Annotated in this window: 48 protein-coding genes (2 of these 48 cut by a window edge); 11 read left to right on the top strand and 37 right to left on the bottom strand. The window is 45.8% G+C overall.

All coding sequences use genetic code 11. The annotated features are described in order from the left end of the window. A protein-coding gene (locus FS818_RS24920) for a GNAT family N-acetyltransferase (protein WP_145335724.1) crosses the window boundary here: on the top strand, nt 1-152 show its 3' end. The gene continues 733 nt to the left of window position 1, outside the view; only the last 152 of its 885 coding nucleotides appear in the window; the start codon falls outside the window, past its left edge; its stop codon occupies nt 150-152. Nucleotides 153-497: 345 nt separating this feature from the next. After that, the gene (locus tag FS818_RS24925; RefSeq protein WP_313960484.1) at nt 498-2153 is read left to right on the top strand and encodes a leucine-rich repeat domain-containing protein; all 1656 of its coding nucleotides are present in this window, start codon (nt 498-500) and stop codon (nt 2151-2153) included. A gap of 118 nt (nt 2154-2271) precedes the next feature. Here the strand turns inward: FS818_RS24925 and FS818_RS24930 are convergent, their stop codons facing one another. Continuing rightward, the gene (locus FS818_RS24930; protein ID WP_186375594.1) at nt 2272-8826 is read right to left on the bottom strand and encodes an InlB B-repeat-containing protein; all 6555 of its coding nucleotides are present in this window, start codon (nt 8824-8826) and stop codon (nt 2272-2274) included. A 707-nt stretch (nt 8827-9533) separates the two neighbouring features. Between FS818_RS24930 and FS818_RS24935 the strand changes: the two genes are divergently transcribed. Beyond that, a complete protein-coding gene (locus FS818_RS24935; protein WP_186375595.1) occupies nt 9534-10514 on the top strand; it encodes a serine hydrolase domain-containing protein in 981 nt (326 codons plus the stop codon). Nucleotides 10515-10582: 68 nt separating this feature from the next. On the opposite strand, the gene FS818_RS24940 is transcribed toward FS818_RS24935, so the two are convergent. The 3 genes from FS818_RS24940 to FS818_RS24950 all read right to left on the bottom strand — a co-directional run bounded on the left by FS818_RS24940 (nt 10583) and on the right by FS818_RS24950 (nt 12970). Next, nucleotides 10583-11284 (bottom strand): CPCC family cysteine-rich protein, encoded by a 702-nt coding sequence (locus FS818_RS24940; RefSeq protein WP_145335733.1) that lies wholly within the window; start codon nt 11282-11284, stop codon nt 10583-10585. 154 nt (nt 11285-11438) lie between these two features. Next, nucleotides 11439-12167 carry a hypothetical protein gene (locus tag FS818_RS24945; protein ID WP_145335734.1) on the bottom strand — a complete coding sequence of 243 codons (729 nt, stop codon included), beginning with the start codon at nt 12165-12167 and terminating at the stop codon, nt 11439-11441. A 224-nt stretch (nt 12168-12391) separates the two neighbouring features. Then, complete coding sequence (locus FS818_RS24950) at nt 12392-12970, bottom strand: TetR/AcrR family transcriptional regulator (protein WP_145335736.1); 579 nt, start codon at nt 12968-12970, stop codon at nt 12392-12394. Nucleotides 12971-13127: 157 nt separating this feature from the next. Here FS818_RS24950 and FS818_RS24955 point away from each other — a divergent pair, with 157 nt between their 5' ends. Further along, complete coding sequence (locus tag FS818_RS24955; protein ID WP_145335738.1) at nt 13128-14069, top strand: ketopantoate reductase family protein; 942 nt, start codon at nt 13128-13130, stop codon at nt 14067-14069. A gap of 219 nt (nt 14070-14288) precedes the next feature. Here FS818_RS24955 and FS818_RS24960 read toward each other — a convergent pair whose 3' ends face one another. The 14 genes from FS818_RS24960 to FS818_RS25025 all read right to left on the bottom strand — a co-directional run bounded on the left by FS818_RS24960 (nt 14289) and on the right by FS818_RS25025 (nt 28279). Next, entirely contained in the window at nt 14289-15335 is a 1047-nt protein-coding gene (locus tag FS818_RS24960; RefSeq protein ID WP_145335740.1) for a hypothetical protein, read from the bottom strand. A 46-nt stretch (nt 15336-15381) separates the two neighbouring features. Beyond that, nucleotides 15382-16335 (bottom strand): class I SAM-dependent methyltransferase, encoded by a 954-nt coding sequence (locus FS818_RS24965; protein ID WP_145335742.1) that lies wholly within the window; start codon nt 16333-16335, stop codon nt 15382-15384. A gap of 5 nt (nt 16336-16340) precedes the next feature. Beyond that, complete coding sequence (locus tag FS818_RS24970) at nt 16341-17189, bottom strand: FkbM family methyltransferase (RefSeq protein WP_186375596.1); 849 nt, start codon at nt 17187-17189, stop codon at nt 16341-16343. A 38-nt stretch (nt 17190-17227) separates the two neighbouring features. Continuing rightward, the gene (locus tag FS818_RS24975; protein WP_145335746.1) at nt 17228-18040 is read right to left on the bottom strand and encodes an ABC transporter permease; all 813 of its coding nucleotides are present in this window, start codon (nt 18038-18040) and stop codon (nt 17228-17230) included. Nucleotides 18041-18044: 4 nt separating this feature from the next. After that, nucleotides 18045-18854 carry an ABC transporter permease gene (locus FS818_RS24980; protein ID WP_145335749.1) on the bottom strand — a complete coding sequence of 270 codons (810 nt, stop codon included), beginning with the start codon at nt 18852-18854 and terminating at the stop codon, nt 18045-18047. Next, on the bottom strand, nt 18832-19836 hold the full coding sequence (locus FS818_RS24985; protein WP_145335751.1) for an ABC transporter ATP-binding protein: 1005 nt from the start codon (nt 19834-19836) through the stop codon (nt 18832-18834). Before FS818_RS24985 ends, FS818_RS24980 begins: the two co-directional genes overlap by 23 nt. A gap of 32 nt (nt 19837-19868) precedes the next feature. Continuing rightward, the gene (locus FS818_RS24990) at nt 19869-21047 is read right to left on the bottom strand and encodes a radical SAM/SPASM domain-containing protein (protein WP_145335753.1); all 1179 of its coding nucleotides are present in this window, start codon (nt 21045-21047) and stop codon (nt 19869-19871) included. A 42-nt stretch (nt 21048-21089) separates the two neighbouring features. Further along, on the bottom strand, nt 21090-22178 hold the full coding sequence (locus FS818_RS24995; RefSeq protein WP_145335755.1) for a radical SAM protein: 1089 nt from the start codon (nt 22176-22178) through the stop codon (nt 21090-21092). Between the two features lie 27 nt (nt 22179-22205). Continuing rightward, nucleotides 22206-23321 carry a glycosyltransferase family protein gene (locus tag FS818_RS25000; RefSeq protein ID WP_145335872.1) on the bottom strand — a complete coding sequence of 372 codons (1116 nt, stop codon included), beginning with the start codon at nt 23319-23321 and terminating at the stop codon, nt 22206-22208. A gap of 44 nt (nt 23322-23365) precedes the next feature. Then, on the bottom strand, nt 23366-24724 hold the full coding sequence (locus FS818_RS25005; protein ID WP_145335757.1) for an ATP-grasp domain-containing protein: 1359 nt from the start codon (nt 24722-24724) through the stop codon (nt 23366-23368). After that, a complete protein-coding gene (locus tag FS818_RS25010) occupies nt 24721-24972 on the bottom strand; it encodes an acyl carrier protein (protein WP_145335759.1) in 252 nt (83 codons plus the stop codon). The genes FS818_RS25005 and FS818_RS25010 overlap by 4 nt, the downstream gene beginning before the upstream one ends. 472 nt (nt 24973-25444) lie before the next feature. Continuing rightward, nucleotides 25445-26512, bottom strand: coding sequence for a hypothetical protein (locus tag FS818_RS25015; protein ID WP_186375597.1), 1068 nt, complete (start codon nt 26510-26512; stop codon nt 25445-25447). A gap of 37 nt (nt 26513-26549) precedes the next feature. Then, on the bottom strand, nt 26550-28043 hold the full coding sequence (locus FS818_RS25020; protein ID WP_145335763.1) for a class I adenylate-forming enzyme family protein: 1494 nt from the start codon (nt 28041-28043) through the stop codon (nt 26550-26552). Beyond that, a complete protein-coding gene (locus FS818_RS25025) occupies nt 28040-28279 on the bottom strand; it encodes a phosphopantetheine-binding protein (RefSeq protein WP_186375598.1) in 240 nt (79 codons plus the stop codon). The genes FS818_RS25020 and FS818_RS25025 overlap by 4 nt, the downstream gene beginning before the upstream one ends. A gap of 823 nt (nt 28280-29102) precedes the next feature. On the opposite strand from FS818_RS25025, the gene FS818_RS25030 reads away from it, so the two are divergent. Next, on the top strand, nt 29103-30440 hold the full coding sequence (locus FS818_RS25030) for an MFS transporter (protein ID WP_145335874.1): 1338 nt from the start codon (nt 29103-29105) through the stop codon (nt 30438-30440). A gap of 158 nt (nt 30441-30598) precedes the next feature. On the opposite strand, the gene rlmD is transcribed toward FS818_RS25030, so the two are convergent. Further along, complete coding sequence (gene rlmD, locus FS818_RS25035; RefSeq protein WP_397351816.1) at nt 30599-32014, bottom strand: 23S rRNA (uracil(1939)-C(5))-methyltransferase RlmD; 1416 nt, start codon at nt 32012-32014, stop codon at nt 30599-30601. A 355-nt stretch (nt 32015-32369) separates the two neighbouring features. Next, nucleotides 32370-33254 carry a diacylglycerol kinase gene (locus FS818_RS25040; protein WP_145335768.1) on the bottom strand — a complete coding sequence of 295 codons (885 nt, stop codon included), beginning with the start codon at nt 33252-33254 and terminating at the stop codon, nt 32370-32372. 567 nt (nt 33255-33821) lie between these two features. On the opposite strand from FS818_RS25040, the gene FS818_RS25045 reads away from it, so the two are divergent. Further along, nucleotides 33822-34520 carry an NPP1 family protein gene (locus tag FS818_RS25045; RefSeq protein ID WP_260984807.1) on the top strand — a complete coding sequence of 233 codons (699 nt, stop codon included), beginning with the start codon at nt 33822-33824 and terminating at the stop codon, nt 34518-34520. Nucleotides 34521-34606: 86 nt separating this feature from the next. On the opposite strand, the gene bioC is transcribed toward FS818_RS25045, so the two are convergent. The 8 genes from bioC to FS818_RS25085 form a co-directional block, all read right to left on the bottom strand. After that, nucleotides 34607-35512: a malonyl-ACP O-methyltransferase BioC gene (bioC, locus tag FS818_RS25050; RefSeq protein ID WP_145335772.1), complete on the bottom strand. Its 906-nt coding sequence runs from the start codon at nt 35510-35512 to the stop codon at nt 34607-34609. Next, nucleotides 35487-36362 carry an alpha/beta hydrolase gene (locus FS818_RS25055; RefSeq protein WP_145335774.1) on the bottom strand — a complete coding sequence of 292 codons (876 nt, stop codon included), beginning with the start codon at nt 36360-36362 and terminating at the stop codon, nt 35487-35489. Before FS818_RS25055 ends, bioC begins: the two co-directional genes overlap by 26 nt. Further along, nucleotides 36359-37537 (bottom strand): 8-amino-7-oxononanoate synthase, encoded by a 1179-nt coding sequence (gene bioF, locus FS818_RS25060; RefSeq protein ID WP_186331851.1) that lies wholly within the window; start codon nt 37535-37537, stop codon nt 36359-36361. Before bioF ends, FS818_RS25055 begins: the two co-directional genes overlap by 4 nt. Next, nucleotides 37518-38552, bottom strand: coding sequence for a biotin synthase BioB (gene bioB, locus FS818_RS25065; RefSeq protein ID WP_145335878.1), 1035 nt, complete (start codon nt 38550-38552; stop codon nt 37518-37520). The genes bioF and bioB overlap by 20 nt, the downstream gene beginning before the upstream one ends. A gap of 2 nt (nt 38553-38554) precedes the next feature. Next, nucleotides 38555-39292 carry a dethiobiotin synthase gene (bioD, locus tag FS818_RS25070; protein WP_145335777.1) on the bottom strand — a complete coding sequence of 246 codons (738 nt, stop codon included), beginning with the start codon at nt 39290-39292 and terminating at the stop codon, nt 38555-38557. Nucleotides 39293-39294: 2 nt separating this feature from the next. After that, a complete protein-coding gene (gene bioA, locus FS818_RS25075) occupies nt 39295-40647 on the bottom strand; it encodes an adenosylmethionine--8-amino-7-oxononanoate transaminase (protein WP_260989967.1) in 1353 nt (450 codons plus the stop codon). Nucleotides 40648-40888: 241 nt separating this feature from the next. Next, a complete protein-coding gene (locus FS818_RS25080; RefSeq protein ID WP_145335779.1) occupies nt 40889-41671 on the bottom strand; it encodes a sirohydrochlorin chelatase in 783 nt (260 codons plus the stop codon). Nucleotides 41672-41674: 3 nt separating this feature from the next. Next, complete coding sequence (locus FS818_RS25085) at nt 41675-41965, bottom strand: YerC/YecD family TrpR-related protein (RefSeq protein WP_017690665.1); 291 nt, start codon at nt 41963-41965, stop codon at nt 41675-41677. A gap of 474 nt (nt 41966-42439) precedes the next feature. On the opposite strand from FS818_RS25085, the gene FS818_RS25090 reads away from it, so the two are divergent. Together FS818_RS25090 and FS818_RS25095 are read left to right on the top strand one after the other, a co-directional pair. Beyond that, on the top strand, nt 42440-43075 hold the full coding sequence (locus FS818_RS25090) for a tyrosine protein kinase (protein ID WP_145335781.1): 636 nt from the start codon (nt 42440-42442) through the stop codon (nt 43073-43075). Nucleotides 43076-43200: 125 nt separating this feature from the next. After that, nucleotides 43201-44289: a DNA alkylation repair protein gene (locus FS818_RS25095; RefSeq protein WP_145335783.1), complete on the top strand. Its 1089-nt coding sequence runs from the start codon at nt 43201-43203 to the stop codon at nt 44287-44289. 188 nt (nt 44290-44477) lie between these two features. Here FS818_RS25095 and corA read toward each other — a convergent pair whose 3' ends face one another. The 4 genes from corA to FS818_RS25115 form a co-directional block, all read right to left on the bottom strand. Further along, nucleotides 44478-45437, bottom strand: coding sequence for a magnesium/cobalt transporter CorA (gene corA / locus FS818_RS25100; RefSeq protein ID WP_145335785.1), 960 nt, complete (start codon nt 45435-45437; stop codon nt 44478-44480). Between the two features lie 317 nt (nt 45438-45754). Continuing rightward, a complete protein-coding gene (locus FS818_RS25105; RefSeq protein WP_145335787.1) occupies nt 45755-46744 on the bottom strand; it encodes an inorganic phosphate transporter in 990 nt (329 codons plus the stop codon). Nucleotides 46745-46758: 14 nt separating this feature from the next. Then, on the bottom strand, nt 46759-47376 hold the full coding sequence (locus FS818_RS25110; RefSeq protein ID WP_090923319.1) for a DUF47 domain-containing protein: 618 nt from the start codon (nt 47374-47376) through the stop codon (nt 46759-46761). 357 nt (nt 47377-47733) lie between these two features. Continuing rightward, on the bottom strand, nt 47734-48804 hold the full coding sequence (locus FS818_RS25115) for a DUF3048 domain-containing protein (RefSeq protein ID WP_145335789.1): 1071 nt from the start codon (nt 48802-48804) through the stop codon (nt 47734-47736). A 350-nt stretch (nt 48805-49154) separates the two neighbouring features. On the opposite strand from FS818_RS25115, the gene FS818_RS25120 reads away from it, so the two are divergent. Together FS818_RS25120 and FS818_RS25125 are read left to right on the top strand one after the other, a co-directional pair. Continuing rightward, nucleotides 49155-49694 (top strand): DoxX family protein, encoded by a 540-nt coding sequence (locus FS818_RS25120; protein WP_145335791.1) that lies wholly within the window; start codon nt 49155-49157, stop codon nt 49692-49694. A 127-nt stretch (nt 49695-49821) separates the two neighbouring features. Beyond that, nucleotides 49822-50034 (top strand): hypothetical protein, encoded by a 213-nt coding sequence (locus tag FS818_RS25125; protein WP_145335793.1) that lies wholly within the window; start codon nt 49822-49824, stop codon nt 50032-50034. Between the two features lie 149 nt (nt 50035-50183). Here FS818_RS25125 and FS818_RS25130 read toward each other — a convergent pair whose 3' ends face one another. From FS818_RS25130 to FS818_RS25140, 3 genes are all read right to left on the bottom strand, one after another. Further along, a complete protein-coding gene (locus FS818_RS25130) occupies nt 50184-50969 on the bottom strand; it encodes a DODA-type extradiol aromatic ring-opening family dioxygenase (protein WP_145335795.1) in 786 nt (261 codons plus the stop codon). A gap of 113 nt (nt 50970-51082) precedes the next feature. Beyond that, on the bottom strand, nt 51083-51913 hold the full coding sequence (locus tag FS818_RS25135) for an alpha/beta hydrolase (protein WP_145335797.1): 831 nt from the start codon (nt 51911-51913) through the stop codon (nt 51083-51085). 271 nt (nt 51914-52184) lie between these two features. Further along, on the bottom strand, nt 52185-52418 hold the full coding sequence (locus FS818_RS25140) for a hypothetical protein (protein WP_145335799.1): 234 nt from the start codon (nt 52416-52418) through the stop codon (nt 52185-52187). A 411-nt stretch (nt 52419-52829) separates the two neighbouring features. On the opposite strand from FS818_RS25140, the gene FS818_RS25145 reads away from it, so the two are divergent. Next, complete coding sequence (locus tag FS818_RS25145) at nt 52830-53621, top strand: hypothetical protein (RefSeq protein ID WP_145335801.1); 792 nt, start codon at nt 52830-52832, stop codon at nt 53619-53621. 169 nt (nt 53622-53790) lie between these two features. On the opposite strand, the gene FS818_RS25150 is transcribed toward FS818_RS25145, so the two are convergent. Beyond that, nucleotides 53791-54672 (bottom strand): helix-turn-helix transcriptional regulator, encoded by an 882-nt coding sequence (locus FS818_RS25150; protein WP_145335803.1) that lies wholly within the window; start codon nt 54670-54672, stop codon nt 53791-53793. Between the two features lie 230 nt (nt 54673-54902). Then, nucleotides 54903-57671 carry the 3' portion of a copper amine oxidase N-terminal domain-containing protein gene (locus FS818_RS25155; protein ID WP_145335805.1) on the bottom strand. Its footprint extends 468 nt past the window's final position, so only the last 2769 of its 3237 coding nucleotides appear in the window; its start codon lies off the right edge, out of view — the gene reads right to left on this strand; the stop codon is at nt 54903-54905.

The following is a 57671-nucleotide window of genomic DNA, read 5'->3' on the forward strand; positions in this document are numbered from 1 at the left end:
ACACAGAGAAAGTAACGTTTCATTTCACCCTGGATGAGGACAAGGATATGGATTTAAAAAGCACGATGACCGATGAGGGCTTATTTGTAAAAACCCATGGTGATATCCTCTATCCTGTAAACGTTAAACATCCAATCACATCCATCGCTTAGTGGGCATTAATCTAAAAATAGACCACAAAGGAGCAGGTTCCCCCTGCTCCTTATCTATGTGAAACTTCGTTCTCTTATTGAACGTAACACTTCAGAACGATAAACCTTACAATCATCATGAAGGGGGAGGCATCCGTGGCATTTATTCCGTTAAACTGTCCCAATTGCAACGGAAGAATTGAATACAAGGAGGGGCAAGTTTTAAAATGTCCATATTGTGAAACAGAGCTTTTGTTGAAGCAAAACAATGTCTACCATGTAGACCAAACCATTAATCATTACCACGGAACGCCTCCTAAGACAGCACCGAAGCCGAACCTCTCCGTAAGGCTATTACTAATACTGATGTTCGTCCTATCGGGTGCCATCGGTGCTTATTTTTACTCCAGCACGAGTTCCACGCTTCAAAAAACAGAAGCCAATCTGCCTGTACGCAAGATGCCGGAAAGCGAGGTTCTGCTCTCCTTTTTACGGGATATCTTTGATAAAGGATCTGCCTTGCCGACAGAAGAGGAACTCGCTCGTGTGCGCTATCTGACCGTAGATTATCTGGATAGTGACCAATGGCAGTTTACCTATAGCTTCTCCGATCCCTTCAGTAATGAAAAGGCCGAGAAGATCACTTATGTTACTCAGGACAAGAAACTGAATACACAGGAGATTGATCAGCGAGATTTTGAAGTCTTTACGGGACTGACGGCGCTCGATCTGACGGGAACCTATGAAATTAACCAGACGGATCAAACCACGTTTGCTCATATGTCTGGACTGAAAAGCTATGGTGGCGCTTTTAACGAATCCTTTCATTCGTTTTCCGGCTACTTTGGTGACAAGTCAAAAATTACGCACCTGACTACCCAGCTTCGCAGCAATCAGGAATTAGCCTTACTGCTGGAATTTCCTAACCTGAACTCTTTATCCATTACCTATGTCGATGAGTCTGTCACGGATTTTCACTTGTTAAACAAACTACCGCTCAAGTCCCTGTCACTCACTTTTGTCAATGATCTGGGATGGTTGTCGTCCATGACCGGGTTGACATCCTTATCTATCAATTACAGTGAAGCCACAGACTTACAGCCGTTATATGCATTAACCCAGCTTCAGGAACTTCAGCTTTCCTTTTTAACCAACGTGAAGTCCATCGACTTTGTGCAAAATATGCCCGCTCTTCAAAAGCTGGACATTGAAAATGTAAACTTTTCCAGTTTGGAACCGCTAGCCGCTAAAACTTCGATTACCAAACTGCGCCTAGCTTCCTTAAGCAAGCTTAGCTCAACAAAGACCATAAATAGCTTATCCTCATTGCGGGAATTGACGTTATCTGGATACTACGAGAATGCAGAAGCGCTAAGCTTACCTAATGCAGACAAGGTAGAAATCCCTGGCTCTTTCCTCACCGGGTTGAAAGCACCATCTGCAACCAGCCTGACCCTTCGAGGCAGAAGCGGAGAGTTAAATCTGGCCACACTAGCAAAATTTCCGAAGCTGGAACAGCTCTCCCTCTGGGAAATCAGTGACATCACTCGTCTAAGCGCTCTGGATCGTTTGTCACATCTGCAGACGCTGAACATTTACGACTCTGGACTTTACACAGAGAGTGATGCCTTATTTCGTTTGAAGCAGGTAAGATCGCTGGCGTGCTCGGAGTGCAGGCTGAATTTCGAACAAAAGACAGGTGCCGAGAACAAGGTGCTTGAACATTTAATCCTGGAGGAGCCCTATTTCAGCATAAATAATACCTCCGTCACTGAAGTGGACCAGATGATGCCTTACTTTTCCAAACTGTCCGCCCTGCGTTCCTTCACCCTGCAAGACAGCAACCTGGCTTCGCTTGAATTTATGAGCAACTGGCGAGCTATGGAAGAACTTCATCTCGAAAACAATGCCATTTCCAACGTGGAGACCTTAAGCAAGCTGACTAATTTGAAAAAAGTATATTTATCCGGCAATCCGGTGCAAAACAAGTCCGTGCTTGGAACGGACGTAAAGGTGTATTAGCCAATAATAAATATATAAATGGAATTATTTAAACTCCTGTTATTAAAAAAAGCCGACTGCACTGAATCTCAGAGCAATCGGCTTTTGATCTAACTTTTCATACTTTGTTGAAACTCATTTAGAGTTCAGTCCACTTTGCATACAATGTGATATTTTGTGATCTCGGTTGACTCCCGAATACAAAGGCACCGGTTAAAGCTTCATTTCTATACCAACCGTCGAATACAAACCCTGGCCGTACCGGAGGTTCAGGTTCTTCAACTAGATCTGTACCTTTGAGGATGTAGGTACTCACTTCAGAACCCCCATTTGACTCGAACGTCACCGTGTAGGCAAGACCCCATTTTACGGCCAACCAGAAGTTTTCTGTTACTGGCGTTGAGAAATCGTAATAGGGCAGATTTACAGAGTTTTTGGTCCACCCATAAACCATTTGTCCAGGGTTTGATGGCATTTCAGATGTATCAGGTGGAGAAACCGTCTCCCCCTCTACCACGATTTTTTTGATCAATTGCTCTGGACCATTAGCGGCAACCCTGAAAGTTACCGTATATAAAGCCTTCCACTTTGCATACAACGTGATGTTTGATGTCACCGGCGTTGCAAAGTCATACACGGTGGTCAACCCTTCATCGCTGTACCAACCGCCAAACACATAACCTTCTCGTACCGGTTCGGCGGGGGTCGCAACTAAACTTCCTTCGACCAACGTCTTCGGATCGACTACCGATGTCCCACCCTTAAGGTCGAAGTTTACTGTGAATAGAGGCGTCCATTTCGCATGCAACGTAACGTTTGTCGTCACCGGCGATGCAAAATTGTAGACATCCGTTAAATCCTCATTGCTGTACCAACCGCCGAATACATAACCTGTCCGTGTTGGAGATGCAGGTGCCGTGGCCTTGGCATTGTATTCCATCGTCTGGGTATTGACTGCCGATCCGCCTTTACTGTCGAAGCTTACGGTGAACATAGGTGCCCACTTCGCGTACAGCGTAATAGGACTTACGACTTGACTGCCGAAGTTGTATGCGTTCGTCAAGGTCGTATCGGTATACCAGCCTTTAAATACGTAACCCTCCCTCGTTGGCATTGAAGGAACCTTGGCCGATTCTTTATAATTCACGGATTGACTGCTTACCTTGGTTCCATCACTCATAAAGATTACCTCATATTTATTCGTTTGCCACGCCGTGTATAAGTCATGATTCCGTGTGATCGGTGTTGTGAAATCAAATGCCTTGCTTGGTGTATCTTTATCTCTCCAATACAGGAAGGTATATCCTTCTCTTGGTTCTGGTTCAAATGACTCTGCCACGCCACCTTCTTTCACCCTCTGCTGTTGTAACAGCGCAGCACTCGTCTCGTAGAATCGCACTGTATACTCATTTTTTTGAGCAATGGTCCATTTTGCATACAATGTAATATTACCTTTCACGATTTCGGTCGTGAAGTTATAACCTTTAGTCAGGCCTGTATCGCTAAACCAACCTGCGAACACATATCCCTCACGTGTTGGCGATTTTGGTGCTGTTGCTTTCTCTCCTCCGTAAACCGTCTGGTCAGGAACCATCGATCCCTCATTACTGTCGAAGCTAATCGTGTAACTGCTCATCCATTTCGCGTACAGCGTAGTCGGGCTCACAACTGGCATCGCAAAATTGTAAGGCTTCGTTAAAGCACTGTCGCTGTACCAGCCTCCGAATGTATAATCTTTCCGGGTTGGAGACTCTGGTTCACTTGCCATTGCACCATAATCCAACATTTGATCAGGCACTTCCTCCGCTCCGCCATTACTATTGAAGCTGACGATGTATTGTTCGATGTCCCACTTCGCCGTATACTCGATATCCTGCGCAGGCATCGTTGCTTGAGGGACAGGCGACCATCCTTTGAATTGATGGCCTTGCCAGATCGGATCACCAATATGGATTGAAGTCGTTGATCCATAAGGTACGTTGTCGACTACCTTTTTAGGTGTGCTTTGATCTTTATAATCCATTGTCAGCTTATACATATTACGCTTGTAGTACACTCGTAGAACCGTTGTACCGTTACCCACAATGTTGGCTTCCAGCACAGTACCCGGGAACGCTGTGTCTACAGTGAACCCTTCGTAAGACTTGATGGATTCGACAGGCAATATTGCCTTGGTATCGGTTGTACCGTAACGCGTTTCCGTATCTGCAACCGTATACGTTGGCTGTCCAATATCCTGCTTCAGGTATACGACTTTGTAAGGCATGTCATCCTTGGCTGTCCACTTGGCCGTAAAGGTCGTAGATTCTGCCGGCATCGTAGTTGGCATATAAGGTGACCATCCTGCAAATTTATATCCCTGTCTTGTTGGCACCGGAATTCGACTCACGATATTCGTATAGATCAAGTCGGTGATTTGCTTTTCTGAAGCACCCTCATAACCTAATTTGAACGTCGCCGTCTTACTGATTGGCTTAAAGTTAACGTTCAAAATCGTTGAACCGTCTCCCTTAATAATCCCTTGTGTCGTCCCCTCCATATAACCGCGATCCTTGTATCGGTCAGAGGTGATACGAGCAAGTTCATTGGTTGTGCCTGTCTGCATTTCCCAATCTGCGAGTGTAGGCGATTTACCAGGGTTTGGATCCATCAAATAATAATTAACTCTATACCGTGTATCGGTGTTCACCTTCCAATGGGCATACAGGTAGGATAACCCTGCAGGCATCCGATTCGGAATGTCTACTTTGGTACCCCCATCTCTAGCCGTATACCAGCCATCGAACGTGTATCCTGGATTTTCAGGGATTCTGTTTTTCACCGTGAGTACCGCATTAAAGGCCGCAGTTACGGTCTCGGTTGGTTCTCCATTCATTGGATTGAATTGGATCGAAATGTCCCCATCTTTATTCTTGATCCAGTTCAATGGAATGGTGCGCTTGATCGCAGTGGGCTTGAATGATAGAGGTGCTGCCTTCCAAGTAATGACCAGCATCCCCGTACTTGATTGTTTTCTCCAGTCTTTCACACTAATCTGCTTCTTCTCCGGGTTATAGATGAAATCGCCGCTAATTTGAATGTCAAAATGCGAAATATCAAATATTTCCTGGATGTCCATACCTGTTTTCAGATCGAAACCTTTCATCTTGAGCCATGACTGCGGCAAATCGATAATACTGGCCCCGTCAGGCCCTCCCCTAAAGATCACACCAAGCTCATCATCCTGTGGGTAGGCAAAGTCCTCGATGCTTTCTTGCATTCCAGCTGTATATAGCGGCCATGTATTCTCATAGAGTGGAAGGCTATCTTCAAGCATCCCATCACCCAATTGAGCACCTATTTCAACTTCCAAATAAATTCCAATTTCTATGAACAAGGCACCTAACGTTTTGCTGGTCTGTACCCCGCTCACATTCTTCAACTGATAGTAGAAAAAACCCCATAGATTCACATACACCCCGGGTTCAACGGCGAGCCCGATGCTGTTCAAATCAACACTGCCAATCCCTGCTTTGAGCTCCATATGAATACCGGCTCGTAGGCCTATCGTGCCCATGACATAGAAGGTAAACTGGTAGTCGCCGTCTCCCGGTAAGCTTACCGTATTGCTTGATCCGCCGAAACTTAATATACGCAAAGTCACCGAATAACGCTTCGCGCTTTTATAATAGAAATCCGCTCCAATGGACAGATTTACTTGAGCGCTGACGACAAACTCTGCTTCGAATTTGACTTCGATGATTCCGTAAGCCACTCGCTTGCTTTTTTCAATGAGCGTCTTCTTGATTAGCGTTACCCATTCCGTCTCATCCTCCAGCATCTCTTGATACTGTTCCTTCAGCTTCTCCTCATCTAAAGAAGAATCGTCACCATCACCATCCATGATAGCTTTGATTTCGGTTGCAATATCTCGTACTTGACCTAACTTGCCTGACGTTTTGGCATCCAACCAGTTGTCTAATGCCGCTTCCAACTTGTCGACTTCAACAAAACCCATCTCTGCGGTAATGTTAATGCCGGTATAACTGTAGGCATCGAGATTCGCGGTAATCACATAATCATCAATGCTGTACCAGTAAGGAATCCCCCATGCTGTAAGCCAGTGACCTTGCATATCGCCATTAATACCCAGATCCAGTGCGATCTCTTGAACAAAAGCACCTGTCATATGAATGACGAGATCATGATCTTCACTTGCATCTACGACAATATCAGCACTCACTTGCAAGGTTGCGCTCACACCGGAGCTTCGGCCATTAATATGTTTCAACTGTGTGCCTAGCGACGCATTAACTTGCAGATTCTCTACCCTTACCCGACTATTTTTACCTGAAGAGGACTGCGCTTTAATCTGCTGGATGCCCTTCAGTTCTTCCGTTTCCATTGCCAAATTGGAAAGATAATCTGCAGCTTTATTGACGAAACCACTGGCGGTCGCTTGCTGCTCGATCTGCTTTTCAATTTGCGAGATTTGTTTGTCCGATAAAAGATCGTCTCCGTCAATGGCCTGCTTCTGATAGATATTAAAAGCATTCTGGATGTCTTCTAGCGTGACATCCTTATACGTGATTATATCCATCTCTGCCGCAGATGTTATCGATGTAATGCGCCCATAATGAGTAACCTCGGAACCTTCTGCGGCGAACTTGCCATTATAAAATCCGATAAAATCGCCCACATCTACGGTGGTCAGCTCGTTCAATCCAAAAGGTTTATACAGGCTGTCGCTATAATTCATAGCCGTGTGCTCAATCGTGATAGAGTTGTTGTCTGGATCACCATCTGTATCCGCCTCTATGCTAACCGGTAATACATCTGGTCTGAACACCACTTGATCGGCACTGGCTCGTCCATATGTATAGACCGTGCCATTCACCGCTGTAATTTGAATATAGGCAACATCCCCATTATCTGCATCGGTCGTTTCTGCCGTACGCAAATCAGGACGCAGTCCCTGGTAAATTGCAACGGTATCGCCAACTTGAATCGGGGTACTGCCGTCATACTTAAACGTACCGTTGCTTGCATTCGCTTTTCCAAGTGAATTCTCGCTACCACCTACTGTTGTAGTAATCACTGGAATTGCGGGCGAACCTACCTCCGCGCCATTCAACATCATATCCGTGACTTCTTGGAAATCCAGATAGATCATATTCGCATTAAGCGGAACGTTCATGGCTTCTCGCTTGGCAACACTAAACACATAAATACTTGTGCTTGCGTCCTGGCCCTGGAAGGACAAGTTCTCATCCGTCAACGTCAGCTGATACGTGTTACCTTCAACAAACTTGCCGTCTTCAGCAGCGGAAGCGACGGTGAAAAGACCGTTCCCTCCCGTGACTGTAACTCCTGCAAAATCCGGATTCGCCGTGTCAATGAACGTTAGTCCAGCTTTGACTTCTGTTGCTGACAAATTGCCCGAGGCATCTTGCAGCGTGATAGTGAAGTCCGGCTTCACATTCAAGACAGAGTAACTCGGCGTGCGCTGTACGGCATTTTCCACGCTATCTGTATATTTGGCATACAGTTTGGTATCGGCAGTTACCGTGCTTCCTTCCGCGAAGATGGAAGAGAGATCACTTTCGGTAAACCAACCTTGGAAGATGTAACCTTCCTTGATAGGGACAGGCAGATTGGTTAGCTTTTCGTTACTGCGGACTGTCTGCGCTTTAACTGCCGTACCTCCGTTGCTATTGAAAGTAAGTGTATATATCTTATTATCGGTGCTGCCGTTTCCTCCTGGTGTTTCACCACCATTGTTACCTCCAGGCGTTCCGCCACCATCGTTGCCTCCCGGTGTTCCACTACCACCATTGTTGTCACTAGGAGTTCCTCCACCCCCTCCGCCGCCACTGCCACCATTGTTACCTCCAGGGCTTGGCGTTGGATTTGGACTTGGCGTCACCGTCGGTGTTGGTTGTGGAGTCGGTGTTACTACCGGCGTTGGTGTCGGGGTAACCGTTGATGGATTCTGACTTTTCCACGCCTCCACAACCGCATTGTTGCGCATGAACAGAACCGCCGCTTCCGCACGAGAAGCTTGCACACCCGGGTTAAAATTTCCTTTTTCGTCGCCCGTGAACACGCCCGCTTGCCAGAGCTTCACAACGGCTTCTGCTGCCCAAGGAGAAACTTTAGCGAGATCGGCGGGTTTTGTCGTGATCGAATTGCCTGTCTGATAAGGAATCTTTTCACTTTCCAAATACCGCAACGTCATTGTTGCCATTTGTTCTCGGGATACGGTGGCATCCGGCGAATATTTACCTGCGCCTGTACCGTCGGTAATGCCTTTCTGCACTGCCCATTCAATGTATGGCGCATACCAACTACCCACCTGAACATCGGCAAAGCTTGAAGTAGAATACGCCCCTGTATCTACTCCGGCCATCCGTCCGAGTGCGGTAACGTACATGGCACGTGTCATTGTGCCTTTAGGCGAGAAGGTGCTGGCGGTCGTACCGCTAAATATCCCCTTCTCTTGTACTAGGATGATTGCATCATAGAACCAATCTGTTGGACTCACATCCTGGAATTCACTAGATTTGGTTACTGTTGTCTGCTGCATTGGCAAGTCTGCTGCTGCCACTGATTGCTCTGGCAGTACAGGAAACGCAGTCATGACTAAGCTAATGATTAGCAACCACACCAGCATCCGCCAGCTTACCTTCCACCCTTGTCTTTGTACTTTCTTCACTTTCATTCATCCCTTCTATGTATAGATCAGACTTTAAAAAAACTCTGAGGAATCCCTCTATCGCAAAATTACAGTACTCTACCGCTGTCTAACCGACCTCTGACCAAGCAGATCAACCTTCCTCTAGAATCACTGGAAACCGCAGGAACCTCAGGGAGTCCTTGCATATTGCGGAGTAAGTGCTTCAAGCAAGTCAGTACGGCTTCCACGAAGCTACTAACTCTATGGATTGGAGTTGTTAAGCCACCTTTGTTCTCCATCGAATGGTGGCCCGACACTAGCGAATCATGTCGTTTTTCTTCCGTATTTTAGCATGCGGGATGGGACCTTTGGTGGATTGTAAAGAAAACTTTAAGTTTGATCAGAATCAGCGATGTGTGGCGTATTGGGTTTATAGATCGTTGTAGCTTGGAGAATTTGCGGGTCAATGGTTCGAATACTTCAGGCATCAAAAAAAGTCGAGGAACTAAAAAATGAACACCTTAGTTTTGCTCGACTTTTTGATAAAATGATATAGTTCAAAATTTAATAGATGGGATTAATCTCACGGGTAAGATCGATTAGTTTAATGGCAAATAAAAAAGGAGATCTGTATAGACCTCCCTAATACTATTTTACCACAAGGGTAGAAATACTATAAGACTTGTTTTCCCAATAAATTCCTATATGATAAAAGATACAAATTGAGGAGCTTGGAGGATAAATCATTGCGAACTCTCGAAAGCAAAATTCATGATTTCTTTACATCTTTGGAAAAGGATGAAGAATACAGTGGTAGTGTGTTGATCTCTAAGGATGACAAAATTTGGTTTAATCGTGGATATAACTATGCCAATCGTGAGCACCAAGTAAAGAATACACCAGAGACCAAGTTCAGGATTGGGTCGATAACTAAGCAGTTCACGGCAATGGCTATCATGATGCTTCAAGAGCAAGGTGAATTAAACGTACTGGATAAGGTCTCAAAGTTCATACCCTCATATAAATACGGTGATCAGATTCAATTGCATCATTTATTAACACATTCATCTGGGATTCCCAATATCACACAACTTCCTAATATTAAAGAATTAATGAAGCAACCCACGACAACTCAGAAAACAGTTCATTTAATCACAGACTTGCACCCTGAGTTTGTTCCAAATACTACATTCCAATATAGTAATTCAGGTTATATTTTACTGGCGTACATTATAGAAAAGATGACAGGACTTACTTATGAACAATTTTTAAGTAATCACATCTTTTCTCCCCTGGGTATGAATAATTCTGGATGCGATAACCATGGAAAAGTTATACCTAACAGGGCGCAGGGCTATGAATACGATAATGATATCGTTAATGCAGCGTATATTGATATGAGTTTTCCCATTGGTGGTGGAAATCTTTATTCTACAACGGAAGATCTATTCAAGTGGGACCGGTCATTGTACACAGAGAGATTAGTCACAAGGGAAAGCCTCAACATAATATTCACTGCCCATGACTTTGGATACGGTTATGGTTGGTTTATAGATGAAGATGAGCATCGGAGAAGAGTCTATCATGGCGGCGGTATTGTTGGATTCAAAAATGAGATCGTCCGTTATGTCGATGACAGGATTACAATCATCATGCTGAACAATTTATCAACGACCAATGTGGAACGGATTAGAATGGATCTAACCAAAATGATTTTCCAAGAATAGATGTAGCACGAGAATAGTCCCAACAAATAAAGAGGGGTTCAGCGCCCCTCTCTAGATTTCCAAGTTACTTACCTGCAAAACATATTGATATCATCCAATGCGGAATCAGCATGCCCTCTAACCAATGAACTCTCATCTTCTAATGCATCATGGATCAGTGGAAGAATCAACTTTTTATTCACTGCTCCATGTATTCTTGCGATATGGCCAAAACAAAGAATGGCTATTCCTCTTATATTTTCATTTTTATGGCGAGTGTATGGCACCATCAGTTCTTGCACGAACTCTCCATCATCCGCATTTAATGCTAGAGATAACAAGCCATTTACGATTGTGTCAGGGTTATCGGAGTTGATCAGGTTTATAATCTCTTGATTCTTCTCTATGTTGTTGCTGTAACGTTCTACTCTTTCGTGAACAATATCATCCAGTTCCCTTTCGAAGGAGATGATTTCTTGCCATATTAGCTCGGCAGGTTCATGATTTGCAGTTCTAAGTTTCTCAAATGCATAAATTAATCTTTTCTTCGTTTGAACTTCTTTATCCGTTTGTTTTAAAATGGTTTGTTTATCTCTATACATGATGTAGTGTTTTTTGAAGTTCCCACGAGCCTCCGCAAGTGAATAGTCTTGATTGGGTCCGCCCCAAACTTCATCTGCATGCGGATCATCTTGCCCATCGTCTTCCCAGTCACATAAACAACAAATCTCCCAACCTTGTCTTTCTCCCAGTGTGGGATAGCCGCAACAAGGACAATTAAATCTGTTCACATTAGTACTCCTTTTCTCACAATTATCCACAATTACCCATATAAAATAGAACCCTTCCGTCATTTTGAAAGGGCTCTGTAACCGCGTCACATCTTGTTCAAAATTTTCTCGCCAATATCGCCACCTACTCTACATACACTATTCTAATAAAGCACTATTTAATATGATCCTCAAAAGAAATCTGATATTCAGAATATTTTGAAGGATTGCTTTTTTCGAATATTTTTAGTGTAGCCGGTTCCCGGAAATCGATAGCATCTACGGAAAAAAAGATCGTCTTCATATCTCCTTTCACCGTATTATCAATCTTATAAGATTCAATGACTGTTCCGTCCTGTATCAATTCGGTAGCTAGCATCCTAGCCGTTCCTCGCTGCACATAAGCAGTAAATGAAATAGAATTATAGTTGATAAATTTCCTAACTTCGTCAATAGATGCCGTCTTATCGTACAACATATATTGATTATATGAATGTGATTCCACCAATCTGTACGGTGTGTTGATAAAAACATCCATATATTCAAACGTACTATCATCCTTGCCGGTTGATGATAATAGAGGTAATTTAAAACTTTCACGAAACACCTCATCCGTTTCTTTTCCGTCATTGATCGCCTCAATGATTTTATCATCTGTTAAATAATAGATGTATTCGCTATCAGCTGATTCTGTTTCGAGTTTCTTGTCAACTGTTTCGTTTGCTGCATCTGATCCATATGTATTCTCTTCTTCTGTAACATGCTCACTTGCTGGTAATTCTAGTGAATCTGAGGTACTACTTGCACTTCCCTTTTCAACCAGATCATAGTTCGTTAATACATACAGCGAAACACTTACTCCTACAGTAACTAATAATAAAAAGTATATAATTTTAGCCTTCATTGAATGTGCGCCACCCTTTAGTTTAGCTTATCGTCAAAATGTACAACGCAATTACCATACCATATTCTTTTTTTTGCAACAGTCGGAACGAAATGGTGAATTCCGACTCTCTATATAGCTTCCCTCCTTCAACAAATTGAATTTAAGTATATACTACCATCATCGACCAAAAACTTGTAATTATATTATCGTATTATGTCAAAAAGTAGCGTATTCCCCCTTGCTCAGATTTTGCCCCGCGGATTGACCGATCCAAACATGTAATATGGCGTTATCCCCTTTGTAAATAGGCTGTCAATCAGTCCGACCAATTCTTCTGACGATAGATCTTTGTCGCTTCGTATCCAAAGGCGAAACATAGATATTAATGTGGATATGTAAAACTCAATGATATATGGTGCCAAAGCATCATTGGATGGCAAATCCACAATCAACCGTTCAAAGGGAATTTCTCTTTTTAGCCGTTCCACAAAATGAACAGAGCCATAGTCGCCCAAGAGGGCTTTCAGAATTGCAATGTCCTCTGCATTTTCCAAACACTGAAGTGCATCTTGGAAAGTATGTGTGGAAAACTCTCTGCCTGCCATTTCTTCGTTAATCGAATTCAAAATGCGTTCTTCAACACAGTCCAACAAATCGTAGATATCTGTAAAGTACTGATAAAATGTACTGCGGTTATATCCTGATTGCTTAGCGATCTCTTGAATGGAGATTTTTTCGATTGGTTTCCGGCTATATAAATCGCAGAATACATTTATGAATGTCTGCCTTGTTTTGTCCGTAATTTCAGGTTGCTTATGCATGATTTCCCTCCACTTTCTGTTCAATCTGTTCAACCCATCATACGACAGTTTTTAAGAATCTGATGGTTGATGACCCTATAATGAATCCATACAATAACATTATACAACACGTTGTTGGATCATTAACAAGGACGAAAATACATGTTTAGGAGGTAATATGAGAATTTTATTTTTCGGTAGAGGTGTCATCTCGACCCAATATGCTTGGGCTTTGGAAAAGGCAGGGCATACCGTTGAGTTCTATGTTAGAAAAGGGAGAAAAGCAACCTTCGGAAGCCATTTAGAGCTTGAAATGTGGGACGCAAGAAAAGGGAAACAGCTCATAAAGGAAAGCTGGGACGTCCAACTTCATGAGGAGATACGTCCCAATTATGATCTCATTATTGTAAGTGTCCACACGGAACATCTTCCAGAGGTAACACAATTTCTTTCGACTGTTGCTGGAACCACCCCTGTCCTCATATTCAATAACATTTGGCAAGATTTAAAATCAGCAATCTCACCCTTGTCTATCAACAATGTTGTCTTTGGCTTCCCGGGAGCAGGAGGCGGCATCACGGACAATACACTTAGAGGCGGCTTTTTTAAAATGATATTTCTTGAAAAACCACGGGAAGGCACGGAACAAATAAACAACAAGGTCAAGGAACTATTTGAAAGTGCCCATTTTAAAATTAGTTGGATCAAGGATATGCAATACTGGCTATGGAATCACTTTGCCATGAATGCGGCGATGGAATCTGAAGTGTTGAGACGAGGAAGCTTCCCGGCACTCTTGAATCATCGTGACTCATTCGCCAATGTTGGGAAGAATATGAGGGAAATTGCACCTGTACTTAAAGCAAGAGGTGCAAAAATTGATATGATTTCTCTACTGCTGACTAAAATTCCACCGCCACTTCTCAGTATGCTTTTTAACAAGGTTATTTTTGCAAAGGGCAGCCTAGCACGACTTTCCATTGAATACAACAATACCAAAGCAGGTTTTTCAGTAATTGAAGTTGTGAAAGAAGCCACAAAGTTAGGGATATCTTTACCCCGTCTTACCGCAACTCTTGAAAAGAATGCACGACACAACGTTATTGAGAAATTTTCGTAAAAAACAATAGCCCGAACCTTTAGAAGCTTCGGGCTAAGTTGTTATTTAAACAGATACATGCGGCCCTAAGGCATTAGACCCTGACCGACATCGCCACCGACTCCATATGACTCGTGTTGATGCAGACATCGGAAGCGGCTTCTCTGTTCATGGCGGTTTTTATACGATGAAAAGACACATGCACAGTATGCCTGTTGATGCGGCTCATTTCTAGCCATCTTAGACGTGACTCGACCTGAAAGACTTTAACATCAAAAATAATTGATTATGAAAATGTACTTCATTCGTATATATTTTTGTAAATAAACCAACGCACTTGTCTATGATTTCCCCAGTGAACTTTTGGGACATGATGGCTTTATTCGAATAGATCCTTACGGTCTTCCAGTCATGAATAATTTGGTCCAATAACGGGTCAAGCGTATGTTTTGCATGGATGTGGTCAATGTCGTACTCATAGAGCGTATTTAACCTGTATTTCTCAGAACATTTTCTATAAATCGTGCTGCTCAATGTTTCTATAATCGTTTCATTTTGTATAATGAGCTCGTAGTTTTCTGCGAGCAACAGTATATTATTCAAACTTTCCGTTATTTCATTTTGATACCTGCACATATTTTCTACGAATGTATGGATGGTTGTGTGTGCTGACTTATTATTGTTCAAGATCTCATGATTACCGGGGGGCACTAGCGCATATTCCCAAAAGTAGTCTGGCATCTTTACGTGTTCCGAAGTCATGCATGACGATTTAAATTCTGAAAATGGCAGAGAATATTGTCTGTATTCTTTAATATCATCAACCGTATATATTTCCTCGTTCGTAACATTGAAGCCATAGACAAAAACAGGATGCAGTCCATGTTTATTGTTATAGTAAAAGTCTCTCCCGCGTTGATAAAATAAATCAATAAATATGGAAATCGGATGACCACTAGAAATAGAGTTTATGATCTCATCTTGTAACGTATCTAGTGCAGGAGATTTTTTACGAATAGAGATCCCCATTTCCTCAAGGATCTGATCTCCCTCCTCAAGATCCAACACCTCTAACTTGAAATATCCTCTTGTTTGTATTTTTTGTTTATCAAATCTATAAATAGTAATAACATTATTCAAAATCGGCAACTCATCTTTTTTAAAGTATCTGGCAAGTGTCAATAACAAATTGTAGCCGCAATTAAAATAAGGAAAATTATGATGTGGAAACATTTTTGTCATGCCGTCGAAGGGCTGAAAGGTGTCCAGGGAAATCATTTCTTCCATACCATATTTCTCCTAACCTAAAATTATTGTTGATATGACGGCTAAATTACCTCTTAACAAGGTTCATCATACGGTATTGCCGCGTTCCAGCCTTCATCTCTTCATATTTCTTCGAACCGGGCAATGCGATGAAATCATGAATATCTCCAATATTCGTGCTCGCTTTGCCGTTGCTCGCAATCCCTTGTGTGCCAGTACGCTGCTTCGCACTCTCATCACATGATAGAAGAACATTCGAAGTCACATCCTGATTACGGATTACAGACAGGCCTGCTTCCTCTAATAGTCTGACGTTCTGCGCTACCTGCTCTCCCAGCATCAACTCCGTATACAGAAATACGCCGCCAACTCTCATGATCCGGTACACCTCTTCATAGAATCGTGATCGGTTCGGATAGGCATGTGCGGATTCTATATTTAACACTACATCGAAGCTCTCGTCCGCAAACGGTATATTCTCCGCATCGCCGACGAGATACAACGATTCATCCTTTTGGGTTTTGGCATTGCAATAGGCAATATTCGCCGGACAGATATCCAGACCGACAATAGACAGCGGCTTGAAATATTTAGACAGAGCTGCTATGCTCCCTCCCCTGCCGCATCCGATGTCGATCACCTCCCGCTCCCGAAGCTCCGTCCTGCCCACTGTCTCAAGCAGTAGCTTGACTGAGTTTCTATTCCATGCATCGCCCGGCTCGATCACCGCATGTTGCTCACTCCCGTACGGGACGTAACCATAGTTTAAAAAGGTAGCGAATCGGCCTATACCGGACAACGCAAGGGAGTGCGAAATCTCGCTATAATCCCGAATTTCAGCCTCTTTCCGGTTCCATTCGGAAGGGTGGGTAACCTGCTCACGCTGGTCGAGCATCGATACATAACGATCATCGATCGTATATACCGCATCGCAGTTGCAGCATTGCAACATCGCCTCCGACTGGACCAGCACACCCTTGCAGCTGGAGCATACCAACTTTGCATACAGATGCTGTATCATAACGATCACCCTGCCGATATATACATTTGATTCATCGCGTACACATTGAAGTAATTGGGGATATTCAAGTCTTCGTAGTAATCGATCACGACATTGAAGCCGTTGGTTCGGAAGATGTTCTCGAGCCTGCTGATCTGTTCTCCGTCCAGTCCGTGTACCTCCATTACAATTTGCCTGATTTTGCCCCAATCCTCCGGCTCTATGCCTTCCAGGACCTCAAATTCACTTTTTTCCACGTCGATTTTGAGCAGATCAATGGGGTTCATATCGTAATAACGGATCATTTCAGAGATCGTAGTTAACTTACATCGATGGATTTGTTCATTCAGAAACTTCGGCGACATCATTTGATCCACAAACCGGTTTAGCATGCGCGGGTCGTCGAAATGATCCCGGTAATGGTTGATTAACCCGTATCGGAGATCCTGATCGTGGTTCTCCCGGTATCTGATCTGGACAGAATCCGTGGACATCGTAGGAAAAAAGGCAAACTCCGCTTCCTTGATCTCATTGGAAAGCCCGACGTTAACCGTTGTTACGCGAGGCAACAAGCTCGTGTTCATCTCCAAGAGTTCAAACGTCGGAGGCAGTGGCTCAAAGGCATATACCTTGCAGTTGCTCTTGCTGCTGACATACAGGGTGAACATGCCTATATTAGCCCCGACGTCCATGACCGTGCCATGTTCCGGGAGCGTAATCCCGTGCTTGAAATACATCTCCTTCTGGAAAATCTCGTTGTAGAGGAACTCGGTCTCGCCTTCGTTGTTTTGATAGATTTCGATTCCGTTGTGTAGCCGCTTTTTGGCAGTAGCCTCTGTCTGCGGCGAAAAGCTCTTGTGCTCCATCCTGCTCATCCACTTCACCCTCTCAACCATTTGTTATTGGCATTTCTCTAACTGCTGGCGCTCTCATAGTGTCTGACGGCCAGCTTCCAGAACAGCCTGACCACTAGAAGCGATATCACAGGAGCTACAAAAATCCATATCCCAAGGAAGAAGTCCAAGCGGTCGATCAAATAAACCGACGGCATGTTGGTAATAAACAAGATAGGCACGACATACAGTCCTATTCTCTGCAACCATTTGGGGTATATGTACATCGGCATATTGTTAAAATCCCAACATTTGTCAATAATATCGAAGATCGAACCGGACTTCACCGTCCAGAACGCAAGAATCTGCGGAAGCAGAAGCACCGAGTAGGTCACGATCGTGCTACTCAAGATCACGGCGATATATCCGGCCACGTGCATGAAGCTTGGCTCGATGCCAAGCCGCCGCCAAGCCACTACGATCATCGTGATCCCGGCGATCAGGTTCGGAATCGGAAACGCGTAGTTAACGTTTCGGAATGAAATCATGAACTGCAGCGATAGCGGCTTCGTCATATACAAGTCCAACGTTCCGTTGCGGATATGGCCGGAAAATCTATAAAAGTTATCCATAAACAATCCGGTATAGATTGCGATCATAATCGTATAGGTCCCGGTGAAGATCATCATCTGGTCCGGAGAAATGCCATTAATTTCGATCCCCAGCTGGAAAACGAAGATGACATAGATCAGCTTGGAAAACAGAAATACGGTCTCCATGATCAAACCGGAGTAGAAATTCGCTTTGTATTCCATATAACCGACCAAACTGTTCTTTGCGAAAATAAAAAACATACGTACGTGCTTCCGAATCTCACTCAAGCGGATACTCACAGACCTAACCTCCAACGGCTACATATTTCTTCATCCCGGAATCCCAAGCCAACTTGGATATGACCAAAAGCACCGTTACCCAAACGGCCTGTAAGAGGAGCCCGCTCACGATCTCATGAACCGCCAAGCTCCCGAGGATGATCTTAACCGGGAAGAATACGACATACTGGAACGGTAAATAGCTGGAGATTGTGGCAAACGTATCTCCGAAAATATTAAGCGGAAAGATGGCGCCGCTGAGCAGATAGACGCCTTGGTTGAACGCGATATACACGCCCCAAACCTCAGTAATGATGAACGCGAGCGCACTAATCGAATAAAAAAGCAGGAAGTTGATGAGCATTCCGAACAAAATACTGACCAGGAACATAACGATCTGCCCCACTCTAAGCGGAAACCCCCAAATCTGAATAAACACGGTCATCATTATGACGAATAAGACAAGCACGACCCCGGTCTGAACCGTTTTCTCACCGAAGAAATTGCATATCCGATAGCTGAAATAATGAATGGGCTGAGCAATAAATTTGCTTAATCCGCCCGTCTTGATGTCATTCGCGATCTCCCCTTCGAAGCCGGCAGAAACCAGCTTGGAGACGACACCGGACAACACGGAATAAATGATGATCTGTGAATACGTATAGCCGTTAATAATCTCTTGCGGCGAACTACGGAACACGGCTGTCCAGAGGAAGCATTGCACGAGTATGATAAAGCCGCCGCTGATAATGCCCATCAGGAAATCGGTCCGGTACTCCATCGCGTTCTGAAGCGCAAGGATGTACGTCCTTTTATATTTCTGCAAGGCTTTCATTTCTTACCCCATCTTTCTGATATAAGCTTTCGATGCCTCGCTCGACAGGTATGTCTTCAACTGTGAAATCGAGGATCGGGAACCGGTCCAGTATCATTTTGGAAAGCCGCTGGAGGTCATGCTTATCAATTTCCATGACGGCATTCATGCCGTCATGTTGAGTAATCGTGCCATAGTCGCTTAGCGCTTGCCTCGGCACTTCATCCGTAAATTGCAGCTTGATAATCTTTTTGGCATGCAACAGCTCGTTCACACGCCGAAGATCGCCGTCGTATACGATCTTCCCTTGATTAATGATGATTGCTCGTTTGCATAGATCCTCAATATCCGCCATGTAGTGGCTTGTCAGAATGACCGTTGCCTTCGTCTGCTCGTTATAATACTTCAGAAACTCCCGAATACGCTTCTGCGAGATCAGATCAAGTCCGATTGTAGGCTCATCCAGGAAAATCACCTTGGGTCGGTGGATAAGCGACGCAATAAGTTCCATCTTCATCCGTTCCCCGAGCGAGAGTCTCCGCACCTGAATATTGAGAAGATCTTTAACGTCAAGCATCTCCGTAAGCTCATCCAGAACAAGGTTGTAGGGCTTATCCTCGACCTCGTAAATGCATTTGTTGAGGTACAACGATTCGTTCGCCGGTAAATCCCACCACAACTGTGATTTCTGCCCCATCACGATCGAGAACTGCATCTTGAATTCTTTTTTTCGTTCCCAAGGGACATAGCCTAATACCGTCGCTTGCCCGCTTGTCGGATACAAGATGCCGGACAGCATCTTAAGCGTAGTTGTTTTGCCGGAACCGTTCGGGCCTAAAAATCCGACCATCTCACCCTGCTCGATTACAAGTGATATTTCGCTAACCGCGTCTTTGATTAGTGATTTCCGCCTCACTAAATTTTTGAGCGATTTTTTGAGCCCCAGTTCTTTCTCGTAATACTTGAAGCTTTTGGATAACCCCTCCATCTGGATAATACTCACTTGCGCACCTCATTTATGTGAATTTAGAATCGTTATACACCGTGCAAATGCAAGACACTGCACTTGGAACAAGCCGGTGTCAGTCGTTCATCCATCATTTCCCTTATCCTTCTGTAGGTCATACTATGCCATAATTCCTGTACAGACGTATCATGTAATTTGCCGATCTCGAACTCCTTGAAAAATTTGCATGCGATAATTGTTCCATCGGGCGTAATGTCCATCCGATTCGAAAGGGCCAGGCACTTCTTGTTCATCGTGCCTTTACCCCTCACCTCTTTGCCGAGCACGAAATCTTCGATCTGGTCATGATCCAGATTCGGCTGGTAGCGTAAACGCATTTTCCAGACCCGATGATTCACCCGGTCCAACTCGCTCATCAAAGCAGGGATACGCTCCGGATCGAGCTTGTAGTTAAAGGCGTGCCAGCTTCGTTCGCCCTTGTGCTCGCTCGCCGGAAGGAAGTCGAACTTCTCGTCAAAGTAATTGTCCATTCCCTGCGTGCATTCGTCCGAGATGTACCACGGGAAGCAGACCATGACCATATCTACACCGACGCCCTCCAGAAAGTCCAGCAGATCGTACAGCTTGTCAGTCATACCATCGTTAACGACGGTATGGATCGTAATTTTGCCCCTGAACCGGTTTTCCTTGCGCAACTCGACCAGCTTCCGGATCGCATCTATCGCCTTGTTGAATACCCCTTTGCCGCGAAGCGCATCATTCTCTTCTTCGAATCCATCAAGCGCAATGAGCAGCTCCAGGTTGTCGGAGATTCTCAGCAAGGCGTCCAGCTTTCGCTCGATCAGCACCGCGTTCGTGCAGATCGTCGTCTCGCGAGGATGGGCTTCAAGCAAATCGGCCAAACGGTCGAAATGGCTATATACAAGCGGCTCGCCGCCCCAGATATAGAGTCTCGACTTGGCTGGTTCCGTCTCAAGGATTACCTTCTCCAGCAGCCCGTAGTCGAGCTGTTCGCGTTGCTGCTCCGGTGTCATGAAGTGATGGTAGCCGGTGTCGTTCCATTGATAGCAATGCTTGCAGCGCAAGTTGCATTGGTTCGTCAGTTTAATCCCGACCGACTCTGGCAACGGTGTCGCGTAACCCGCTATTTTCTCCATGTTCCGCTTGGTTTCCATCGTATTCTTGATCGTACGTTTCAATATTTGCAGATCCTTTGCGGAATGCTTAATCTCGGATTTCGGATTCATATCAACACACCCTTCTTAAACGTAATAGGTTATTCACATGAATCAGTAGATATAATACCTTGAGCAAGCCGTACAAATCGGAAGCATATTTTTTTTCATATACGCGCGATACTCTTTGTAATTGTCACTGCGCCAAATATCCATCAAATTCTCTTCGTTCACGTTGCCGAAGGTCAAATCATAGAAGGCATGACAGGGCGAAACGTCGCCCCTTGCCGTAATCTCCGCATAAGTCCACGGAAGAGAGCAACGGTTTCGTTTATCCGCCATCTGATGGAATTGTCCCGAGAAATAGTTGTGCAAGTTCTGTTCATCTATCGTCTTCGGATAGGTAATCACATCGATATTATTTTTCAAGCAATAATCTTTAACATTATTGAGCTGTCTCGTCAATTCGGGAATATCGATCTGGCTGAACGAACCGTTGTCTTGCCAGACCATCCCCTTAGCATAGGGAGCTTCATGCACGCCGAATTCCTCACGAAGAACCTCCTCATATTGGGAATACTGCTCTTCCGTGGCATAGAGCTGCACTTCCATGCTGATATGATCCAACATGGACAAGTCGATATGCTTAAAGAAAAATTCCTCGACGTACATATAGGTCAAGGGCGTAATGATAAAGGATACACCCATCTTCGGAAATTGCTTGCCTTTGCTTTGCCGGAGCTCATAGAGCTTCTCGATTCCTTTGATTACTTTCTTGAATACGCCTTTGCCCCTCTGCCTGTCGTTGATTTCCTCAGGGCCGTCGAGCGACACCCAGATCTTATTTGGCGGAGTCTCAACTAGCATCTCGGCATGTTTCTCAAGCAGTGTGCCGTTCGTGGGGAAGTCCGCGATGCTTCCATAATGATTGATCATGGCGAGAATGTCGCTCAGCCAAGGGTACATCAGCGGCTCGCCGCCGAAAAAATCGTAATACGGCTTGCCGGGGCTGCACTCGACGATGATCTTTTTGATCAGCTCCGGGTCCAGCTGCGCTAATGTTTTTTTGCTTTTGTAAGGCCCTTCTAGTCCCCATTCATAACACATCTTACATCGTAAATTGCACTCCTCCAGCAGCTGCAAGACGATCCATCTCGGATAGCTTACCGTATCCTTGGCAACACTCAATTTACTTAAGCTCATTGCATTACCCCTTCTGCCATTGATATCTTACGTCTTCGTTAACGCAACCCTTGAGCAATAGTGATCCACATAATTCGTTCGTTCACCAGGTCTGTTTACAATAGCTTGATGCATCTCCTTAAGGATATCTACAGAAAAATCCATCTCTCGCCACTTCTCGTAGCGTATTCCGAACCCAAGCGACTCCCACAATTCCAGATTGCTAAGCTCATGACTGCCGAACGGCTCCAGAAGAATAAGAGGGGTTTCGGTGGCAAGCGAGTCGATCAATGTGCCCGCTCCCGGCTTGGCCACGATAGCCATCGCCTCAGAAGCAACGTCAAATAACCAATGATGATCAGCCTCAGCAGTGTATGAATTCGTATCTTCTCCCGCTATTTCAATATATGGCGGAAATTCGTGCAGGCCGGTCGCGCTCTTCACCCATGAACACCATTCCGGATCGTTCATCCAATATCGGTGATCGGGATCGGGCTTCGCTTCCTTCCAGTCGTAAGCTACAATATCAAGCCCATAGTCATGGCCGGCAAGCTCTGGAATTGTACTTTGATAAGTGCCCATCCCCCAGCCGCCGCCATGAACAACAAGCCGCCGTTTCCTTGATTCGAAAGGCAGTGTCGTACCATGAAGAACCGGGATTTCGTATCGAATCGCCATCTTTTCGGTGTCATAGAGACAAGCATTGTAGTAATGCTCGTCATATAGGGGATGAAACTTCTTCAGGCTCTTCCAGGACGGGGCCAAATCTGAATCGACGTAGAGCAGGTCTACATGAATTGGATTCGGCAACATCTTCTCCCTATACAAATCCAGAATATAGATCCAGTGTCCGGACAGCGATATGAATTCGTAGCGTTCTTCCGCTTTCCATGTCTCCAGCAATAGCTCAACCTGGGCGTAATCTATACTACTGCGGATATCCATCGGCATTCGGGCCGAAAAATTGGCAAGTGCGAAATTATTGTGGTACGCCGTCCTGCTGTCTGCAATATGCTCCCTCTTGTCATGCTCCAAATAGCTTTCGAACACGAGCACTTCGGTTGCGATATCCCTTTTCCCGAACTCACTTGCAGCTAACAGTCCGGGAATATAAAATCCCAGACCGAAACCCGAGCATAGAATCGTTACTTTCCGCTTCCCCATAAACTCTCTTCCTCCATCCATGGTTTCAAGCACTTCGGAATGCATCAGCGGGCGATCTTGAAGGATAACGACAACAGAACCTCCTTAAGTTTCGCGGACAAACGTTCGTTATCCCCTGTCCCCTCGATCAGCGAATAATACAATCTGCCCTTCACTTGCTTATTCCGGTTCCTCTTGCACTCGCTGACGACCTTGTTAATAAAGAGCGTATTCGCGCTTAACGGTAGCATGCCAAACCCTTGATCAGGCTTATATAGAACACCCTCGCGGTCCAGCGATTCCAGCAATTGATCGAATGATACATCCCCTGCAAACTGTAAGGTCGCATGTGTCATACTGCCGGCCGTATCGTGCTTCTCGAGGTACCGATCAACGTAATGCTTGATCAGACTCATCGATCTTCTGGCATTGACCTCAACAATCGGAACGATGCGTCCGTCTCTTAGCAACATCGAATCGATACATACGTCGCCGTGATAACCCGACTGGTAAAGCTCGCGGGCCGCCAGCTTCATTACATCAAAGTACTCCGCTTCGTGCAGCATTTGAAGCAGCCTGTCATCGGCTGTATAGGAGCCTTGGTAAGCGAAATCGTGATTGACCAATTGCTGCACAGAGACATGCCGGTACGTACCGTCCGGATCAATGTGGAATTGGCAAGAGAAATCCAGCTCCTTGAAGAGGAACGGCTCAATAATAAACCGAACCGTTCTTCCCTTTCCGCACTGATCGGCAAGATAGGATGTGACCCGCCGCAGAATTGCTTCCGACTCGATTAGCAAATTTCCCTTCCCGGATACCCCAAACTCATCTTTGATCAGAAAGGGGCCTTGTTTCAGCAGAGCCAAGCCGCTTGACAGCAGCTCTTCGTGGGAATAGACCGTCTGGCTGTCACACCGAAGCCCAAGGCGACGGTTCAATTCGGTTGAATACAGCTTAGAATTAACCGTCTGAACCGTCTCGACAGCTGGACAATTCTGTTCCAACCCGAAACGCGCGGCAGCACGGTCCGCTCCCGGAATGACCGCAAAAGGCGATAACCGGGAGCCGTTCAGCCAGTCTGGATCTATGTCACCCACATGATCAGTTGCGGTGAGCAGGTCGAATATATTGGCGGTTCTGCCTGCGCTTCCTGCATCAGGACTCTCAAGATCGGTTGAATTGGACAGAAATCGGAATCCGATCTCATGCAAATACGCTTTATGAGAAGCGTTCATTCGATAACGGGTAATAAGCCTATCCTGCTCCCCGCAAAATGGGAAAAGCAACTCATCCATGGCCATCACGACATTCTCCATTTGAGGATCGTTAAACGACGGCAGTTTGGCTTGATTAGGGTCGCGCCAGAAGCGTTCCGCGTCAAATGTCCCGATAACGAGCTCGAACTTGCGTCTATCGTTCATGCAGATGCCGTCTTCTGCAGTTCCGAGATATAATTGCAGAAGATTGTAACCGATTCCATGCAATCGAAGTCGAATTGTTCGAAATCGATCTCAATACCGAAGTGCTCCTCCACCTTCAATAAGAAAGTAATGAGCTGTAAAGAGTCCATTCCCCCGTCTTCCATGATGCTGGAATGCCCGTTCAAGCTGTTTTCCAGCTGGGCGTCATCCTTGACTTCACTTATCATCGCTATGATCTGTTCTTGCATAGGTACCTCCCGTGTAATGGATATATTGAACCTGGTAATACTGGATCGTTCTAGCGAGTGCCTCATGGAGTTCTTTCAAAAATTTGCGAGAATTCAAGGAGGGCAAGTTCCTGCGTATTCCCAAATTGACAGGCTGTTCATACGTGATGCCCAGAAATCTTATAACCCCTTCCAGCAAATCGTCGATATACTGAAAACTTCTCGTCTGTCTGTTAGGTATGGTTCTGTGGCATGAATCACAAGATGTCGGGTAAAATACTAGGAGAGATTCTTGGGTGAGTGGATTTGTTGTGGTTGTACCGGAAAAAGCGCTTGAAGCCATGCGGATCGCCTGAAAGACAAGAAGGAAATAGACTGTCAGCAAACGGAAGCTTTAAGACAAGGGCAACGGTTTGGATTACTCAATACGCTGTATCGCAACGATTATAATCCCGGCATCACTCCCTCCAAAAAATGCCCTGATCACTCAACATTACTGAATGTCTATCTTCTTCAGCCATCGTTCAAGGAATATGGATTCTTCATTTTCTATATTCGTAATCAGCGTTTGTAAGCTTTCGCAAATATTCGTATCCCTTGTCAAATTATATTTAATCGCTAGATTCACAAGTATCTTTGCTTTAAGTTCAATGGCTGTGAATTCATCTATATGCTCTTGATTTAATTCAATTAAATGCCGATTATCGTACAAGTACTTGAGTCTTAGCGTCATGATCTTCTTATGGTCATAAAGTAAATGAAAGGGTCTTATATCAAGCTTGGACTTATGTTCCGATGTCTCTTTCGCATAATTTATTAGAGTTGTGTATATTTGCATGCCGAAGTCAAGATTATCCCTGTCGCCCCCATAGTTGAACATCTCCCAATACTCCGGCGTTTTGCTAGTGAAATAATTTCTGATAGAGTTCACTAGGGTATCTGCACTGAATTTATCCCGATATTGATCATTGAATGTATACAGATAAACCATTTCGTTTAGATAATCATGATTCGTTGTTAGATGATTAGTCTCGAACGCAAGATTGAAATCATTAAATGATATCTCAGCCTGACTATACACCCCGTTCTTAAAAAAATCGGAAACATACAATATTTCTCTATCCAAATCATAGCCGTAAACAAATATGTCATGGTGCAATTGAAGTTTATTGTAGCGATCGCTTAGGGGCACGTAGAAATAATTGATCATCGTGTGGACATAGTTATTCGCATTAATATTTTCTATAATAAAATGAATAACAGAGTCCCATTTCGTTGTTACCGTATCTCTATGTATCTTTTGAGTCGTAATCCATTTGCACGCGTCCGAAGGCCGCAACTCATAAGTCACAGGGAAATAAAAATCCCCCCAATGATGTTTATAATCTTTGTTAATAAACAATTGGATATAATTATTAAATACCCATGGGTGTGCGCACTCGTAATGGGTAAGTATGGACAAGAGATGAGCATGTTGCGTATAGGTTGTAATCATCGGATAACTGACCGGCAATATTTCTCTGCCTAATGTTTGAGTTGAATTCTTCAACTTTTCGTTCACCCCTGGTTATTTGGTTAAATAGCTCAAAGATTCCGAATCAGTATATCTCATTTAGCAATAAGCGCTTGGTACTTACCCTGTCCAGTTTTCCTGTTTTTGTTTTTGGAATGTTATCGATAATCCTCCACTGTCTAGGCACTTTATACGATGACAAATGCAAGTTGCAATATCGTGTCAGTACATCTGTATCAATCAGGGAGTCATTAAAAAGTTTCAGAAACGCGACGGGAACTTCGCCTAACAGATCATCGTGCACACCAACAACCATGACCTCCTCCACTTCTTTCATGCCGTACAAAAATTCCTCGATTTCTTCCGGATAGATATTGATACCGCCGGATATAATGATATTCTTCTTTCGGCCTGTGAGTATAAGACATCCTGATTCATTCCAATATCCCAAATCTCCAGTCTTTAACCAACCCTCGACAATGGTAGCTTTCGTTAACTCCGGGTTTTTGTAATAACCAAGCATCACATTCGGGCCCTTTACCCAAATTTCTCCGATCGTTGCTCCCTTAACCTCATTCTCTTCTTCGTCAACAAGACGAATAGAAACGTCATTGACGGGTGATCCACAGGATAAGCAGCGCTCTCCCCGTTCCATCATGCTCACCCGCGGAGAAGCTTCGGTTAATCCATAGGTTTGAATAATGTCCGCGTGAGGAAATACAGTCTGAAGATGGCCTACTAATTTCGCGGGAGTCGCCGCACCGCTAATTACAATAAATTCAATGGAATCAAAGGCACTCCAGTTCTTTGTCTGTTGGAAATCGGAAACAAAGTGCATCAATTGCGTAGGCACCGCTGAGAATGCCGTGACCGCCTTATTCTGAAACAGTTTAAACGCAGTGCGCGGCAGCAAGGGTAAGCTGATAAGTGTAATTCGGGTTCCATATAACATGCAAGAAATCAATTGCGTGACAATCGTAGAACTGAAATGAACGGGCATCGTTACCAGAAACGAATCCTGATTCGTATACCCCACCTTTTCGCCATGTGCGAGCGCATTCGTTAATACATTCCAATGGGATAACATAACGATTTTAGATTTTCCGGTTGTGCCCGATGTAGGAAGGAGAATCGCACATTGGTTGGGATCAGACTGATTGGTTAACGAGATCGATTCGAACGAAGGCATGGGTTCTTGCGATACATCCTGAGCGGTAACCCAAGGAATGTCGCAATTTAAATGTGCAGGCTGTGCAGATTTGCTGATAACCAGTTTGGCATCACTGGCATATAAAATATTTTCAATTTCGGTATTGGATGCCGAGTAAGGAACCGGTACTAACACATAACCGCCGAATTGAATGCCAAGCGCCGCAAAAATGAACAAGGGCTCGTTATTTGTGTATAATGCAAGATGACTTCCGGGCTCAAGCTTAAAATTCTTGCGGATGTATGAAGCAATCAAGTATGCTTCTGTCATCATCTCTGCGTAAGTCCATTGCTGCTTAAGATCTTCAAGGATAATATGATCTTGGCGATCAGAGGCCTCCAGAAATAGACGCTGAATGACCGTCATCATAGCGTTTTCTCAGTCAAATAATTAAGGATTAATCCAGCCGTGGAGAACTTCTCAAATAACAGATCTTCATCAGGGATCGAGATGTTAAACTTCGATTCCACTAAAACAATAAGCTTGACGAAGCCTACTGAATCGATTCCTTGGTCCAACAAACGGGTATCGTGGTTTTCCGGATACTCGATGTCCAGCTCAGCAAAAATTTCATCTCTCAAGATCAATTCTATTGTTTTAGACATCATGTTTCCCCCGTTAGATAATCTTTAGAAAAAGGCTGATTAAAGAGGATTGTATATGTGATGAGCAAGTGAAATTGATTGTGAAGAAGAATAAGTTCATAAATATAGAAAAGGTGAAGTTGCACTGAAAGAGTTATTTATAGAGTTGTATGCAGAGATACTGCAATTCATGTTGGAGGCGGAGTATGACACGATGCAGGACACAAAAAGCTTGACGCGAAGAGTACAACGACGGAAATAATTGAGGGTTTCCACCGTCAACTTCGCAAAGCCTAAAGAAAAAAGCATTTTCCCAAGCAATGAAGCGTTGCTGAAAATGCTCTACAAAACTACGAGAAATGTCGCTTGTAAATGGACAGGGCGTGTACAAAACCGGGACGAAGTCCCCCATCACCTCTCCATTTTCTTCCTGGACGGGATCGAACTATATTGCGTAATTTTTTGCTTGGAGAGCGTTTACACTAGTGATTTACAGCACTAATTGATTGATATATTAAATATAATTACATATATGCCAATTGTCAACAGTTTTGAAAAAGCCCGTTGAGGCCTTCTGGAATCCCATTTGTCATCTGGCTGTTTCTCAGCCTTCCTAGATGTTAGGCATCGATCAATAACCTTATTGTAGAAAAAACGCCCCGCAATATGAAAAATGTCCCGTATCGCTATGATCGAATCACTAAAAGGTTTGAAATAGCTATCCCAACTTTGAGGGATTGAAGAGAGATGGCGTATATCGCTATAATTCAGACATTGGATTAAGATGATCTGGATAGCGGCAGGGGTGCCGAAAAGGAGGATGCATATGAATCACCACACATCAATGGCTCCGAAACGGCAAAAAAGCCGCTCTGACAGAGTAAATGAGTATTTAAAATCGCCGGAGAAGCAGAAGCAACTGTATAAAAAAACGTTATGGCTTGTTGTTATCTCACAAATATTCGGAGGAGCGGGGCTGGCTGCCGGGCTTACTGTTGGAGCGCTACTTGCGCAGGACATGCTAGGTAGCGACAGCCTTTCAGGTCTTCCCGCAGCTTTGTTTACACTGGGCTCTGCGGCGGCGGCGCTTATTGTGGGAAGGTTGTCACAGCAATTCGGACGCAGAGTCGGGCTGGCCGCTGGATTTATAGCGGGCGGAGCTGGAGCGACTGGCGTTGTGTTTGCCGCTCTTTGGGATCAAATAGCGCTGCTATTTGTGTCCCTGTTCATTTACGGAGCGGGCACGGCAACTAATCTGCAAGCCCGATACGCGGGTACGGATCTGGCGCCGCCGAATCAGCGGGCCAAAGCAATCAGTACAGCGCTGGTGTTTACGACGATTGGTGCGGTGGCAGGTCCCAATCTGGTAGAGCCGACTGGTCGCATGGCGATCTCCATCGGTCTTCCTGCTTTGTCGGGGCCGTTTATTGTAGCTGCAGCAGCCTATTTGATAGCGGGTCTGGTACTGCTGCTGTTTCTTCGTCCTGATCCGTTTATCGTTGCCAAGGCGATTGACGAAGAGGAAAGGTTGTATAAAAGCACGCAGGTGAAAGCCGACCAAAATCTTCAGGTGAAGCGAAACGAAAGCGACTCAGAGAGCACCCATAACCGAACAGGACTTATTGTAGGAGCAACAGTTATGGTGCTTACCCAAATCGTAATGGTGGGGATCATGGTTATGACGCCCGTACATATGAAGCAACATGGCCATGGGCTTGGAGATGCAGGTCTGGTGATTGGCATCCATATCGCATTCATGTATTTGCCTTCCCTGCTGACTGGCGTGCTGGTGGATAAGCTTGGCCGTACCTTTATGTCCTATGCATCGGGCGTAACGCTGCTGCTGGCAGGTTTGAGCGCAGCTTTTGCACCAGGTGAATCCATGGGCTTACTTATTGTAGCGTTGGCGCTTCTCGGCCTAGGCTGGAACTTTGGACTGATTAGCGGAACGGCAGCCATTATCGACTCCACAACGCCGAATGTTCGCGCGAAGACACAAGGCACGATTGATGTGCTGATTGCGCTAGCCGGCGCATCCGGCGGCGCTTTGTCAGGCATGGTTATGGCTGGCGCTGGCTATTCCATGCTTTCTCTTACTGGAGGATTGATGTCCTTGCTGCTTATTCCGGTGGTGGCCTGGTCATGGAGGAAAAATTCAACCCCTCATTCTGAAAAGGGGTAAATGCTTTGTCATCCTGTTCACCGAATTCAAACAACTTCTCGAAGCAATTTTTGTCCTCCAGGGAGTTGACTCCAGAGATCTTGCACCGACCCATTAATCGAATTGAAATTAAAGCAGAAGGGTTCGAGAATTTTTTACAAATTCTCGAACCCTTCTGCTTATTCTTTAATCCTAACCAACATCGCCACCGACTCCACATGCACCGTATGCGGGAACATATCCACCGGCGTTACCTCCACAGTGCGATAGCCGCCATCCTCCAGTACTCTTAAATCACGTGCCAGCGTACTCGGATTACAGCTCACGTACACCACGCGTTCCGGCTTCATCTCCAGGATGGTATCAAGCAGACGCGGGTCGCAGCCTTTGCGCGGAGGATCGACGACGATGACGTCGGCTTCAATGCCTTGTTCTTTCCAGCGGGGAATCACGTCCTCGGAGGCGCCAACTTCGAATTTGACGTTACGCATCTCGTTCAGCATCGCATTGCTGCGCGCATCCTCAATGGCTTCGGGTACAATCTCTACCCCGTACACCTGATCCGCATGCTGCGCCAGGAAAAGAGAGATCGTTCCGATGCCGCAATAGGCATCAATTACGGTTTCTTTTCCACTCAGCCCGGCGTATTCTACCGTTTTTCCATACAGTACTTCGGTCTGCACCGGATTGACCTGGTAGAACGAACGCGGAGAGATTGCAAATTGCACATCCCCGATATAATCGTAGATTACATCCCGGCCCCAAAGCACACGGGTCTCATCACCGAAAATCACGTTCGTCTGCTTTTTGTTCACGTTCTGACAGATGCTCGCCACTTGAGGGATCGCTTCACGGATACTGCCGATCCACTCATCTTGGTGTTGAATATCCCGGCCATTCGTCACCAGAACGAGCATCATCTCGCCTGTACGGAACGCTTTTTTCACCACGACATGACGCAACAGGCCGCGGCCTGTTTCTTCGTTGTATGCACTGATGCCGAGATGGCTACCAATCTCCTTCACCTTCGACACGACTTCATCATTGTGCTCGTGCTGGATAAGACAGGTCTCCATGTCGATGATTCGGTGACTTCCTTTGGCATAAAAACCACCCACCAAACCGCCTTCGGTTACCCCAATCGGCACCTGTGCCTTATTCCGATAACGCCACGGCTCGTCCATGCCCATCGTTGGCAAAACACGAATCGCGTGTTCTGTATCTTCTTCGTTCGTCTCATCCTCCACCAACACGTTCAACTTCCCGATCCGTTGCAAATTATCGATCACAAGCTGACGTTTCCACGCCAGTTGACCAGCGTAGCTCATATGCTGGATCTGGCAGCCACCACATTGATCGTAGATCGGACATGGTGCGGATACACGGTCCGGACTGGCTTTGACAATCTCCAGCAACTTGGCGTAGCCATATTGCTTCTTGGTTTTCAGGACGCGCACGCGCACCGTTTCCCCTGGAAGAGCACCCTGCACGAATAATGTGTATCCATCCGCTCGGCCTACACCTTCGCCGTCATGGTTCATGCCAATGATCTCAATGACGGTTTCTTCATTTTTGCTCACGGGTAATCCTTCGATTGCTACGGATTCACGTGCTCTGCCTTTGGAACGCGCACCAGAAAGAGATGCACCGTTTGGCCGCACCTCTTTACCTGACTGACTTGAAAATGGACGGGTTGATTGAGTCGATTGACTTGACTGACGGGAAGCTGAAGCCTTCCCTTTCCCCTGAGGAGCAGCCGAATTCCGGCGGTTTTTTCCACGACCGCTGCGGTTCGTATTAGACAACGTACATTCACTTCTTTCTTATATAGTACACCGCCTGCAATGACGGTGAGCTGAATTTGAGTTAATAAAAGAATTTCCTTCTTCACGCCAAAAATAACGTTCCAAAATTCTAACGAATCTCAGAGACGTTATTTTAATGTAAAACTTACCGATGGAACAGCTGCAGATGATGTTTTAGATTCGTAAACGTTGCTGGCAGCGTACCGCCCAGTTCCCCATCCAGATTAAGTTGCACATAGCCTGGTGAAGTGACCTCCATATGATCCGTCTGGAAATGTACGACCTTTTTGTCGTTCAGATGCTCTCCGCGTAGCGCCAAAGTAACAAGACGAATCATATCCGCCAGATTACACTTGCGTACACCAATGACATCGAACAACCCATCATCAATGGTTGCCCCTGGAGCTAGCTTTTCAAAGCCGCCAACGGAATTTGTATTTGCAATCAGGAACAGCATGAATTCATCATGAATTTCTTCCTGGCCATTCGCACGAATGATTAATTCCTGCGGGGACAGGCTTGCCATTTTCTCAATCCCCTTCATATAATAGGCCAGTTGCCCGATCATCGTTTTCAGACGACTTGGTACTTCATAGGTCAGTTCAGTTAACGATCCACCACCGGCGATGTTGATAAAATACCTATCGTTTGCCTTGCCGAGATCCAGTGGGCGCGTCTGCTGCTGAATGACCAGGTCCACATAATCTTCCCATTGTCTCGGAATGCCGAGCGCACGCGCAAAATCATTGGTCGTTCCCAAAGGAAACACCCCCAGTGGAGGACGGTTCTCCCGCTCAGCCATACCATTAATGACCTCATACAGCGTACCGTCTCCACCGGCAGCAATAATCATGTCATAACCGCGTTCAATCGCCAGTTCCGCTTCCCGGGTTGCATCACCTTCCCCCGTTGTAGCATGACACGAGGCCTCAATACCGCCCTGATCCAAACGTTGCAAAATATCAGCTAGACGTTTCTTCATTTCTTCCCGGCCTGAAGTCGGATTATATATTAATCGAGCTTTTTTCATCTGATACGCCACCTATTCCACATTATCCATGAGTCCGAATGACCTCATCTTCTTACGCTGCATCAGTCCACCAAGGGGCATCATTTCAATTAACACAACCATGCACTTTCGTTAATCCTGCCCAAACACTATATATAACTATGCCAGAGGAATGACGTCCCATTCCTAAAGCTATTGCTTCTATCATATCATCAAATGTAAAGATGTCCTAGCCTATTCCAGCCGTGATTTTTGCATAAACCCTAACACCCAAAGTCCCTTACCCTAATAAACAAGTCAAAGTCATCTTGAAACCGTTCTCTCCATCTACTTTGGCAAAAAAACCACTGATCTTCCATTCTGCCCGCTTGCACAGGAATTAATCTTGGTACTTTCCACTGTCTACATATAAATATAGTATGACAAAAATATACAGCAAATTTACATATCTCAATATAAAAATATAACCTGAATCAATATATTTCCAGTAGAATTGAAATACACAACGCTTCCATACATAACTGACTTCACTCTACTACGTTTACAAAGGAGAATTGCACAATGCAAAAAACCAAAAAACTGGTACTGATGCTAATGGTTACCCTCCTCGCCTATTTACCGATAGGCACCGTTGCGGAAGCAGCCGTCATTAATCATGACCAGGTCGTCGGTTTTCAAGAAGTCACACCCGTAACAGCCACGCAAATCACAGCCAAACGTTTTCAACCTTTTCTGAAGGTCTATCATGGATGCGTGCCTTTCCCAGCCGTTGATGCACAAGGCAACACCAGCGCAGGTTTGGCAACGTCCGGATCACACAATGGCGGATGCAGCTCCAATCTGGGTCAGGTCTACTCCCGTTCTGCTTGGCATAATGGCGTATGGGCGATCATGTACGCATGGTACTTCCCTAAAGACAACCCATCTCCGGGATTTGGACATCGGCATGACTGGGAAGGCATCGTCGTATGGGTAGACAACCCGGCGGTTGCCAATCCGAAAGTACTCTCTATCGCCTATTCAGGTCACGGGCAGTTCACCAAAGTGGCCCCAAGCAACAGTAACATGCAGGGCGATCATCCGAAAATCTCCTATAATAGCACCTGGCCGCTCAACCACGAGCTTGGTGTAACCAACGTCGTTGGTGGAACTCAGCCGCTAATCGGTTGGGACGATCTGACTCCAGCTGCGCGTAATGCCCTGAATACAACGGATTTTGGCAGTGCCAATGTACCATTTAACGATAACAACTTTGCGAACAATCTAAATAAAGCCTGGTTTAGATAGTTGGCTGGATAAAAAAATAGATCCCCTTCATGGCTGATAAGCCGCCTGGAGGGGATTTATCTGTATAATATGCCGCGTATGCTGCTTCATATCGCACTCATATCTGAAATGGCAGCTTCAATGAACAAGAGGTCATATGTCGCCCGAACTCCTCCTGCTGCCCTGACACTAAACCTATCTTCATACACCTTGTACATCTGGGTAAACAGAGTTCGTAGACTAACCTCTGGTACTTCAACCGCTTCCGAAGCGCTGGCCCCCATGCCTTTTACCGAGTGCAGAAAATCTCTTGCTGAAGCATATCTCTCGATATGAACCAAACGCTTCTCCCGATAACTCGTAAAACCTGATCTCTCCAGCATAACTCTCCACTCGTCAGCCGAATGAAACGAAAGTCCATGTCGCTGCGGTTGCATTCCGCAGGCTAGATATACCTCATGAAATGCCTCATGCATCTCCCTAAAAGTGTCCGTCCCAAAAGTGGTGAACAGAAGCCTGCCTCTTGGACGGAGTATACGTTTCAAGCCGGTCAAGGTCCGTTGAGGATGACGCAACCATTGAAAACAAGCATTGGAAACGATGATATCTACCGAGCATGAAGGGACTTCATGAACCCACCTTTCAATATCAGCCTGCACAAAACGAATTCCTTCTGCCGTACCTTTTCCATCTTCAGCATGCTTTACACGCCGGGATGCCAGACGAATCATTTCGGGTGCAATATCCAAGGCCGTAATACTGGCATCGGACCAATCACGGGCAATCATTTGAGTCAAAACACCTGTACCGCAGCCTACTTCAAGAAAATTCAGTGAATGGCTGAGCGTATTGTTCTTGCCATGTGCAACAATCTCTGCGAGCTGAGCGGCCATCCTTCGCTGAACGTGGGCATGTGCATCATAAGAAGATGCGTTACGATTGAAACGCCGCTGAACTTGGATGCTACTGTCGAAGCTCGTTCTATTTTCATCCCAACTCCTGCTTATGCTCATGCCACCACCTCCTCCACTCCTTCTCAATTCTGACTTCCTCACCCAGAAAAACTGCATGTCCCCTATCGTTCAGCGTCACTAACCTAGCTCGCGGTAACCGATCCAATAGTTCCACCCCTGCATCATATGGACAAATTTTGTCCTCATGCCCGTGGAATAAAAGGACTGGACAATCGATTCGAGCAAGATCGGGCAAATGATCCTCATAACGTAAAATCTGAAGCCCTGCCAGTAGCGCTTCTGGTGTCCAGCAACCAGCAGGGAGCAGGCGGTCAGCATACCCCATTTCCCCCTCCCGTGCCGTAAACATCATTTTGCGAAAACGACTCTCCACGTCTGGCTGATAATCCTTGGCTATGTCTCGCATCATCTGCCTGACGTACGCATCGTGCACACCAAGGCTCAGTTCCTTCTTATCCCGAACAAAACGTGCCGTTGCACTAAATAACACCAGCCCATCGGCATAACCTTTGGCTGCCAGTCCAAGAGCAAGTACCGCTCCCATAGACCAGCCCGAGATGAGTAGCGGGGCGCGAGGCACGTTCTCTCCGCAAGCCCCTTTCAGCACGTGGAACAGTTCCGGCATGCCGATATCACCATGAGTAGCGCCCTCATGCAATCGACCAGACCCAACTGCCCGAGATAACCACTTAGCGGTTGTTTCCACGATGTCCAGCATGTCTTCGGGAGTACTTACAGCACTGTAATCGAGAGAAAGATGTTGATAATCAGGCAAACGTTCCCGCAGCAAGTCAAACACAGCATCTGTCATACTCCAGCCCGTTAACCATAAAATCGTCCCTTTTTCTTTTTGCTCTACTCGTCGCATGTATTCATTCCGATTGTTCATGATCTGAGCACCCCGAGCTGATCTCCAACTTTCTTAATGAGAGCACTCGCCTGCCTCAACTCATCAAACGTATGCGCCGACGATACAGAAAAACGAATTCGTGCTGTGCCGACTGGCACCGTAGGCGGCCTAATGGCAATCCCTGCAATGCCGACCGCTTCCAGAGCTTCGCTGAATCGAAGTGCACGTTCATTGTCACCAACCATAATCGGCACAATTGGCGAATCTCCTTCCCCTACATGGAATCCTGCATTCGTCAATGCGGAACGAAACATTTCACTGGTCGAACGGAGATGATTACGGCGCCAATGCTCCGTCTGTACCAATTGTAATGCCGTCATAATTCCTGTCAAAAGCGAAGGTGGAAGCGCCGTAGAATAGATAAGCGGTCTGACTTTATTCATAAGATATCGTATTAATACGTTGTTACCAGATGCATAAGCTCCATATATACCGAAGGCTTTGCTGAATGTCCCGATATGCACATCTACATGGCGATGCAGTCCCAACTCATGACACAGCCCTTCTCCCTTTTCCCCGTAAACACCTCCACTATGTGCCTCATCCACCATCAGCATAGCGTCATATCGCCGTTTGAGTTTCACCAGTTCATGCAACCGTGCCCGATCCCCATCCATGGAAAACAGTGCATCCGTGACAATCAGCTTACGCCCTTTGTCCCGATGTTTGTGCAACAGAGCCTCCAGATGCTCCAGATCGTTATGCCGATATCTGGCATGATCCGCACGGCTTAACACAGCACCATCAACGATGCTGGCATGATTGTACTGATCGCTAAAAACGATATCTCCTCGCCCCGTAAGCGCTGCAATGACACCTGAATTCGCCATATAACCATTGGCAAAAACAAGAGAGGCTTCCGCCTGCTGCCAAGACGCCAGCGCTGCTTCCAGACGGCCGTATACTGAACCATTACCCGTGACAAAACGAGAAGCACCGGAGCCTGCACCTTCAACCTGAAGTGCTTCACAAATGGCTTGAATAATATCAGGATGCCCTGCAAGTCCCAAATAGTTATTGGAAGCCAGATCAAGTAAGCTATTCCCTCCTCTTACAATATGACCAGGACGTTCAGGAGACTTAGTACTATCGCGTAAATGACGTTGATTTGAGGCGTGAGCCAGTTTCTCAAGTTCATTTTCCATCCAGTTCATATTTATCGGCACCACCCTGCAAAGCATTGAGTTCAATCTCAAACCCCAAATCCTCAATCATCTGATGATCATTCGTAATGTCCTGACCTACTGTCGTCAAATAATCCCCCACAAAGATCGAATTGGCCGCATACAGCGCCAAAGGTTGCAATGAACGCAAACTAATCTCACGCCCTCCTGCTACACGAATTTCTTTGGATGGACAGATCAATCGAAATAATGCCAGAACCTTAAGCGCTCTCATCGACGTTGTACGTGAAGCCCCTTCCATAGGTGTACCGGGGATTGCATTTAAAAAGTTAACCGGAATCGAATCCACATCAAGCTCTCGCAGTGCAAAAGCCATCCCTACAATGTCTCGCTGACTCTCGCCCATGCCGATAATAACACCGGTGCAAGGAGACATGCCGGAAGTTCTGGCCTTCTCTACAGTTTCAACCCGCTGGTCATACGTATGTGTTGTCGTGATAGACGGATAGTTATCTCGGCTTGTATTCAGATTGTGGTTGTAACGATGCACCCCTGCTTCAGCCAAACGTTCTCCCTGCCCCTCCTTTAAGATGCCAAGGCAAGCACAGATTTTAAGGGGTAGCGTTGCACGGATTTCTTTTACAGCGTCGATGACCTGCTCCAGTTCGTGATTTGTCGGTCCTTTTCCTGATGCAACGATACAATATGTACCCGCTTGGCGAGCCATTGCTTCCTGTGCACCTGCCAGCAGCGTTTCCTTATCTAGCAGACTGTATTTCGGAATAGATGCGCTGGATCGGATGGATTGAGAGCAGTACCCGCAATCTTCCGGACACAACCCGCTCTTGGCGTTGATAATCATATTCAGCTTTACTTTATTGCCATAAAAGTGTTTTCTTACGAGATAAGCCGCATGCAGGAGTGGCAGTACCTCATCATTAGCCGCATCCAGAACAGCAACCCCTTCCTCTACTGTCAGGCATTCGCCTTTCAAAGATTTTCTGGCAAGGGATACCCAGTCTGTATCTTTAGGAGCTATGCTCATATTCATCGATATTCCTCCATTTTCTGAATGGTCAAAGCATCTCTGACGGGAGAAAGGTTGATCGTTGCCTGAACCGTATGGATTAACCTCTTGGACTCAATCTCTCCTGTAAGCTCGGGAAAATGTCCCAGACAAGGAATGCCGCTGTATTGTTCAATGATTCTCCCGTTTGTCTCCAAGCTTGGGTCAAGGCACAACTCACCTGAGAGACCGTCATTCAGAATGAAACCTAGAATTGAAATTCCGCGGCGCTCTAAGTATTCCATCGTAAGCAACGTATGATTGATCGTACCTAGCCCTGATCTTGCAACGATTAGTACCGGAGTCTGAAGTTCGGCTATCAGATCAGTTGTCAGGGCATCTTTCGTTATTGGAACCGCTACTCCGCCTGCCCCTTCAATAAAAACGGAATCATATCGATGAAGTATCGATTCCCCGGCACTGAGGATATCCTGTAACGTAATGTTCAATCCCGTCTGTTTTGCAGCAAGCATGGGTGCAAGTGGAGCCTCAAATGTAAACGAGGCAATATCCTCCGCGTCCGAATCCATCCCCGTGTATTTCAGCAAAAGCTCTGCATCTGTTGTGCCTTCACCCGCAAATCCACCGGTCTGGACCGGTTTCCAAACGCCGACGTTTCCCCCTTCCGCACGAAGCGCGGCAACAAGCGCACCTGTTATTACCGTTTTGCCTACACCCGTATCGGTACCTGTTACGAATAACCCTTGTGTTCCATTCATCTCTACCGCCCACCTTCGGTGACATCGATAATGGCTTTCATCAGAATATCGGTCATCGCATCCAGTTCTGCATCGGTGCTGGCAAGCGGAGGCATGAACACCACGACATGGCCTAAGGGTCTCGTCAGCATCCCCAGTTCCCGGGCACGCCCGGTTACACGAACGCCGATGCGTTCTGCCCATTCATACGCTTGCCGGGTGGACTTGTCCTTCACCAGTTCAATGCCCACCATCAGTCCCTTTTGCCGGATCTCTCCGACATGCGGAGCATCCTGAATGGCACGAAGTTGGTGCTCAACCAACAGTGCTTTCCTCTTTACACACTCTAACATATGGTGATCTTCAAATCGTTTCAGGCTTGCCAGCGCGACTGCACACCCGAGCGGATTACCTGTAAACGAATGACCGTGAAAGAACGTTTTCTGCTTTTCATAATCCGCGTAAAAAGCACGATACACCTCTTCGGTTGCCAGTGTAGCTGCTACAGGCAAATAACCGCCAGTCAGCCCCTTCCCAACTACCATCAGGTCAGGGGACACTTCTTCATGATCACAAGCAAACATCATGCCTGTCCTCCCAAAGCCTGTAGCCACCTCGTCAGCGATAAACAGTACGTTATACTCCCGACATAATGTCGCCATCTCGCGCAGACAGCCTTCGGGCATAACGATGATGCCACTTGCGCCTTGAACGATCGGCTCGACAATCATCGCCGCAATTTCATGTGGACTCGTTTCAAGAATCTTGCGTAGCTCAGACAGGGTAGCTTCCTTTGCTCCATGTGCACCACTCTCATGTCGATAAGCGTATGGATAGGGGATGACATAAGACGGAAACAGCATCGGTCGAAATACATCATGATACAACGGAATGGCACCTACGCTCACTGCGCCAATGGTGTCCCCATGATAAGCCTGATTCATGGTGATGAATTTGGTTTTGGAGGTCTTCCCGAGATTCATCCAATATTGAAAAGCCATTTTGACTGCAATTTCCACCCCGGTTGCGCCTGCATCAGAATAAAATACTTTCGTCAATCCGTGAGGTGTAATCTCTACAAGTTTCTCGGCCAGCTCAATTGCAGGGATATTAGCCATGCCAAGCAGTGTGGAATGTGCTACTCGTCCCAATTGTGCAGTGACGGCCTCATTCAGCTCCGGCACATTGTGCCCATGCACATTAAGCCAAACCGAAGAAAAACCATCGTAGTAAGCCCTCCCCTGTACGTCATACAACATAACACCTTCGCCTCGTTCAATGATTAGGGGATCAGACTGGTTGTAATCCTTCATTTGAGTAAAAGGATGCCAGACATGAGCCTTGTCTAAGGCTACAAGCCGTTCATATGGTGTCATCGTGCAGCTCCTTTCCATCAAAATCATCTAATTAATTTTAATTGTTAACCAAAATAATTTTTATGGTTAACAATTAAGACATGCACATCTTATCAAACAAATTCTCCGCTGTAAAGAGAGTTTTATATTCTCCATGTGGCCTGTAGAGCGAAATAAAGGCCGCAATAAAACAAAAAAAAACGGCATCTCTGCCGTTTTTTATCATGAATGAATTTAAAGTAGAATCCAACTTTAATGCTATTTAACTTTTTACAGCCCCATCACACTTCTCCAGCAAAAACTGAATCTGGCGTTCCAGCCACTGTCCAAGCAAAGGATGAGGCAACAACGTTTCCCCACTATATGCATATTCCAACTCTTTAAGCCGACCTGGAATAACATGCTGGGTAAAATAACCGGCACTCAAAAACAGCGGTGCCACAATTACGCGACTGCCGCGCTCTTCGGACCAGTATTTCGCCTTATCATATACACTTTCCGGATTAAGCAATGCATAGTCTGTATGAGCAACGCCACTGATCTGCTGCACTCGTTCCGCGAGCGAAGAAATACCCGCTTCCCAGCGCTGGCGGAATCCATCATGGATACTGCCATGTCCGACAAGCAAAATCGTTTCCTGCTCAGGTTGCTGTGATAATGACCGGACTTTGTCCCATACCATCACCGCAATATCAGGATCATTATCTACCGGATAGCCAAAATGTACCCGCGCCTTCACCTCAAATGGTTCAAGATCGGTTTCACGCTCAGGTGCATCCTTCGCCCCGATTGCATACTCGATCTCATCCACATGGGTGCTGCCAGAGGAAACAAATAGCGGTACAACCAACAGATCCGTTACACCTAGCGCTTCCAGTCGGTTAATACCGTCCTGAATTAAACGTCCATCCACCAATTCCAGAAATCCGGCTTCAACAGGTAACGGATCAGGCAGATTCAACCGGGAAATCGCGTCATCGACGGATTCTACCCAGGTTTTCTCCTGAGAACCGTGACTAATGATGAGTACACCCGGCTTCTTCATGACTTAGCGCCCCAGGCGTTCCAGCGTCATTTTATAACCGTCATTCCCGTAATTCAGACAACGTTTAACACGCGAAATCGTAGCCGTGCTCGCGCCCGTCTCTGCTTCAATCTGGTTATACGTGTTGCCTTTGCCAAGCATACGTGCCACTTCCAGCCGCTGGGACATGGATTGGATCTCGTTCACGGTGCAGAGGTCATCAAAAAAGACATAACACTCTTCAATATCCTTAAGTGTCAGGATTGCCTCAAATAGTTGTTCAATGCTTTTATCATTTAGCTTTTTCAGCTGCATTTTATCATCATCCCCTAGCGGTTACTGTGTACATCCATTGTACCTAGCCTGAGTTGGTATTTCAAGCGTTAACGATTTCACGCACTACAGAACAAAAACACATGTTACCGCTTACAAAACATACTATTGTCCTCCACAGGCGGACAACGAGCATATAAACTGCGATAATCGCCTCTTTAGGGGGAACATCTCCGATTATTTATCTAGGATTTTATACCTGTTAATTGTTACAAATTTGTGTCCAAAATTCATTTTTCTTCCTGAAAACCATCTTATAGACTCTGGTATGATTTGCGCCCATTTCCGCAAATATCCCGTTTTCCGTGATACCCGCCTACGCCGCCTCTCCGCGAATGACATACAGTATATCAAAAGGGAGTTCCACCCTGCTTGTTATTATATGAGTTTCACAAGATTGATTTCTCGGTGGAACGCAATTCCGAAAAATCTAATATAAAAGGAACGTGATCGTTCATGCCACAGCATTACTATCATCGCCCGCCAGGAACACGGCAACGTCCAGCTCCTCAAGGCCAGCAGCAGGCTCGAACCTCAGCCTATGCACCGTATGGAAATGTGCCACGCTCTCTCAATGAAGCCCAGATCCAGCCGATGTACCCTGGTGTTCATCCGACTTACCCGGGCTTCGCCGAGGTTGAAGCCTCCGGTCTTGTGCCCTATGGGCAGGGCGCACCCAGCGGAGGGCTTTATGGAAGCGACGTCGTGCCCGTTACTCCAGTCGTTCCTGCTCAAACACCTGCCTCTTCAGGCAGCTCAGGCTTTTCCCTCGCCAACTTAGGTGAATTAAAAGGCATGATTGACCGCTTCGGCGGCATTGACGGCATTATGAGCGGCGTGGCCAAAATGCAAAAGGTCGTTGGCGGTATTCAGCAGATGGCCCCGATGATGAAACTGGTGATGGGCATTCTGCCTTTTGGAAAAAATAAAAACAGCAGCAGCGAAGCCGACGCTGATTATGAAGAGTACTCGAAACCTCGCCCGCGTAAACGCCGCAAAAAAACGACAGGCACACAGCGGAAACGCACCGCTTCCCCGGCTCGCCGGAAAAACGCAACATCCAAACCACGTCCCAAAAGACGCAAAAGTTAACTCTATTCAGGCACTCCCTTCATGAAGGCGGGTGCCTTAACCCTTTTGAGCAACTAACATCAAGAACTTATGTTCTTATACTGGAAAATGAGGTATACTAGAGAATACATACAAGGAGGCAGACCATGGAACTGTTCAAAGATAAATATACACCCGCTCTCATTGATCGAACTGCCGATCAGTTGCATCAATTCTATCCAGAGTTACAAACACAGCAATTTCGCGAACTGGTTTTCGCTGAAGGCTGGGAGGCGCTGGAGTTCAAGGCAAGGATACGCCGAATTACGGAATCTTTGACCCATGTTCTGCCCGCCGATTACGAACAAGCCTTACATATCCTTGAACAGGCCGCTCCACAATTGCGCGGGGTTGAGTACCTTTTTGTGCCTGATTTCATTGAAGTGAATGGACTTGCCCCCGAAAACTACGAGTTATCGATGAAATATCTTGCGGTATTCACACCTTATTCAAGTTCTGAATTTGCGGTGCGCCCGTTCATCCAGCTTTACCCGCTTAAGACGTTGAAACAGTTGATGGAATGGACAGAAAGCAATGACGAGCATATTCGCAGGCTTGCCAGCGAAGGCAGTCGCCCTCGTTTGCCATGGGGAGCCAAGCTTGGGGATTTGATCGTTGATCCGACGCCTACGCTTCCGATTCTGCATGCACTCAGGCAGGATGAATCCCTCTATGTACGAAAAAGTGTAGCGAATCATCTGAACGATATTTCCAAGGACCATCCTGATCTCGTTCTCGACTTAGCTCAAGCCTGGTACGGTCAGAACGCGCATACCGACTGGATTATCCGCCACGCAAGTCGTTCACTGCTGAAAAAGGGGCACCCTGTTGCACTCAGCCTGTTCGGCTATCACAAGCAGGAGGCTGTTCATATTGAAAACCTGAAGCTTGATCGGGATCAAATTGCCACGGGTGAGGATCTTCATTTTTCATTCGATGTGGTTAATACGAGCGGCGAACCGCAGATGCTGAGGCTTGAATATGAGATTGGTTATATGAAGGCTAACGGCAAACAGGCACCCAAACGCTTTAAGTGCTCGGACAAAATGTATGCGAACGGTCGCAGTACCGTCAATACCAAACAATCATTCAAACTCATTACGACACGTAAATATTACGCAGGGCTACATACGCTCACGATCGTTGTGAACGGGCAAAATACGGAATCCGTTTCTTTTGTGCTTAACGTAGATTAATCTTGAAACGGAGAAATTTCACTTTAGTTATGCACAAGTCTCTATGAGTGAATCACTTATGCACATGTGGATAGAAGCATAGACAGATAACAGCCGTCAGGCAACAAACAACCTTGGGAGCATCGGATTTCGTTGTCCGCAAGGTTCGCCTGACGGCCTTTTTCTCTTTATTTATCATGTTATCCTGTTTATTTAAACCAGCCGCGCTTCACAAACCAAGCTACCATACAACCTCCAAGGACAAACATCAGTAATAGCACAGCACCATACCCATACCTCCACTGAAGCTCCGGCATATGGGCAAAGTTCATGCCGTAGATACCTGCAATTAGGGTGAGTGGCATAAATACCGTCGTAATGACCGTCAGTGTCTTCATAATCTGGTTCATCCGATTCGAATTCAGTGAGATATAGCTATCACGTAGGTCTGCCGTCATCTCCCGATCGGCTTCAATCATATCCGTCAGTTTGAGCAGGTGGTCATAAATGTCAGTGAAATATGCCGTATGTTCCCCTGTTCGCTGTACATGCTGCGAGTTAATGACCCGGTAGAGAAGATCCCGCATAGGGACAATGGTGCGTCTAAGCTTCAGGAGTCGACTGCGCAGGTCAAATACCTGATTCATCAATTCCTCTACGGACTCCTGACCGCCCCGATTCTCCAGTTCAGCCAGTTCATCCTCGATGGCAAACAGCGATGGAAAATAATGATCTACCAGTTTGTCCATCACTGTATATGCTGCCGCCACCGGCCCTCTTGCCCAGATGGTACGCTCATGCGCGTGTTTCAGCAGCCTGTCCCAGGCTTCGTCCACTTCTTCCAATCTTCCATGATGGAATGACACCAGAAAGTTCTGTCCCAGAAACAGATCTACCTCTTCTGCCTCAAGCGTGGCTGGATTCAGCGCATGTAACACAAGAAACTGCAGATTCTCATAATAATCCAGCTTGGGACGTTGCAATACGTGCAGACAATCTTCGATTGCGAGTGGGTGAAAATGAAAATATGTATCGAGCAACCGACTTTCTTCTTCGGTAGGCTGGTTGAAATCTGCCCATACCCAGGCATAATCGTTTAGATCGAGTTGTTCAAGCGGCATGTTCACCGTGACTTGATGATCCCGTGTTATCGCAAGTGTACGAATCATGGATTAGACCACGTCCTTGTCTCTTATGGAATTTCTGATTTCATTGTACACTCTGAAAAACAAAAAAAGCCAACCCTGTTGGCTTCTCTCATTTCCCCTATCCACAGTTCCCTGTATCCACAGGAAGGTTTCTTTTGGTTTATCATTCCACGGATGGCTATCCACATATCCAGCCTGTCCACATCTTCGTGCACAGGCGTTTCTTCAACTCATTGTATATTTATCCACATATCCCGATATTCACATCGTTATGAACAGGTTCGTTCTTCACTTACTGTATCCGAAGATGGATACCCGGTCCTTCTGTTGACAACTATTTAGAAAATAATCCAGTACAACAGACCTGCAAGTGCTCCGGTAATTGGAATCGTAATGAACCACGTAATGATGATACGTCCAGCCAGTCCCCATTTTACAGCTGAGAACCTTTTCGCTGAACCTACACCCAGAATCGCGGATGTGATTGCGTGTGTCGTACTTACCGGAAGGTGCAACAATGTTGCTGAGAAAATAACGGATGCAGCGGATAAATCGGCAGCAAAGCCGTTAATTGGTTCGATTTTGAAAATTTTAGTCCCCATCGTTTTGATGATTTTCCAACCACCCACCGATGTCCCCAGGGCCATAGCTGTTGCTGCTGAGATTTTAACCCACAGTGGTACTTCAAGATGATCCTGTACCTTGGCTGCGACGAGTGCAAATGTAATAATCCCCATCGCTTTCTGCGCATCGTTGGTACCATGAGTGAATGCCTGCAGGGCAGCCGTGAAGATCTGTACCGTTCGGAAGCCTTTATTCACATTGTGCGGACTGCGTTTGGCAAACACATATTTAAGAATCATCATGACAATATAACCGATGGCAAAAGCAATCAAAGGTGATAATAGCAAACCTCCGACGATATCAATGAATCCAGTCCATTTCACTTTGTCAGAACCCGCTCCAACGAGCACTGCACCCGCGAGCGCTCCGATCAACGCATGTGAAGAAGATGAAGGAATTCCAAACCACCAGGTAACCAAATTCCAGATGATCGCGGCAATCAAGGTGACGATGACAACCTCGATCCCGTTATCGAGCTTGGTGGGGTCCGTCACGCTCCCCCCAATCGTCTTCGCAACACCCGTAAACATCATCGCACCAACAAAGTTCATCACGGCCGCTAAAATAATAGCTCGGCGCGGCGTCAGTGCACGTGTGGATACCGATGTTGCAATGGCATTAGCCGTATCATGGAAACCGTTGATGAAGTCAAACGCCAGTGCAAGGAAGACGACTATACCTAATATCCAAATCGTTGTTTCCATTATTCTCTGGCTCCTTAAGAATTACGCATGATGATGGATTCAAGAACGTTCGCAACATGTTCGCAATCATCCGTTGTTGTTTCAAGGCGTTCGTAGATCTCTTTGCGCTTGATCAATTCAATCGGATCGGACACCGTAGCGAAGAGATTCTTGATACAGTTACGCAATACTTCGTCGCCCTGGTTTTCCAAATCGTTCAGACGAATCGTATATTCACGAATCGCAAGCAATTTTTTCTGGGACAGCAAATGAATCGCCTTCTGAATTTCGTAAGCCGATTGACGCAAAATCTCTGCAAATTGAACGATATATTCGTCCGGGTCCACCAAATTGTACATATAGAAACGGGAAGCCGTGGCTTCAATGCCGTCCAATACGTCATCAAGAGTTGTTGTCAGTTCCATAATATCATCGCGTTCGATCGGCGTGATAAATGTTTTGTTGAGTTCTGTAATGATCGTGTGCACGTAGTCATCACATTGCGACTCGTACTTTTTCATTTCATTAGCAAAAAGAGTTACATCCTGAAGGTTGGAAACATGCTGGGAGAAATAATCTGCCGCTTGAACAACCGTATCTGCCATATTCTCCAGTGTTTCAAAAAATATGTCCTTCTTCTTCTTAATCTTCATAGCTCTATCCCCTCTTCGAGAAATTGCGCCGATAACCGATGAAACATGAAATGACAACCTTTGATATCTTATCATATTTGTTTCATGGTTTGTACATAAGCTGCGATCCTTTTTTATATTCTTCTCATATTAACCTGAAATGAATCTTAATTATTTGGAATTATGGCAAAATCAGACTCATATTTTACACTGCGTTTACAAAACTCCACAAAAGTCGACGGGTTATCCAAAACAATTTTCATAAAAAGCGCTATGATACGACAACACATCGTCACCGATCTTAACCTTTTTTATCGCTTTCTTTCATTATCAGGCTGAAAAAATTCATTACGTGGTTCCACATTTGTATATAGTCTATTATTGTCCAGCGATCTTCACATGATCTGCAAACTGCGGATGGTTAGGCACAATGTTAATGAAGGTTTTCCCGGGCACCAGATTCATTTCACGCCCATCTTTGACGAAACGAATAATATCCCCCTCTTTTCTCACCCATTGTCCGCGAATCATCTTGCCCTTCTGAAACAGCATCGCCTCACCGCCATGATCCACGTTCACGGATAACCTGCCTACATCGTCAAGCACCTTATGGTCTGCCCCAGCAACAATGATATTGGCCGCACCTAACTGACTACCATTATCTTTATCCTGATCCGGCTTCCCGTTCACCATTCTCATATATCGTCCGCTAACTCCATCATAATCATACGCAACTTTGTAACTATTCAATAAATAATGGAGTTCAAACTGCTTCACGCTCTCTCCAGTGGAGGTCGCTCCGGCCTCGTCATACTTGTACACAGGAGATCTAAATTCATGACTGTACCCTTTCTTTTCCGTACCTTCTCTAAGCTTGTCCACGGATGTATATAGATTGTGAGGCGCTTTGCGGTCTTTGGAACGCCAGAAGTACGGCCCGCCATTCGAAATTTCATCCATATGTTGTTTCTGCTGTTTTTGCAAAATCGAATAGGCCTCCGGACTGCCTCCGGCATGAATAAGCACCCCGTCATAACTTTCGCCAAGCTCAATCAGGTATGGACGAATGCTACGTATTGGGCCGACGGCTTCTGCTCCACCTTCACTCTGGAATATAGCAATGAAACGCGTAATCCCACCTTCGGCAAGCACCTCAATGATAATGTCTGCCGCACTTAAACCAGATTGAGGACGGGCGGCAGGTGCATTGTTGATCATGACCGCGAGTGGCCGCTGCGTAGACGCTTTCTCCACGGCTAGTCCCGTGAACGGTGCTATGAAGGTAGAACGCGCAGGCTCCTCCACAGGCTTCTCTTCTTGAACGGGCGCAGGTGTGGGCTCAGGCTGGGGAATTTGGGCGACCTCTTTATTCTGGCAAGCAACAAGACTAACGGTAAGAAGACAGATCGATGCTGCTGATATAGCTTTGTTCCAAGAAAAAAACTTCAATATAGGACCTCCTGAACGATTTGGCTGACTTTCTTCTGCTCGTCATGTGATATTCCTCTCATGCAGGCAACCATCTCACGTATTTCTTTCCATTTAATCACAACGTTTCCGTTTTGTCTGCGTCTTCTAAGCCTTGTCCCATCTCAAAAACTGTCTTTGAATCATGGAATGAGCAAATAAATATGTCCTAAATGTGAACTTCTCAAACCTTACTTAAAATTTGAACTAGATTGTGATTATTATCACAAACAAAACACCTTTACGGCTATACAATAAAGACATCAAAGGTGATCACTTAGAAAAACAAAAATAACACACACACATTAGATTTCATAAAAGGAGTGGTTTATATGTTCAGCTTCAACCAATGGCTTAGAGAAAACAAAGTGGCAATGTGGATTTTGACAGTACTTCGGGTGTATATCGGTTATGACTGGATGACTCACGGCTGGAGCAAATTGACTGGCGGATTCCAAGCTGGCGGATTCCTCGCAGGAGCACTTGAAAAAGCAACAGGCGATCATCCAGCGGTTCAAGCTTGGTGGGCAACGTTCCTTGAAAAGTTTGCCATTCCGAATGCCGGATTGTTCGACTTCGTTATCCCGCTCGGTGAATTCCTGGTAGGTCTCGGACTCATCCTTGGATGCTTCACAACGCTGGCAGCTCTGATGGCGATGGTCATGAACTTCGCGTTCCTCTTCTCGGGTACAGTAAGCACAAACGCTCAACTGGTAGTGATGGAAATCTTCATCGTCGTAGCTGGTGCAAATGCAGGTAAAATCGGTCTGGATCATTGGGTACTGCCTTACCTTCGCGGATTGTTCAAAAAGAACAGAAGCATTCAGCCGACGGACACGCCAACCATTACACCAACTAAGAAAACAGCTTAATCATTAAAAATATAAGAAACCCAGCCCTGCTTCCCCCCTTGGAGCAGGGCTTTGTGTTGCACTTGCCCAACAGTAGAATCCCATATTATGATGGTTATAAAGTCTAACAGTACAAAGGAGTATCCCTATGCCGACGCAGCGCCGTCTCGAAACCGACGCCGATTTTCAGGAAGCTATGACCTTAAAACATAAAATCCGGGTATTCAAAGATAACCACCAGATTGACTCTGGAGGTATCATTATTCGTTTTGACGAGAAAACCGTTGTTGTGCAATCCAGTGTCAGTGAACTGGCCTATCACTCACGTTCCGAATGTGAGTTATTCGAACTTCGCAAATAATAACCGCTGAACACCCAAACCACAAAAAAAGGTTCCACGCAGTCAATCAACTGGCCGCAGGAACCTTTTTGCTTATTTATAATCATACGACTGTATTCTTCATTTCGCCATCTGAATTGATTGATGTTTCTGTTCTCATCTGCTCCAAGTTATATGCCGTCGCCAAACTGCCAGCAATTCAAACTTAACGTGCCGCAGGCATACGACTGAAATAATCGCTTCGCTGTGCGAGACATATCTGCTGTGCCCATTGCGTAGAACAATGGCGCAAGATGTTCCATGCCATAAGACGGAACGGCCGTCCGCGCATGAGGGGCTTTTTTTTCATACAGAAACAATTCTCTGGTATTCCATACCTGCAGACGCTCTCCGAGCCAATCGTCAAACTCTACAGCCCAGTCTTGTGGCTCCTCATCCTGTGCCAGCATTCTTAAATTATGCACCGTTCCACCACTGCCGATGATCAGCACGTTATCATGTCTGAGTTGCTCCAGCATACGCCCGATATCATACTGTTCTTGCGGAGAACGTAGCGAATCCACCGATACGGCAATCACTGGAACGCTCGCTTCAGGGTACATATGCAACAGTGGCACCCATACGCCATGATCCAGTCCACGCCCACGAACAGGTCGATGTGGCAAGTTACTACGGGAAAATAACGCACAGATCTCGCTCGCAACATCGGTCTGCCCGACTGCAGGGTATTGTATGTTATACAACGCTGAAGGGTATCCGTAAAAATCATGCAAGGTCTGATGGGACTCATCCATCGTCACCGAAGGCTCGGGACAATCCCAGTGTGCGGTGAATACAACGATGGCCTTTGGAGCCGGCAGCCTGTCTCCAAGCTCGTTCAAAAATTGAGTGTAATCACTGCTCTCCAACGCCAGCGTAGGAGAACCATGCGCAATGAATAGTGCAGGTAATGTCATCGCTGCCAACCTCCAGACACGGATAGGATGCTTACCTCTCTATTTTACCCCGAAGCAAGCGCTTTTCCAAGTTAATACCCGTGACTTTTAATTGATGACGTAAGGCTTATCGCCTAGATCATCCAGTGTTGCCAGTTCTCTTCAATCTTCTGACGCTCCCCCAGCCATTCTCTCGTACGTGTGATCAGTTGTTCGCGCTCCTTACCAGATGAAAAGGTATGGTTGCCCTGGAAAATGATTTCCTTGTCGCAGCGCCCTTCCTGGCGCATCCAGAAGACTTTTTGATACAAGAACGCATAGTCCACAGGGATGACTTCATCCGAAGTACCGTGCACAACCAGCACATCTCCGCCGAATTTCACAGCTTCCTGGAATGGTTGATGCTCTGCCAAAGAGTCAAAGAATTTAGGCGTAAATTTATAGCCAAGATAATCCGCAGCACTTGTTCTCACACCCTCGTCATACACGTCCCTGCCCGTAATCTTCACGATATCGTTGAACGGATAACCGACAGCCGACCACATGACGAGATTTTTAACCCGTTTATCACGTACAGCAGTCAGCAGCGCAACAGCTCCGCCCAAGCTATGTCCGATCAGAGTCACACGTGTAGGGTCGACATCACTGCAGTTCACAGCATAATCCAGCACTGAACGGGTCTGCAGTATCATCGACTCTAATCCTTCTGCTCCGTACTCCCCACTGCTCTCTCCGCAACCGATGTAATCGAAACGTAGCACCAGATATCCGTCTTCCGCGAGTTCGCGAGCTGTCTTCACAAACAATCGATCCACTCCAATTCGGCTTCCCACAAAGCCGTGACAGATGACTGCCAAAGGCACTCGTTGCTGACGTGTCTCCTCTTTGATATCTTTTACAACCGGATAGTGAATGGTCGCAGTTAACTCCTCTTCCCCGTGACGAATACTGATCTGACGTTCCATACGGATTTCCCCTTTCATGGTGACCTTGTTATATATTCAACGTATTTTAATCAATTATGTTTAATCCGATAAGTTTAGTAAGTATTAAGAAGATATTAGTATATTATCATTCCCTCACCCGCAAGTCAACGCGAGAAATGAACCCCTTATTTCATGCACTGCTGTTATCTTTTCGTACGCATTATCTCGTAAAAAAGAGCCTTGCTATATTCAGCAGGGCTCCGAAAATTCCTGATCCATTCCTGTATCCTTGCGTTATAGCTGCACGATCCTACTCATAGCTCCTGCGAAACATCGCATGAGTCTCAATACGTCCGTTCCACTCATGTTGCTGACCTGCTCCCTCATTGTCCCAGAAGCTTCTTCCCTGCCAGTTATCATCATTCAACTCTTCTCCGAACTCTGTGTCCTCCGCGGTATCTTCCATCCGCACCACTTCATCCACGACACCGCGGGAATTACTGTTGAGTAACATCTTTCTTGTCAGATCCGATTGTTTATCCATGCTAACCACACTCCTATCCATCATTTCAGTTTGGAAATGCTACTATTGTGATGGATTGGTCAACTCTTTATTCATGGTTCACAGAATCGTTGCTTCTTCCAACCAGGCTATGTATATTCACAACTCCACAGGGGAAAATAAAACCAAAATCACAGGCACGCCTGTCCCGGAAGCCTGTTACCGAAAGGAATGAACTCATGGCACATCTACTCGGATGGATTCAGCATCATGGAAAACTGGTGCTCTTATGCACCTGTGTGGTGTTAGCCTGTATCGGGCTATGGGTAAATCACAAGCAGTTGTTTTATAAGGAATGACTTTGCGAAACGAGAGCCCTTCCCGTATACTAAAATATCGTCAGGGTCTTCATGGAATGGAAGATCAGAACGTGTGAGATAGGGGGAGCAAGCATTGGGGATTTCCTATAAAAAGCTGAAAGAAATACAAAATCGGCAAATCACAGAGATGAGCCGTATGACACCAGACAACGTACAATTGTATAACCAGATCAGCACCATCGCAAGGCAAGCGCCAGCAGACGAGAAAACACAGGAAGAATGGATTCTCGCTGCGGGAAAAGCCATCGTACAAGCACAGAAAGATAACAAATCTGCACGCGAATTGTACGGCTCTGATCTGGAAGAAGATATTTATGCCCAACTCGGAGTAGGCTCAGCAGATACATATGCGCAATCAGGGGCAAGCACAGGGAAAAATTCAAACAAGGAAAACCGTAGCGGAAGTGTCCCTCAATCTGACGATCAATCGGATACACCAGAACCAGTGAAACGGACACCCAAATGGTATGTTATGATTGCCTGGGCGGCCATATCTGTTGTCCTGTTCATTCAGGGATGTGCAGGGTTATTCTTCGGCTTAACGGACGGCGATACGGAGGCTTTCGAACATATCAGCCTGTTCTCTCTCATCATTAGCGCTGTAGGCGGAATTGCGCTCGTAGAGATGCTGCGCCGATTAGCAGAACGTCCGGACGACCAGGGGACAGACAAACATGTCATGCCCAAAGTTAACGTTCGAGGCATTATCATTTATATCGTGATCGTTGTGCTTGTTCTCTTTGTCGGTTATCCACTTCGGGATAAACTCCCTACGTTCTACATGGCTCCATGGGTTAGCGCCCTCATTGGTATTGTCGGTCTTGCTTTAATCCGGCCTCTCTTTGGCCCAAAAAAGCAGGTATAACCCAAAGATACACTATTGAATGTGTTTAATGGTGGACACACGGATACTCCGTTACGTTAGAAGAAGTTTCAATGAAGAGACCGTCAGGTCTCTTTTTTTGCGGATTCGCCTGCGGGAAACTTCCTTGCTTGGAACGAAAATTCGGCAAAATCTGCTTTCTTCAGCGTTTTCAGACACGCCCTAGTTGTTGTGAAGATGGAGGTTCTGCTCCAGTCTGAGCTGAATTGCGCAGTTTCATGCCTTTGCCTGGCGTTTCCCCGAATTCACGCTTGAACATACGAATAAAATAATTCACTTCCATGCCCACGTTCTCCGCAGCTTCCTTCACGCTAGCCTCAGGATGTTCATTAAGCCACTCCAGTCCCTTTTGTAAACGCCAGCGCTGCATATACTGATGTCCAGTCACGCCATAATGCTGATGAAATAAGCGATTCAAATGTTGCACAGAGTAACCTACCGCCTCTGCTATATGTTTCAATAACAGATCGTCCTGATAATGAGCCTGCATTAAAGCTATTGCCCGATTTAGTCCTTCCAGCCCAGCGTCCGAATTCCCATGTACATGTGAAACATAATCAACTGGAGCCCTAGCCTGAGCCATCTCCAAAATAAGCTGGTAGATCGAAGCGGACATCTCCCACATCGACATTCCGCCCTGATCCAACGCCCTCCACAAGTTTGTCATCTGCGACCAGATCAGATCAAATCCAGCTATTGTGCAAGGTCCTCCGGAAACGATGCCTGTTGCCCGAAGTACGGAGTCGGCTGATTCACCGCCGATCCCAATAAACCCCAGTTCTCCAGCCGTTCTCGTATGTGGGATATACTCATGAGCAATGCCCGGCTCCAAAACAAACATTTGCCCTGGCCCTATAGCAATCGATTCCTTACCAAAAATGTTAAACTTCCCTCCACCTTCTCGTGCCAAAAATAACTGATACACCGGAAATCCTTCAGGTCGATGTAGCCCTTTCTCTCCCTGTGTACCTACACCGTACAAATATAGCGGCATCCGGGCATCCGGTTGCCCCGTCAAACGAAATGGTAGCATTGCATCCTTCCTTTCGGCTCATGAGCTCGTCACGCTCTATGATTCCTATTATCCATGGTTTGATCCAAGAACAGCAATGGCCTTAGGAACCTATTTGAGTATATCTAAATATGGAAAAATAAGGACATTAGTCATGCAGAGGGTAACTGATACTGACAGCCTTAATGGATGCATAGAAAAACTCCCTTTCCGGAGTGGAAAGGGAGTTGGAGTTATTACATTTTGTAAAATTAACCTTGTGTTTGTGAGGATGACTGTTCGCTATTAGTTCCAGTTGTGTCCCCAGAAGTCGTATTATTGTTATTCGTTTGATCTTGAGTTTGTTGCACAGCCGGAAGCTTCTCGAGCTTAAAAGTATCCGATGAATTTGATATTGCATTTTTGTTGGCTGTTGAATTAGAAGCAACCGACAGAATATATATCTTGTAGTCCGTCCCTTCCACAAGGTTGGATCCTGTTGAATCTGTAGAATCAGTCGTCAATTCAATATCATTTGTTGAGGGGCCACTTACCACAATTTTTTGATAACTTGTTATAGAACTTGCTGAATCATCATTTAGAACATCTGATCCCTTAACAATAATTAATCGATACTCCGAAATGCCCGTTTCAGGCGACGGTTTGGCAAATGTGAGTTTATAACTCGCTTTGTCTATTGTACTCGTCTTTTGCAAGCCCGTTAAGCTTGCCGCTTGAACTGGAGTAGCTATAGCATTGATGCTAAACTCATTGGATGCAGGTGACAAGCTTGATGCACGAGATGTGCTGTCAGATACAGACATTACAAACACTTGGTAATTTTGCCCCGCTACAAGACTATCTGAGTTAATATCCTTGTATCCAGAATTCAAAACAATTGATGAGCCAGCATTTGCTTTTGGTTGGTCAGTATATGATTTAGAATCAAGACCAAGCGCCGAATTCAAGGTAAATCCTCTTACTTGATTTGCTGGCACTATGAAGATACGATATGTTGCAATTCCTGTTTCAGGAGCTGCTTTAGCAAATGTTATGGTTACGTCAGAAGGATTACCAGATTGTTGTCCTTGATCTTTAACCGTTACAGTCACTTTTGTCACTGCTGCTACAGCAGCAGAGGTGCTAGTTAATTTCACGATTGGTGATGCCGATGAAATTGCACTGGACTGAGATGAGTTGTTATTCACAGCTACAACAAACACACGATAGTCCACATCATTTACGATACTTGTGCCATCCGTTGCTTTAGTATCACTTGGCAATGTGAAATTCTGGTTGCTTCCTGTTTTGCTTCTATACGTATACACTGTGTTGTTACTCATAGCAGAACTCAGATTGAAGCTTCCTGCGACGGAATTTTTCACAATAAACACGCGATAATGACTCACATTGGTTTCATCCGTGGAGCGATTAAACGTCACACGCAGATCACTGCCGTTCCCGTTATCCGCCACATCAGTTGCACTCACACTAGTCGGTGCAGTAACCGCTGTATTTGGTGTCAAAGTGATCTGAGCCGAAGATGAAGAGAGCGCGTTCTGGCTCCAGTTTCCGTTACTATTTACGGACAGAACAAATACACGATAAGCATTGTAGTTCGTAATTCTATAGCCATTGGTATCAACCGAGTTACTCGAAAGTGTTACGGTCAGATTACCACCTGTTTTATTCACTTGTGTATAATTGTTCGACGCATTCGCAGCATTCAGGTTGAAACTTCCTACGTTATTGGCAGGCACAACGAATACCCGATAGTGAGAAACATTGGACTCATCGCTTGCTCTGCTAAACGACACGCGCAGGTCAGCTCCATTTCCGTTATCCGCAATATCTGTAACAGACAGATTCGTTGCCACACCTGCATTGCTATTGGAGGTCAGTCTCAATACATTTGAAGAACCTGACAACGCATGGGTATAGTTGTTCTGCTGATTGCCTGCTGCCATGACAAAGATACGATAATCCTGCAGGTTGGTGACGTTATAACCGCTGGTATCCCGCATATTCGACGGCAATGTAACTGTGAGGTTATTACCTGTTTTATTCACGGTGTAATATAAGCTGGAAGACAGATTACTTGCTGTAGGCAAGTTAAAGCTGCTGGCTACCGAGTTGCGTACAACAAACACACGGTAGTTCGTTACCTTTGATTCATCCGATACACGGTTAAAGCTTACCTGAATATCGCGTCCATCTCCATAATCCGAAATGTCTCTCACTTGTGTAATGACCGGAGCCGGAGTTGTATTCAAGGACAACGTCAGGGAGGACGAAGCCGCAGACAGATTGCTGTCTGTAGCTGTATTCGCACTTACAGACATAATATACACAACGTACGCGGTTCCGTTTTTGATCAACTCGCCCGACGTATCCCTCGATGAAGAGCTCAGTATGCTTCTGACTGTGCTGGAATTCCCTTTATTGATGATCGTGGAATTCGCGCTGGATACCTTGCTCGCAGCAGCCTGGTTAAATGAGGAGGCGTCCTTCGCCTTCACAACAAATGCACGGTAACCCGTAATATTCGAATTGGTGCTTGGCTGCGTGAAGTTGATCTCCAGATCCCTTCCGTCACCATTATCGCTAACATCGGCAATACGCAGACCCGTCACAGCTTGAACAGAAGGTTTCACCTGGTTCAGCTTCAGAACCTGTGAAGACCAGCCTAGATAGTTTTGGTTGTTATTGTTGCTGTTACCTACGGTCAGTACATACAGTCGGTAGGTTTCATTGCTATTTAGCAAATCACCGTTAACGTCGCGTGTCTGAGCGTTAAGTGTCAGCTTCGGATTGGTACCGTTTGGTGTGATTGAAGTGTAGTTTGCCGGAGATACGGCTGCAGCAACGGATTCTTTAAAGCTGTTGATATCCCCACTTTTGACCAGCATCACCCTGTAAGCGGACACGGTTCTCTCTGACTTTGCACGTGTGAAGCTTACCGTCAGGTCACGGCCATCTCCGTTACTGCCAGACACTGATCCATAAATATTCCAAGCAGAAAACTGTGTATCGTCAACCGG

The organism is Paenibacillus xylanexedens (genome assembly GCF_007680605.1).
GTDB lineage: Bacteria > Bacillota > Bacilli > Paenibacillales > Paenibacillaceae > Paenibacillus > Paenibacillus xylanexedens_B.

Coding starts and splice junctions, on each gene's coding strand:
- FS818_RS25120 (WP_145335791.1), top strand. CDS start 49,155: ATGTTCAGCTTCAACCAATGGCTTAGAGAAAACAAAGTGGCAATGTGG.
- bioB (WP_145335878.1), bottom strand. CDS start 38,552: ATGAGCATAGCTCCTAAAGATACAGACTGGGTATCCCTTGCCAGAAAA.
- FS818_RS24980 (WP_145335749.1), bottom strand. CDS start 18,854: ATGAAAGCCTTGCAGAAATATAAAAGGACGTACATCCTTGCGCTTCAG.
- FS818_RS25040 (WP_145335768.1), bottom strand. CDS start 33,254: ATGAAAAAAGCTCGATTAATATATAATCCGACTTCAGGCCGGGAAGAA.
- FS818_RS24990 (WP_145335753.1), bottom strand. CDS start 21,047: ATGAATCCGAAATCCGAGATTAAGCATTCCGCAAAGGATCTGCAAATA.
- FS818_RS25030 (WP_145335874.1), top strand. CDS start 29,103: ATGGCTCCGAAACGGCAAAAAAGCCGCTCTGACAGAGTAAATGAGTAT.
- FS818_RS25090 (WP_145335781.1), top strand. CDS start 42,440: ATGCCACAGCATTACTATCATCGCCCGCCAGGAACACGGCAACGTCCA.
- FS818_RS25045 (WP_260984807.1), top strand. CDS start 33,822: ATGCTAATGGTTACCCTCCTCGCCTATTTACCGATAGGCACCGTTGCG.
- FS818_RS24955 (WP_145335738.1), top strand. CDS start 13,128: ATGAGAATTTTATTTTTCGGTAGAGGTGTCATCTCGACCCAATATGCT.
- FS818_RS25110 (WP_090923319.1), bottom strand. CDS start 47,376: ATGAAGATTAAGAAGAAGAAGGACATATTTTTTGAAACACTGGAGAAT.
- FS818_RS25080 (WP_145335779.1), bottom strand. CDS start 41,671: ATGAAGAAGCCGGGTGTACTCATCATTAGTCACGGTTCTCAGGAGAAA.
- bioC (WP_145335772.1), bottom strand. CDS start 35,512: ATGAGCATAAGCAGGAGTTGGGATGAAAATAGAACGAGCTTCGACAGT.
- bioD (WP_145335777.1), bottom strand. CDS start 39,292: ATGAATGGAACACAAGGGTTATTCGTAACAGGTACCGATACGGGTGTA.
- FS818_RS25130 (WP_145335795.1), bottom strand. CDS start 50,969: ATGACATTACCTGCACTATTCATTGCGCATGGTTCTCCTACGCTGGCG.
- FS818_RS24945 (WP_145335734.1), bottom strand. CDS start 12,167: ATGAAGGCTAAAATTATATACTTTTTATTATTAGTTACTGTAGGAGTA.
- FS818_RS25010 (WP_145335759.1), bottom strand. CDS start 24,972: ATGCAAGAACAGATCATAGCGATGATAAGTGAAGTCAAGGATGACGCC.
- FS818_RS25150 (WP_145335803.1), bottom strand. CDS start 54,672: ATGCTACCATTTCGTTTGACGGGGCAACCGGATGCCCGGATGCCGCTA.
- FS818_RS25105 (WP_145335787.1), bottom strand. CDS start 46,744: ATGGAAACAACGATTTGGATATTAGGTATAGTCGTCTTCCTTGCACTG.
- FS818_RS25000 (WP_145335872.1), bottom strand. CDS start 23,321: ATGGGGAAGCGGAAAGTAACGATTCTATGCTCGGGTTTCGGTCTGGGA.
- FS818_RS25140 (WP_145335799.1), bottom strand. CDS start 52,418: ATGGATAAACAATCGGATCTGACAAGAAAGATGTTACTCAACAGTAAT.
- bioA (WP_260989967.1), bottom strand. CDS start 40,647: ATGACACCATATGAACGGCTTGTAGCCTTAGACAAGGCTCATGTCTGG.
- FS818_RS25020 (WP_145335763.1), bottom strand. CDS start 28,043: ATGATGACGGTCATTCAGCGTCTATTTCTGGAGGCCTCTGATCGCCAA.
- FS818_RS24965 (WP_145335742.1), bottom strand. CDS start 16,335: ATGATACAGCATCTGTATGCAAAGTTGGTATGCTCCAGCTGCAAGGGT.
- FS818_RS25125 (WP_145335793.1), top strand. CDS start 49,822: ATGCCGACGCAGCGCCGTCTCGAAACCGACGCCGATTTTCAGGAAGCT.
- FS818_RS24925 (WP_313960484.1), top strand. CDS start 498: ATGTTCGTCCTATCGGGTGCCATCGGTGCTTATTTTTACTCCAGCACG.
- FS818_RS24970 (WP_186375596.1), bottom strand. CDS start 17,189: ATGAGCAGGATGGAGCACAAGAGCTTTTCGCCGCAGACAGAGGCTACT.
- FS818_RS25095 (WP_145335783.1), top strand. CDS start 43,201: ATGGAACTGTTCAAAGATAAATATACACCCGCTCTCATTGATCGAACT.
- FS818_RS24995 (WP_145335755.1), bottom strand. CDS start 22,178: ATGAGCTTAAGTAAATTGAGTGTTGCCAAGGATACGGTAAGCTATCCG.
- bioF (WP_186331851.1), bottom strand. CDS start 37,537: ATGAACTGGATGGAAAATGAACTTGAGAAACTGGCTCACGCCTCAAAT.
- FS818_RS25135 (WP_145335797.1), bottom strand. CDS start 51,913: ATGGAACGTCAGATCAGTATTCGTCACGGGGAAGAGGAGTTAACTGCG.
- FS818_RS25005 (WP_145335757.1), bottom strand. CDS start 24,724: ATGAACGATAGACGCAAGTTCGAGCTCGTTATCGGGACATTTGACGCG.
- FS818_RS24960 (WP_145335740.1), bottom strand. CDS start 15,335: ATGGAAGAAATGATTTCCCTGGACACCTTTCAGCCCTTCGACGGCATG.
- FS818_RS25025 (WP_186375598.1), bottom strand. CDS start 28,279: ATGTCTAAAACAATAGAATTGATCTTGAGAGATGAAATTTTTGCTGAG.
- FS818_RS25055 (WP_145335774.1), bottom strand. CDS start 36,362: ATGAACAATCGGAATGAATACATGCGACGAGTAGAGCAAAAAGAAAAA.
- FS818_RS24950 (WP_145335736.1), bottom strand. CDS start 12,970: ATGCATAAGCAACCTGAAATTACGGACAAAACAAGGCAGACATTCATA.
- FS818_RS25085 (WP_017690665.1), bottom strand. CDS start 41,965: ATGCAGCTGAAAAAGCTAAATGATAAAAGCATTGAACAACTATTTGAG.
- corA (WP_145335785.1), bottom strand. CDS start 45,437: ATGATTCGTACACTTGCGATAACACGGGATCATCAAGTCACGGTGAAC.